The organism is Natrialba magadii ATCC 43099, from assembly GCF_000025625.1.
GTDB lineage: Archaea > Halobacteriota > Halobacteria > Halobacteriales > Natrialbaceae > Natrialba > Natrialba magadii.
Genome location: NC_013924.1, coordinates 1 through 57,671, shown reverse-complemented (window position 1 = coordinate 57,671; position 57,671 = coordinate 1). Strand labels below are relative to the sequence as shown.

The following is a 57,671-nucleotide window of genomic DNA, read 5'->3' as shown; positions in this document are numbered from 1 at the left end:
GAAAAAGGGAGAACACACGGCTGAGATACTGGAGGCACTCTCCTATTCCGAAAGTGAGATTGTGAATCTGTTTGATCAAGACGTTGTCTTCGCCGAAGGTCACTGAACCAAGTAATCTGGTGAGGTTCCCCATTACGTATCCGGTTTTGTGAGTAAACGGCGTGCTAGCGTTTCTAACAAATATCCAGCACAATTACGCAGGTGTGGACTTGCCTCTTTCAAGCAATACAATAGTCCCCATGTCTACTTCTTGCTGTCACTGTGCCGGACGTCGAAGTCCATATCGAGCCGCTGTATTCCAGCCTCGACTGACCGAGGAACGCGATCTCAGCGACGCGATGTTTCTCGTCGATGACGACGCATAACTGATTTCTTACCCCGTTAAGACTGAGATCCTGGCCTACTCTATCGAGAGGGTCCTGATCGAAGTAACGTCTCATACCCTCAGGTGAAAGGGTGGTCGCTACCACAACATCTGAGTAGAAAGTCAACCGAATGGTATCGTCAGTCTTGACTTACCCACACATTATTTAAATTCATAATGACGATAGTGGCCACTAAATCGACAGTAGTTCGGAGAGGTCCAATAGTCTCAGGCAGTCGGGCGAGTCACGGTCGGAGCCCCCCACAACCCGTTCAATGGGTCCCAACCGATGTCCGATGTGGAGGCTGTTCCATCACACCGGTCGTATCGATACCCCCACAGGACTAAATACGATACTGGAATCCATCAGATATGGGGGCGCGCGTTCTCGTACCGTACGACGGTAGTGGTCCGGCAGATGCATCGTTGCGATTCGCGATGGAAACGTTTCCAGACGCGTCTATCGAAGTGCTTCACGTCGTCGAACCGTTCGCTGAGCATACTGATGCCGGGGTAGAAGACTATCGGCACAGATGGCTCGAAAAAGCGCGTGGAACTGCGAACCAGATGTTCGAAAAGGCACAGGCCATTGCGGAAGAGTACGACAAAACCGTAGAAACGAACTGGCGGTATGGACGGCCGGGTCACGGAATTGTCAACCACATCGACGGGGGTGATTTTGATCACGTGGTCATGGGGAGCCATGGCCGAAGTGGCATCGAACGTATCATGCTCGGGAGTGTCGCAGAGACCACACTCCGTCGGTCTTCGGTTCCTGTAACGATTGTACGGGAACAGTGAATCATCCACCGGTCGCGTCGCGAGCGTGTGTTAGCTACCTCGATCCCCGATCGCTACCGTCGTTCGATTAATGCGTCGGCCTTGCTCCGAACCCTGATCGGCTCGAGTTGGTCGGCGAACGACACTGCCTCCTCGAGTTTGGACTCGGTTTCGGCGTGGATCGTGTACAGCCGATCCCCGAGTTCGACCTCGTCGCCAACCGTTCGGTGGACGACGAGTCCGGCCCCGCTGTCACGCGGTGCGCCGGCACGCCGTGCGAGGTCAGACAGCTGCCTGTTGTCGACGCGACTCGTGATCCCGGCCCGATCTGCCCGGACGGTCGTCGACTCCTCGCCGGGCTCGAGATCCGTCGATTCGACGTCCGGATCGCCCCCCTGTGCGGCAACGATCGTCCGGAACTGCTCGAGTGCCTTGCCGGAGTCGAGAATTTCGGTCGCAGAGGCGTCGACACCACAGTGCTCGAGTAACATCTCGGCGAGCCGCAACGACTTCAGCCGGAGCGAATCCGGGCCGTTACCCTCGAGCACCGCGAGGACGTCACGGGCCTCGAGGACGGGACCGATGCCACGGCCGATCGGATCGGTCCCGTGGGTGATCGCACAGCTGACATCCATCTCCAGGTGGTCGCCGACGCGCTTGAAATCGTCCGCGAGTTCGCGGGCAGCAACCAGGCTCTCGACTTTCGCCCCCTCGCCGTAGGGGATATCGATCACGACGTTGGTCGAGCCGGCGCTCTGTTTTTTCGAGAGCACTGACGCCATCAGCAGTCCCTCGGGATCGATCGATAGCGGGTTCTCCGCACGGATGATCTCGTCGTCGACGGGCGAGAGATCAACACCGCCACCCCAGACGAGACAGCCGTTGGTGTCGGTGACTATCCGTTCGATCTCGTCGATCGAGAACTCGACATCACTGAGGACCTCCATCACGTCCGCAGTGCCGGCCGGCGAGGTTACCGCCCGCGAGGAGGTCTTGGGCATCGTCACGCCGGCTTCGGTGACGATCGCGACCATGATCGGCGTCACGCAGTTGCCCGCCACGCCCCCGATGGAGTGTTTGTCCGCGACGACCGGGCGATCCCACTGCAGTCGCTGGCCAACGCCGCTCATCGCCTCGGTCAGGTGCTTCGTCTCGGCCAGCGAGAGCCCGTTCGCGTAGACCGCGGAGACGAACGCGCTCAACTCGACGTCCGAGAGCCGGTGTTCGTGGACGTCCCGGACGATCCGCTCGAGTTCCGCCCGCCCAAGTTCGACGTCGTCCAGTTTCTTCCGAACGCACCGGACCGACGGCGGCGTCCCCGCGAGCGTGATCCCGACGTCACCGTGTACGTGGTGGAGGGGTTCGGTCACGCCGACGATGCCCGGCTCGACCAGTTCGTCGGTCCGCTTGACGATCCCGGTGGTCGTCTCCCCCTCCCACCCGATCCGGACGCGGTCGAGCGGATGTGCACCCAGTTCGTCCGCGTCGAACGTGTTCAGCAGGACCAGCGGACGAGATGTGCCGATGTCGATCGTGGTGGCCTCGAGTCGCATTCGTTCACCGAGATTCTCCGTGGGACCAAAAATGGAGCGACCGGCCAGCGCCAAGACAGCTAAAACGGCCAGCGCTCTCGATCTCGTCAACAGTCAAGTCAACGGCGACCGCCTCCGTGAATTCGATATCGCCCGACGTGTCAGAGTCGAGTATCAGGACCATGCTAACATCGACTACCCGAGACGACCTTTTACGGCGAAGAGGATCTCACCCCAGAGGAACGGTCGTTTTCACCCACGTGCTTTATTACGCAAATCGTGTACAGATCAGTTAGTGGTACCATGGTCCAACACATCCTGACACCGACCGATGGTAGCGACCCGAGCATTCACGCGATCGAACAGGCTACAGAGATCGCGAACCCATCTGACGCAACGATCCACGCGCTGGCGGTAATCCCAGAGATGACCAGGGGAGCCAAGGCGCAAGAAGAGTGGGACGAGCGCGTGACCGATGCACTCGAGAGGGCACACGAAATCGCCGATCGGGAGGGACTCGAGTACGAGCAGGCAAAACTGAACGGTCCCGTCGCACGTGAAATCGTCGACTACGCAACGGAGCACGACATCGATCTGATCGTCATGGGGACCCACGGGCGAAGCGGGCTCCACAGGTTTCTGGTCGGAAGCGTCACCCGGCGTACCATCGAAACGTCGCCGATTCCGGTGGTGACGGTCCCACCCGAGGAGTGACGTCAGGCGTGGTCGAGACCAGCACTCGCGCCTCGACTCGGGTTCGGCGCTCTGTTCGTGGCGACGCATACGAACTCATGGCGGACGTACCGGGGTCGAAGCGGACGACATCAAGGACCGACTACCCAACACGCCGGGTCAGTTCTCAGTCCGTCGGTGGCCGAACGGCAGCAGGTACAGCGGGTCGAGTCGTCCCGGCAGGTCGAGCACGTCGGCGACATCGGCGTCGGAGAACGCGCCCACGGGACAGGTATTCAGGTTCCGCGACTCGCAGACGAGGTGGACGTTCTCCGCGGCGTGGCCGGCCTCCATGTGGACGTACCGATCGCCGTGGTCCGGATACTGTGTTCGGGTTCGATCGTAGTCTGCCGCCAGGACGATCGTCGCCGGCGCGTCCCGCACGACTTCCTGGCTCAGCGCGGCGCGCGTAAGATCGTCGTGAACAGTCGTTTCGAGCGATACCTCGAGCGCGTGACCCGTCGGCTCGTACCGGTACAGCCCCGCCTCCAGGCGTTCGCTGCCGTCCGGCGCGACCTCGAGAAACGCGACGATTGGATACGTCGCGCCGGCACTCGGCGCAGCGCGCATTTCGATCCCGTCTCTTTCGTGGGTGACTCCCTGTGTGGCCCACAGCACCTGACTCACGTCCGCGGTTGTCACCGGCGTTCGGGCGAACGACCGGCGACTCACCCTGGTCGCGATTGCTTGTTCGACGCTCGTCGTACTGTCAGTCTCGGGGTCGGGGAGTTCGGTCCTCGTCATATGGGTAGTTCGACGAGGAGCAGGAAAATACCGATGTGGGAGATTTGTATAGCAATATAGAGTTGATAGAGTGGCCACCTCAAGACGTTTAGGCTCGACAGTTACATCAGCGGCTCCAGATCGAATCCATCACCAAGCGATCGGTCGGACCGAGCGTGACGGACCGATCCGAGATCGCTGAATTTACGGCCCCTCCTTTTATTACCCCAGGGAATTCAGAGGATAAAACACATTAGACATTACGTCTAATAAGCATTAGAAAGGACCCAAAATCGAAAAAGAAGTCGCGAAACAAACGTAAGCGACTGGTGGAATGTACTCCGGAATGTGAAAGCGATACTCAATAGGCTGGAGTGAGAAAGAAGCGTGAGCGATGACCGACGACCGCGACGAGGAGGACGAGGATCCCGATGGAACGTGTGTCGATCCGTACGGCGGACGAGGCTATCCCTACTTCAAAGATAATCACGTGATCGGCGAGGACGCGGAGGAATCGGACGGATTCCAATACGTCGTCGAGAACGACAGCGACAAGTAAGATCCTCAGGAGAGGGACCGTAATTTTGCGATTGACGACCTCGAGACTGGTCCACTCCTCGGTGGTCACACAAGCGACAATCCGACAACGGACGCAACCATTATCCGTTAAACGCCTCTGCAAGCCGCTCTCGCATGAGCTCACGCCGGTACTCTTGCCGTTCAGCTTCCGAGAGATCGTTCTTTAGAACGACACTCGCATCAGAACTGCCCTGCTCCGCAGCGATTACGTCCAGACTTGCGAGGAGTTCCTTCTATGAGTCGAGATACGTCGTATACCAGAATCGCCGGCCCATTTTCGAGGTCGGTAGCTCACCCCGTACCCGGACGCCGGCACGATCGGCGACACGTTGGAACCGCGCCTGTATCGTCTCGCCGACGACGTGCCCGCTCTCGGCCTGTGCCGAGGGGAACAGGTGACATCCCCCTCGCGATCACAACGGCCGATCGCGTCGATCCGATCGACCAGCTCGACGACGCCGTAGATCAACCTGACCGTACCTAGCCTACTCGTTGTGTTCAAGACATTTATTCTCAAGTTGGTTGGGGATTCGGACAGAGGCCTCGTGAAAGAAACAGACGTGTCGTATCTCCCCGCGGAACCGGAAATCGGACGCATCTTTATACGGGATTACAACGACCGAATCAATGGAGGGAGACTAACATGCTTCATACACCTTTCTCGCTGGCGTATCTCCGACTTCAACAGACGTATTGCAATCAGTACAATCGCAAGCCACGTCAGCAACACCTGGACTATACGGAACCTCAAACCAGAAGGGATCGTACACCCACTCGCGGTTGTGTCCTGAATTCCCGTCGTGCGACCAATTCTTGACTGCCTCCATTTCATGTCCGGTACGGTCTAAGAAGCCTGCGGCGAGTGTCTTGAGGTGTTTATTTTTCGCTCATTCATCGTCGAACACCGCCGTATTGTCTTCGGCCAACTCGCTCGCTTCGATGTGCGAGTACATTTCCGACGTTGTCTGTGGGTCGGCGTGGCGCAAGGTTCGTTGTGCCGCGGCGGCCCCGCGCTCACGATAGAGTTTCTCGCCGACACCACGGCGGGCTCCGTGCAGCGTGAGATAGTCTTTCGGCGAGTCGTCGAGCGGTACGTCCGCCTCGTCGGAGAGGCGCTTCAACAGCGTGCGAGCGCCCGAGGTGCTCATCGACGGCGGTTCGATGCCGGTTTCAAGGACATACCCCCACGGGTCGCCGTCCGGTTTCTCGTGTCCCGCGGCGTCGATTGCTTTGTACAACGACGGTGGGTGCCGAGACGGGAACACTGGCCAGTCGGCTGCCGGGGGGTCGAGAATCGTTTCGAGTCGCCGCAACGGTGTGACCGCTTGGTCGGGGAGTGCCGTCTCCTCTTTGTCCTGGCTTTTCCCAAGGACCGTAATCACGCCGTTTTCGAGATCGACGCTCTGCCAGCGCAAGCCGTTTCGTCGCTCGTCGCGCGAGTCGGCCAGTACCTCCGCGCCACGAACGCCAGCATAAGCGAGCAGCGCAACCAGCGCGCGGTCGCGGACCTCCTCGAGTGCATCGGTGCCGCGCTCGTCGATTGCTGTTCGCGCACGCTCGTCGACGTAGCCCATGATCGTTCGGCGCTGTTCGGGCGACCAGAACTGTTGGTCGCCGCTGTTACTCGAGTTCTTCGACGGGAGTTCGTCTTTCGCGGCGGCCTTTTCGGCCGGATTCTCGGCGAGGTAGTCCCATTTGACAGCCCAACTCAGGAACGCCGAGACCAGATTGTAGTATGTGTGTGCGGTTGAGGCCGCAATCCCGCCGTCGACGGCGTCGGATTGGCCTGCATCGACGCGCCGACCAAGGTGGCTGGCGTAGTGTCCCATCGTGCGTTTCGTGACGGACTCGAGTGTCCGCACGTCCCGATCGGCGCAGTAGGAGATCCACTGGCCGACGACGCGCTCTAAGTTCGCGGCGTAGTTGCCAGACTTGCTTTCGAGGAACTCCGCGAGGGCGTCTTCGAGGGGTTTTCCCTGGGGTGAAGCCCCTGAATTGCTGTGATCCATCGACTCGGCTTACCAGACGGCGCGGCCCCTAGTAAATCCACCGTACATTATTGGCCTAATGTAGAGTAAGATTAGACGGAAATAGTGTCGCTCGTTAGTGAGTGTTTCAAGAGCTATACCATCCGAATCGTTATTATTTCTGCCCCAGTAAAGTTCATATCGCTATACGAATTCGTGTCTTAGTAGAACCAAACTGTCGGAGGATGGATTTCTACAAATCATAAGACACCAAACATCTGTTTGTGCTCTCACGTCTCCTTACTGCTGACCCGTTACGAGCAGTCTCCCTCTCTCTCTCTCTATTTGTTGAGGCTCGTTCTGAAGGAAGTCTGAATGTCAAAATAACTAGGGCCGGCAGTTTACAACCAACCAGCTGAACAGACTCACATTGGCAGCCTCTTCGAAGGATAAAATTCCTATTTGAGTCTGGAGAAAGCATTTACCTAGCGAATCCATTCGTTCTGGTATGAACCGTCGCACGTTTCTCACGGCGTCTGTCACCACTCTCGCGGCCCCCTTTGCTGGGTGTCTCAGCGACTCTAACGAGAACTCTGACGCGACTACATCAGTTGACATCCTCTCCGCCCTGAAGGGGTAAGACACAGCAACGACCTGTGGTGGATGTCTGGTCTTGGCGGATTGATTGTGCTTATTTGCACCCGAGTTCGAACTGAACAGGTACAGAGGAACCTGTCACAGTCCCCAACGCATTTTCGTGGCGAACAACGTGAACAGGCCCACGGAGGTCGTACTCACTCTTATTCAAACATCGACATGGCTGAGGGGATATAATATAGCAGCAGACGCAAGGTACCGTATGACACTCGATCATGTCGAAACACTCGAATGTACGCTCTGTGGAGCGACGTACGACCCAGACCAGGTCGTGTACACCTGTCCGGAACACGACGGTGTCGCCGGTATCCTCGAGGTGGTGTACGATTACGACGTCATCCACGACCGGTTCGACGCGCCACTTGATGGAAACATCCAGACCCAGTGGAAATACCGTGCGTTCCTCCCGGTAGACACGGAAGCGACGCCGGTCACACTCGATGAGGGTGGGACGGACCTGCTCGACGCACCGCAACTGAGCGCCGAACTCGGCGTCGACGTTCACGTGAAAAACGACGGCCTGAACCCGACGGGCTGCTTCAAGGACCGTGCGACCAGTGTTGCCGTCACCAAGGCACGCCACGCTGGCCAAAACATCGTCACCTGCGCGTCGACGGGGAATGCCGCCGCATCGCTTGCAGGCTACGCGGCACGAGCCGATCTCGACTGCCGCATATTCGTTCCTGAAAGCGCCCCCGAAGGAAAACTCGTCCAGCCCCGTGTCTACGGAGCCGACGTCCTCGCGGTCGCTGGGAGCTACGACGAAGCGTACGATCTGAGTATGGATGTCACCGAGTCATATGGCTGGTACAACCGAAATGCGGCGATCAACCCCTTCCAGATCGAGGGAAAGCGAACCGTTGGCCACGAACTCGCCGAGCAGACGCAGGATTCGATTCCCGATTGGGTCGTCTTCTCGATGGGCGATGGGTGTACGATCGGCGGCTGCTGGAAGGGATTCCGAGAGTTCGACGAACTGGACTACGTCGAGGACACGCCCAAAATGCTCGGTGTCCAGCCCGAAGGAGCGAGCGCGATCCACGATGCGTTCCACGGCCACGACGAAATCGACGAGGTCGGCCCCGGAACACGCTCAAGGCCTGTCGTGCACTCGAGGAGAGTGGAGGGACCGCACTGACCGTGACCGACGACGACATCCTCGACGCTGAGACCGTGCTCGGGCAGACAGAGGGAATCTACGCCGAACCGGCAGGCGCGGCCCCCATTGCCGGCATCCGCCGAGCCCGCGAGCAGGGGATCATCAGTTCCGACGAGTCTGTCGTCGCGGTCGTCACCGGGATGGGGCTCAAAGACACTGCCGGCGCAAAGCGAGCGGTCGGTGACGTGACTCGCATCGAACCGACGCTCGACGACGTGGAGGCCCGATACGGAGCGGCGAAAAACGAAATGGAGCACTCGCCATGAATCGCGAACCAAGTGAGACAAAGCGGTATCCGACTGATCTTCCGTCGCTCGCCGCCGCGCTGGTTCGTATCGAATCTGAGAACCCACCGGGGAACGAGAGTGCGTGCGCCGAGTACGTCCACGACTGGTTCACACACCACGGGATTGAGTCGACGCTGGTTGACGAACCCAACCCTGACCGCCAGCAGGTGGGCGCACAAATCGGAGCCGGCCGCCCCACGCTAGTGTTGAACGGACACCTGGACGTCGTCCCTGCGGGCGATCATGACGAGTGGACGCATCCTCCCTACGGAGGCGTCATCGAGAACGGTCGACTCTATGGTCGCGGGAGTGTCGACATGAAGACAGCCATCGCCATTGCCATGGTCACGGCTCTCAACCTCCGATCGGCTATCGAGAACGGGGGCCTGGATGGTTCGATTGTCGTCCATGCCGCGATGGGCGAGGAGACAGCCGACCCAGGAACCAAATCGCTTCTCGATGCGGGTTTCGACGGCGATGTCGGTGTTGTGCTCGAACCGACGCAGTGTCGGGTCGCAACCAGCGAGAAGGGGATGGCATGGTACGAGATTTCTTGGCCTGGAGAGCCCGCACACGCGAGCGACCCAGATCGAGGGACGAACCCGATCGACCACGTTCGAACGGTTCTCGCCAGGTTGAACGACTACGACGCCAGCCTCCGCGAACGACGTGACCCTCTCTGTGGTCAGGCGTATGCCACGGTCACCCAGATCAGTGCGGGTGAGGGCTCGAACAAGGCTGTGCTCGCAGATCGAACGGCTGTCACCCTTGACCGGCGGATTCTCCCCGACGAGACGATCGATGAGGTGGACGACGAGATTGAACGAGTCGTCTCGGAACTTAACCGCGACCATGGTATCGAAGCCACGTGGGACCGCGACGAGACCTATTCCTCGGCCGAAATCCCGATTGACCATCCAGTAGCGGAAGTCTTCCGTGAACACTCGACAGCGGTGACGGATGCCTCACCGGAACCGTGGGGAATACGGGCATCGACCGACGTACGAAATTTCATCAATCACGCCGAGACTCCGGCAATCACGTGGGGACCCGGGAGTTTGGCCCAGGCACACACTGTCGACGAGTATATTGACCTCGACGAGGCGAAAGACGGGCTCGAGATTCTGGAGCGGGCGGCACGGACGATCCTATCAACCGACGTCTCCGCGTTCGACTGAGCCACAGTCCTCAACCGACAGTTGCTCGTTTCCTAGCAATTTGGTCTCCACCCTGTGGAGGTGCCGTGAATCGATGACCGTGAACGCTACTGACGTGGCGCCCGACGCCTACGTGTCGGCAGAACGGGAGTCCACCGACAAGCCAACGGCTTCAGCCGTTGGTAGCTGACCGTGCTCATCCGTACATCCGAAACACATCATTCGCAATGGTCAGTTCTCCCAATTCTTTTTGATTCGCCACTCCGTTCAGCAAGTATGGATGTCTTTGTGTCCGCCGACATGGAAGGTGTCACCGGCGTTGCTGATCCGATCGACGTCGTCCAGGACGAAACAGCGTATTCCGACGCCCAGTCGTTGTTCGTCGACGACGTGAACGCAGCGATCGAAGGGGCACTCGAGGGCGGGGCCGATTCGGTGCTCGTCAACGACGCCCACGCAACGATGACGAACCTGCCTCGAGCGAGTCTCCACGAGGAAGCCACGCTCATCAGGGGAAACACCAAGCCACGGTCGATGATGCAAGGGTGTTCGTCGGATCACGACCTCGCGCTGTTCGTCGGCTACCACGCCAAGGCAGGGACTGCCGGCGCTGTCCTCAACCATACCTTCATGGGTCACGAATTAGTTCGACTTCGAGTCAACGGTCGTGAGGTGGGTGAATTAGGATGGAACGCTTGCTTTGCCGGGTCGCTCGACATTCCCGTGGGACTCGTCACCGGGGACGATGCGACTGCCGCAGAAGCTCGAGAAGAGGTAGGGGAAGCAGCCGAGACCGTGATCGTCAAAGAGGGTATCGATCGATTCACTGCGAACTGCCGCTCGCCCGACGAAACGCGTCCGGACATTCGCACTGCGGCTTGTCGAGCCGTGGAGAACGCGGACGCAATGCCTGTTTCGCGACCAGACACTCCGGTCACCATTTCGGCGGACTGGTCCGCGACGAATCACGCAGCTGGTGCCGGCCGCACGCCTGGTGTCGAACGGGTCGACGATCGCACGACGACGGTCGAAGCCGAGCGATACGTCGATGCGTACGAAGCAACCGTGGCGATGCTTCGTGCTGGGGCCAACGCTCGCGACCAACACTACGGATGAGGACAGAGTTCAATCGCACGACCTTCACACAAATGCCTATTGATCAGAGATATCGAAATCTTCCCCAACCCGAACTAAATACTCCAGCTCATACCCCCTCTCAGCAACATTGTCGACAGCATCTTCATTCCGATCTACGACGACGATAAGTCTCTCAACAACCCCTCCTACCTCCTGGACCAATTCAGTAGTCTCGAGGATGGTTTGCCCAGTTGTCGTTACGTCTTCGACTACTGCAACCCGTTTCCCTTTCCCGATTTCTCCTTCGACTCGTGCCTGCGTTCCCGTGTGTTTTTCGCCTTTCCGAATGTAAGCCGCCGGAATGCCAGTTTTCAGCGAGACAGCAGTAACAAGGGGAATTGCACCGAGGGCAGGGCCAGCGATAACATCGATCTCGTCCGTAGAGATTTTATCAGCAATTTCAGAAGCAATTACGTGGAGAATTTCAGGATCCGTCTCAAAGGCATACTTGTCAATATAATAGTCTGTGAGGAAACCATTGGTGAGCTTAAAACTTCCACGCTTAATCGCGCCACTTTCTTCAATAAATGTGCTGATATTTTCCATAGATATACTATCAACTCTACCACTATAATAGTTAGTGTCGGGTGGACATGATACTCACAACCAAAGCTACTACCGAGTTTTGAAAGCCAATCAGACACTCTATGGGAGAAAATATTATCAAATGCGGGAACGTGAGTATAAGTCTCAAACCCATGGTCCAAGCAATTGATCGCGATCGCATTGAACGCCGTCTTGACGACCTCTGGGAAATTGGGCAAACACAAAAAGGAGGTGTCACTCGTCTAGCGTATACAGACGAAGAGTCAGACGCGTTCTCCTATATTCAGGCTGAACTCTCCAGTAGCTATTCAATCACAGAAGACTCGATGGGGAATCTCTTCGCAACTCGAGAGCCGGAGGCGTCAGACTCGATCTATATCGGAAGTCATCTTGATTCTGTATACAATGGCGGCCGTCTCGATGGGACCCTGGGTGTGGTTACTGCAATCGAAGCAATTGAAGCAGTATATAATTCCAAGTGTGAACCAGCGCACCCACCAACTCTCGCAATTTTTCGGAACGAGGAGTCCGCTCGGTTTGGGCAACATACAGTCGGAAGCCGAGGTGCACTCGGTCAACTCGAAGTGGAAGATTTCTCAGCTACTGATCAAAATGATGTCCCACTATGGCATGCAATGCAATCGCAAGGGTTTGAGCCCGAAAATCTCTCTCATCCAACGATCAATACCGAACGAATTGCGGGATTCCTTGAACTCCACATTGAACAGGGCCGGGTGCTTGACGAACGGGAGTTAGATGTTGGTCTTGTCACTAGTATTCGTGCGCCTGTGAGATGTCGTGTCACCGTAACTGGGGACCACGATCACTCTGGTGCAACTCCGATGGAGCTACGGTGTGACGCACTGAGCGGTGCTGCCGAGATGATAACAGCAATCGAATCTGTTGCGACAACTGCCGCTACTGATGGAGATCTGGTTGCCACTGTTGGAGATATCACGCCAGTCAACGGTGCAATAAACAAGGTCTGTGGAGAGGTTTCTTTCCCGATTGATATTCGGAGCAAAGAGGAGGACTATCGCGATACGATTGAGAATCGCATTGTAGATACAATCGAAACAATTGCAGATGACCGCGAGCTAAGAACCGAGATCGAACATCTCGATCGATCTGAACCGGTTCAGCTCGACTCAAAATTCGTTACTGTTCTCGAGCAAAGTGCCGAAACGAGTGGCGCTGCGTATTGTTGTCTCCCGAGTGGCGGCGGACACGATGCTATGAATTTCCAATTAGCTGGGATTCCAACAGGGATGGTTTTCGTTCCAAGTATCAACGGTATCAGCCACAATCCAGCTGAAGCAACAAAACCAGAGGCAATCGAAAAAGCAACCCGTATACTCTCGAATGCGTTAGTGAATTTTGAGGAGTGATCGACACCGCGGCGACTCAACCGCCAACGGGGATGTCATGGCAGAAATCTGTGCGCTTTCCTCACTCGAGTGGCTCGACCTCGGGGAACTGGTCGAGCGTGCCGGATAGTCCGTAACAACTGAAGGTGGCGGAGGATGTCAACAGTCACTGATTGCAACAGAGTCGGTGAAAACATACTAATCCGAACACCACCTCGTTCTAACTGCACGTTATGAAGGTCGCGCTTGATTTAGAAGGGGTGCTGGCGAACTCGATAGACTACTTTCTTGATCAATACAATGCCTCCCGCGGAACAAGCTACGTGAAATCCGATATTGATAGCTGGAATTGGGTCCCTACAGTAGTGGGCTTCGACACATTCGATTCAATCGTTAATCACGGGTGGAGAAACCACTCTTCAAAAATCCAGTACAGTGTCGAGAACCTCCCAGCGAACCTTCCGCCACTCATAGCATCAACCGACCTCCACGTTGATATCGTGACTGCACGGACTGGCGTTGAGGAGTCGATGAAACAGTGGGTAACTACAGCTGGGATTCCGTATGACAGATTCGTTTCAATCGATACTCAGCCGAAGCCAACGTTGCAGTACGATGTGTTCATCGACGATAACCCGGTTCTCTCACAACACCTCTCTTCCGATCAGACTCAATACCTGGTCTCGCAACCCTGGAATGAAAACACAGCATGTGATGGTGAGCAGGTTCGCCGCGTTCCGTCGGTCCTTTCCGCATTCGAACAGTTCTCAACTTGGGCTGAGTGACAACCACGTTCACAAATCGAACTGTGACTCGTGCTGCGTTCGCACCCTGTATTCAGCAAACCCTACTCGAATCGCAAAGGGCCCCATGGTCGGAAACCGGTTTCATCGCCTTCAGATGCGCGTTGGTTGCCTCCACAACTCCTTGGGAGGCAGTCCGCAGAAAATAGACGTCAACAGAAGTGCCAAGCTAGACCATTCAATGGAGGACGCGATATACGACTTACACTATAGTAGCCACTGCAAGTCAATGCACACCTGATCGCCAGCCTGCTCGGTGATCAGTGTGTAAATAGTTGCAGTTGTTACTATAGTATCGGCATAAATTACCGTGAGGTTACCTACCAAGCTATATCATATTGATGATGGTGTTTATATGCAAAAGAACCCATTAACATTCACAGCCGTTGGTGATGCGATTGTCACACAGAAGTTTTCAGTTTATGAGGAGGAGTCATTTAATGAGCTAATTGATCAGATACAAGATCAAGATGTTTCCGTTGCAAATCTAGAAGTCCTTCTCCACAATTTCGAAGGCTATCCTGCTGCTCAGAGTGGGGGAACATACATGCAAGCCCCTCCAGAGATTGCAGATGAACTCGAGTGGGCAGGATTTAACCTGTTCTCTGCCGCGACAAACCACGCGGGAGACTTCTCACACGGGGGGATGGAGGCAACAATGCAAGCCCTCGAGGAGCGGAACATGAGTTATGCCGGCATGGGGCGGAATCTTGCACAAGCTCGTGCCCCGACGTACCTGGATACCCCAAAAGGACGGGTAGCGCTTATCTCAGCATGTACAACAATTACAACAGGAACGGAAGCAGGACTCCAACGGCCGGATATGCAGGGCCGACCTGGAATTTCCCCTCTTCATCTCCAGACACGGTATACAGTTCCTGAGGAGTTCCATGAGGAGCTTATCCACGCCAGCAAGAAGCTTGGTCTCGAAGCAATCAAAGACCGGAAACGGGAGCTCGGGTTCCAGGTTCCAGGTGAGGATAGTGACGGGTTTACGTTTCTCAATATAGGAGGAGAGACAGATATACAGTTTGAGTTGGGCGATCGTTTCGATATCCATCAGGAGGTCAATGACGAAGATGCAGAGTCAATTACGAAGCAAATTCAGGCCGCGAAGCGCCAAGCAGATTGGGTATTTATCAGTCTTCATTCACATGAAGGGACGGGTGGGTCTCGCAATGACGATACTGTCCCACAGTTTTTGGAATCGTTCGCAAGAAACTGTATTGATGCTGGTGCTGATGGATTCATTGGACACGGTCCACACGTTCTTCGAGGGATAGAGATCTACAGGGGAGCGCCGATTTTCTACAGTCTCGGGAATTTCTTCATGCAAAACGAGACAATCCCGAACCTACCTGCAGAGATCTACGATCGGTATGACCTCGACCCCTACCAGTCATTGCCAGCTGATCTTTTTGATGAGCGAATCTTCAACGATGAACAGCAGCGCCAAGGATTCACGGCTGATCGGAAGTTTTGGGAGTCAGTACTTCCAATCTGCGAATTCGGTGAAGATGGTGTTGAGTCAATTGAACTTCTCCCCTTAGATCTTGGGTATGAGCGGTCGCGGCCTCAACGTGGTCGTCCAATGCTCGCTGGGCCAGATGTTACTGATCACGTCTTCGCAACTGTCAACGAACTTTCGTCGCAATATGGAACCGAATTCACGGAAGATGGGCCTGTTCTCAGAGTCGATCTGTAGGTAGTAGCCACTGCAAGTCACTGCACACCTGATCGAACGACGGCAGCGCGGTTCGGAGTGAGCGCGGTTCGGAGCGAGCGCGGTTCGGAGCGAGCGCGGTTCGGAACGAACGAAGTGAGTGAGAACCGCGGACAGCGAACGGGGAACAACGTGACCCGTGAGCGAACGAAGTGAGTGAGAACCGCGGACAGCGAACGGGGAACAACGTGACCCGTGAGCGAACGAAGTGAGTGAGAACCGCGGACAGCGAACGGGGAACAACGTGACCCGTGAGCGAACGAAGTGAGTGAGAACCGCGGACAGCGAACGAAGTGAGTGAGAACCGCGGACAGCGAACGGGGAACAACGTGACCCGCGAGTGAAATGAACGGGAACCGCGGAGTCCGATCAGCGTGTAACTAGTTACAGTTGTCACTACAGCTCTCAAACGTGCAGACGACGTTCTTCACGAGAGGGATGTTCAGACTGACTAACTATATTTTTACAAATATACGGTTGTAATGTGCACATTGATACCACAAACCACGTATTTTGACATTGGTTAACATACACAATTCAATAAAATTGTACTTCTCGGTTACACTAGCAATCGCATCGTACACTTGAGTGTCATTGTCTTCGGCGATCCTTTCGGGATTCAGCGTCAGCCTCATACTCCATGGCGGCTTCTGTGTCCTGGAGTCGGCGGCGATATTCCCAACCACCGCCCAGAATAAAGACCACCGCAACCCCAACAGCGGTGATGTACTCCGCTTGCAAGTAAAAATAGAGGAAGCCAATTGCAGCAACTAGTATAGAAATACCCAATGAGATCTTCGCGAGGCCATGACCTGGTGGCGACGGGCGACGCCGTTGCTCGCTGTCTCCGCTCTCTCCTGGCCGTGGTATATCGTTCACACACAGAGTTAGAACATGCCGGAGGATAGTTCCTTCGTCGCTACTTATTAGTTATTCTGTGTGATCCGTTCACTATGGCAAATAGAACCGACTGGATCGGACGGAGTTACACCTCAGACATCGGCTGGGACGTCCTTTATCAGCTTGCAGAGATCGGGAACCGACTCGGTGCAAGTGACGGTGAGCGCCAAGGTCACGCTTGCCTCTCCCAGGCTTTCGAGGAGATAGGCGTTCACGATGTCCACGACCAGACGTTCGAACTCACGAAATGGGAGCGAAAGGATTCGAGCGTGTCGACATCAGCCCCCTCCGACAACAACTTCGAAGCTATTGCCTTACCTGGCTCACCAGCTGGCGAGATATCTGGAGAGATCGTGCACCTTGGGTACGGACTTCCCGAGGATTTCGAGGAGGCAGACCTGGACGGGAAGATCGTTGTCGCTCGCTCAGATGTTCCGAAACATCACGACCGGTGGATGCACCGACGTGAGAAATACTTCCACGCGTACAACGCTGGAGCAGCAGCGTTCATCTATCAGAACCACGTCGAGGGCTGTCTCCCACCAACAGGGTCGCTCGGCGGTGGCGAGGATGTGATGGGGCCGCTCCCAGCGGTCGGCGTCTCGAAGGAAGTCGGTGAACGACTCCGGCTATACGCTTCCGAGGGAACGATCGAGGGGAACGTGACAGTCGATGTTGACGTAGGCAACGGCGAGTCACGTAACGTCGTGGGGACGCTCGGGCCGGATACTGAAGAAACAGTGCTCGTCGGCGCCCACGTTGATGGCCACGACATCTCGGAGGGGGCACTCGATAATGCCTCCGGGGTCGCCGTCCTTTGTGAGGTCGCGCGAGCGCTGGCGGACCGTGAAGGCGATCTCGAACGAAAGGTGACCCTGATCGGCTTTGGAGCCGAAGAATTTGGGCTCGTCGGCTCGATGAAGTATGCGAAAAACACCGATCTCGAGAACGTTCTTGGAATCGTCAACTGCGATGGCGCGGGACGCGCTCGAGATCTCATCGCGAAAACGTGTGGATTTCCCAAGATGCAGGAGGTCGTCACAGACGTTACTGACTCGCTCAGACATCCAGTTCGAATCGTCTCAGGGGTGAACACTCACAGCGATCACTGGCCGTTCGTACAGCGAGGTATTCCCGGCGTCCAACTCCAATCGGAAACTGGCCAGGGCCGTGGGTTTGGCCACACCTACGCCGATACGCTGGACAAAACTGACGTGCGCGCGATTCGTGAGCACGGAATTCTTGCCAGTCTTATCGTCGAACAGCTGGCAGCGAACGAACCAATTGACCATCGCACACCGGAGAGTATCGCAGACGAACTCCGCGAAGAAGGGTTAGAAGAACCAATGCGTGTCGCCGGCGACTGGCCTTACTAACTAATCAGGCATCGTCCCAGGGCCAGACGCGAACCTCATCGCCCCACGGCCAGCTACCGGTCGCTTTCATTCCGACATCAAACCGTTGCTCTTCCGTTGCATCGCGTATTTCAACGTCGTCGACCCGTTCAATTTCTCGACTGGTCTCTGAGAGTTTGAGGACGCCAGCTGTCAGAAGCGTCGATATCTCGCGGAGATCACGAATATCTAGTTTGTCGAGGGTATCGCCATGGGTGTGTCCCCATCCGCGTCCGCTATCTTCGGCAGTTGTTCGCCCCTGTGCTCCAGGGATGCCACGTTGTACGAACGGCCAATGATCGCTATGTGGGCGGATCCCGGATTCCACATCAATCGGTACGCCGAATTCCTCGCTCACTTCTTCGAACGCTTCACCGATTGCGTCGAAGCCATGGGTATGGATCGAGAGGTTTCGCGAGTATCCCGCACCGTCCATATTGAGAACGCATTTGACCTGGTCGAGGTCGTGTGTATGCGTCCAGTAATAGGCGCCGTATAATCCGGTTTCTTCGGCCCCGAACGTCACTAATCGAACGCGAGTTTCGAGATCGTCTTCGATCTGTTTGAGGAGTCGCCCGACCTCAGTCACGAGCGCACATCCGACGCCATTGTCGTTCGCCCCGTCACCGACATCGTGGGCGTCAACATGGGCGGTAAAGAGCACCTCTTCTTCAGTGTCCGGACCGACGGTGGCCTCGATATTTCGAGAGGTTGCTTCGGTATTTTGACAATCGACTGCGATCGTTGCCTCGGTTGTATTGTCTCTGCAGAATCGCTTGATCCTGTCCCCGACTTCCTTCGAGACGCCGACCGCTGGGATTGCCCCAGGTCCGTTCCGATCACCAATACTGCCCGTCGGCGGAAGACAGCCCTCAATATGGTTGACGAAAATAAACCCGGCTGCGCCAGCTTCGATGGCATAGGAGTATTTTTCACCTCGGTGAACCCACCGTCCGTAATCGTCGGGTGTAAGGCTTGAGGCCATCACGATCTTCCCGTCCAGATCAACGTCTTCGAAATCTTCGGGAAGGGCATGCCCCATATCAATGAGTTCGGCGGACGTCGTTTCTGCTGGAGTTCCAGGAAGTGCGACCACTTCGTGGGATCTCTTGAACAGGTCGTAGTCGTCAACAGTAACAGAAGCGGAGTTTCGCTCCCAGCCCGGAATCTGAAATTCCGTGCTTGAGACGTTATCGAGTCCGATCTCCTCGAATTGTTCCGCCACTAGATCGGCACCAGCTCGTTCCCCCTCGCTGCCTGGCATCCGGTCGCGGAGGTCAGCAAGTGCTTCGACAAGTTGCCAGCCGTGCGTACTCGTGTATGCATCGCCAACGATCTGGTTGGGTAAACTGACCATATTTCTTGACCTATTCGTCTTCTTAAGACAGTTTCGGTAGTTTTTCTGAGATGATAATGAGTAGCCATTGGAAGCAACTCGCCAGTAGGCCAGTGGCAACACCGTCAGTCTCTGGGCCACATTTGTTCTTGGCGATGCACGAACTCTATAGGCCCCTTCTCATGGTTGACCATGCATGCGTGGACTGCCTTAGGGTCAAGTGGTTCGAGATGCCTTCCATGTCTCATCAACAAGCGAAACCGAAAGTCTCGCGGACCTTACTGAACATAGACGCAATGTAATGTAAATAATATTAGGGAAATGCTTATACCACCAAACATGACATTACTGATCGCAATACCATGGGAAATGGAAACACGCAACTTGATCGAAGGTCGTTTTTAAAAAGAACCTCCGCTGCTGCCGGTGCTGCGTCGATAGCAGCAACTGCCGGCTGTCTCGGCGGCGAGAATGGTGGCGATAGCGATATCGACTACGACGACGAAGAAGACGCAGGTGAACCCTTCCCAGAATATACGTTCTACAACAACCCACAGGATTACAATCCGCAACGTCACGACCTGATCAACCTTATTGCTGAACAGTGGCAGGAAGTTGGCTTCGATGTCGAAGTCGAGGTACTCGAGTGGGCGACACTCCTCTCTCGAGTCTCCGACGAGTACGAGTTCGATTTCGCTGCCTGGTCGCAATACCAGTCGCCCGATCCTGCGGAGAACGTAGCGGATCGGTGGTCACCAGAGCATGCAGAGGAGCCTGGACGAGGTAATTACAACCAGTACCAGAACGATCGGGTTGGTGAACTCATCGACGAACAGTTGGCGGCTGAAGAGATGGAGGGACGGGTAGATGCCTTCCACGAGATCCAGGATATCCTCGCAGAAGATGCTCCGTTCAGTCCGGTCTGCTACGAAACACAGCTTATTCCCTACCGAACCGACGAACTTGATGGGTGGGTCGAGCATCCAGCTGGTCCGGACCGAATTCATCAGTATGCCAACGTCGAACCGATGGATCAGAACGAAGACGGATATCTCCGTGGATTCTGGACTGAGGCACTCGAGAACCTGAACTCGTGGTCTCACGAAGGCCTGAGCAAACATCTCCACATACAGGACGCAATACAACTTCGGGTAGCCCAAGTTGACGCGGACCTCGAACTCGATCCTGAACACGGACTCGCGCAGGATATAGAGCGACCGGACGAGACGACGATTCGATTCGAGATTCGTGACGATGTCGAGTGGAGCGACGGCGAACCGCTTACTCCCGACGACGTCGCATTCACCTACAATACGATCGCTGAACAGGAGCCATCGACATACACCACTGTTTCCAACTACGTCGAAGGGGCGTCGGTTGATGGCGACTGGGTCGAAGTCGACCTCTCACAGGAGATTGGCAGAGCCGCACTGTTGCTCATTGGGTATGAAGTGTACGTTGCTGCCGAGCACGTCTGGGAAGGCACTGATCCCGTTCAAGACGAACTCGTTGAAGAACCAGTCTGCAGTGGTCCGATGGAGGTGGACTACTGGGATGTCGGTCAGGGGATCGAGTTAGAGACGAGAGACGATCACCCGATCGATCTCGCAGTTGATGGGTTGTTCTGGGAGATCATTCCTGAGAGTTCGACGATCTGGTCGTACACCGAAGATGGGACGATCAACTACCATCCGTTTGCACAGCCCGGACTCGAGCTACAGGACGGAGAGGAGGAAATAGACGACTTCGAAGTATTCGAGGCCCCTGGGGATGGATGGACACACCTCAATATCAATACGACGAGCGAAGGGTTGGACGAAGTCGCTGTTCGACAAGCACTCGTTCACGCTCTCCCCAAAGAGGCGGCTAGCGAACAGTTGTTCTACGGCTACATGCCTGTCGCACACTCCTATGTCGCGCCCGCATTCGGACCGCTTCACCGCGAACACGAAGACCTCCCGTTCACTGGCGAAGGGACCATTGCAGCGGCGGCAAGCCATCTGCAAGAGAACGGGTACGTGGTAACCGAGGACGGCGTCTACTATTCAGAGTAGGCGAACAACCCACTTTCACCATCAATATCGTATATGTCCAAAGTAAACTACGCGCTCAGACGCACCGGACAGTTGGTGCTGACCATCTGGGCTATCGCAACGATGCTGTTCGCGATGTTCCGGATGATGCCGGGCGATCCAACAGTGTTTCTCGTTGACGAGCAGATGGATCCAGACCAGCGGCAAGCCCTAATAGAGCAATACGGGCTTGATGCGCCACTGCACGAACAGTACATCGAATTTATGATCCAGATCGTTACGCTCGATCTGGGCCTGTCGTTCCACTCTCGACGCCCTGTTCGAGATGTCATCGCGATTTATCTCCCAAACACGCTGATCCTGATGCTGACGGCCCTTGTTCTGGCCTATATATTCGGAGTCACCTTCGGCGTGATTGCGGCATGGGCACGAGGGAGCGGCCGTGAGAAGCTACTGGTCGTACTCGCGCTCGTTCAGCGCAGTTTCCCAAGCTTCTGGGTTGGGCTTGTCGTCCTGTGGATCTTCGGCGCCTACATGGACGTAATACCAATGAGTGGGATGACGAGCCGGGAACATCGTCCGGAATCATTCTTCATGATGATAACCTCGATCGACTTCCTCTGGCACCTCATAGCACCAGCATCAGTGCTGGCGTTCTACTCGATGGGGTATCCACTCCTCTTGATGCGAAATAACATGCTCGAGGTGCTAACAGAGGACTTCATCGATGTCTGCCGTGCAAAGGGCCTGAGCGAGCGCAAGGTAATGTTCAAGCATGCTGCTCGAAACGCCCTTCTCCCGGTCGTCACCGCTGGTGCAGTTGCTGTCGGCTATGCCGTCGGTGGCAGCGTCTTGATTGAGACAGTGTTCGGTTGGCCAGGAATAGGACGAGAGATGGTCAATGCTGTACTTCGGCGCGACTACCCGGTTGCACAGGGAACGTTCATCCTGCTAGCTAGCACCGTGGTGTTCATGAACTTCTTCGCCGACCTGCTGTACAGCTGGCTCGACCCACGTGTGACCTATGACTGAGTTGAAACCATGAGTCAACAAGAGAAAACACCAAACATATTCGGCAATATCGGGGAGTACGAGAACAGTCAGGAGGTAAGCGATCGGCGGAGACGGCTCCGCCTCTGGAAAGAGACTGCCAAAGAACAGTGGGATTTGCTCACCGATGACCCGTTAGTCATCTTTGGGATGGTCACAATAGCAATCTTCGGTTTGATTGCTATCTTTGCACCAATTATCGCCCCATATCCTCCGACTGAGCGAGTCACCGAAGCAGGGATGATCATGCAGTGGGAGAATCCCAGCTGGTACGGCGGTGAGCGAGACCACCTTCTCGGAACGACGTCCGAAGGGTACGACATCTTCAGTCAGATGATCTACGGCACCCGACCGACCCTGATCGTGGGACTTGCAGCCGCAGTGTTTACTGCTGGCTTTGGAACCTCGGTCGCGCTGGTTGCGGGCTACTACGGCGGGAAAGTCGACGACGTCCTCATGCGAATCGTCGATATCGCCTATGGCCTTCCACTGCTTCCAACGGTGATCCTGATGGTCGCGATGCTCGGTCCGAGCTTCGTGAACGTGATCATCGCCGTCGTTCTGCTCCAATGGCGATCCTCGGCCCGGGTAATTCGGTCACAGGTGCTCTCACTGCGTGAGCGGCCGTTCGTTCAGGCAGCGAAGGTCACTGGAGCAAGTGATTTCCGGATCATCACCAGGCATATCGCGCCGAACGTCATGCCGCTGATGTTCCTGTATGGTGCATTCGCCATTGCATGGGGTATTCTGACTGAGGCCGGTGTCTCCTTTATCGGTCTCGGCGACCCAAGTCAGGTATCCTGGGGAACAATGCTTCAGGGAGCACACACCTACAACGCATTGTATCACGGAGCGTGGTGGTGGTTCCTCCCACCAGGAATCTGCATCGCTCTCGTCGTGATCAGCGGGTTCCTGATCGGCCGTGGATACGAGGAGATAACCAACCCAGCACTGCGGAACGAGAGCTGATACATGACAGTACTCGAAGTCAACAATCTCGAAGTTCGATATGAGATGGAAGAAGAGGATGTCCAGGCCGTCGACGGCGTCAGCTTCGCCCTCGACGAAGGCGAAAACCTCGGCATTGTCGGCGAATCTGGCTGTGGAAAATCTACACTCGCAAAAGCCATTCTCGGGATCCTCCCCGACAACGGCTATGTCAACGGTGGTGAAATCCTATTTGATGGGGAAGATCTCACTGACCTGTCCCAGGACGAGCGACGCCAGTATATGTGGGACGAAATCTCGATGATCCCACAGTCTGCGATGACTGGTCTCGATCCGGTGTATACTGTTCGTGAGCAGATCGTCGAGGCGATCGAAACCCATCGAAGAGGGATGGAAAAAGCCACGGCTCATGAGACGGTCGACGAACTGTTCGAACTCGTCGGGCTGGATCCGGCTCGTGCCGACGACTATTCCCACCAATTTTCTGGCGGGATGCGCCAACGAGCGATGATCGCGATGTCACTCGCGCTCGACCCGGCTGTGATTCTGGCCGACGAACCGACGACCGCGCTCGACGTAATCATGCAGGATCAGATCCTCAAACGAGTTGGCCAAATCCAGGACGAGATCAACTCATCGATGATCGTGATCACGCACGACGTGAGCGTCGTCGCAGAAACATGTGATCGCGTCCTGGTGATGTATGCTGGAGCACTGGCGGAGGAAGGATCTGTAGAAGAAATCTTCGAGAGCCCGTACCATCCGTACACGGTCGGCCTCAAACGAGCGTTCCCTAACATCCAGGAGCCAGATCAGGATCTCATTAGTATTCCAGGCTACCCACCAGATCTGAGTCCACCGCCGGCAGGCTGTCGGTTTGCACCGCGGTGTCCCCTCGCAACGGACCAGTGCTTCGAGGAGGATCCACCTGAGGTACAGACAAACGGATTGCGCTCACGCTGTCACCACGTCGATCGAATCGACAGCGACCTCAGACCACGGGCAGATGAAATTGAGACGTGGGAAGACACCGAATCGTGGAGGACACAGCCATGAGTTACGATGAACCACTACTCGAGGTCGAGAATCTCCAGAAGCATTTCCCGGTCAATAAAGGGCTCATCGACGACCTTCGAGTTCGGTTGACCGGTGCAGAGAAAGAGTACGTACACGCCGTCGATGAAATCAGCTTCGACCTGTATCCCGGCGAAGCGCTGGGTATCGCCGGCGAGTCTGGCTGTGGAAAGACGACAACCGGAATGACGCTCACGAAACTCCACGAGCCCACTGGCGGTTCCATCCAATTCCGAGGGAAGGATATTACAGAACTCGACGAAGAAGATTTGATGGAGTTCAGACAAAATGTCCAGATGATCTTCCAGGACCCCTTCGAGAGTATCAACCCTCGGATGACGATATACGATACGCTCGCCGAACCGCTTGAGATCCACGATATCTCCAACAAGCGGGCCAGAGTTGCGCGTGCACTCGAGTTCGCCGAACTGAAGCCACCGGAGCAGTACTTCGAGAAGTATCCACACGAACTCTCCGGTGGCGAGCGACAGCGTGTCGCAATCGCCCGTGCGATCATCCTCGATCCTGACTTTATCGTCGCGGACGAGCCCGTCTCGATGTTAGACGTAAGTCTCCGAGCCGGCGTCCTCTCGCTGCTGGAGCAGATGACTGACGAGTTCGGACTGTCAATCGTCTACATCAGCCACGATCTCTCCCTCCTTCGGCATATGTGCGATCGGATCGCGATCATGTACATGGGGAAGATCGTGGAGATCGGGCCGACGGAAGAGATTATTGACAACCCGAAGCATCCGTACACACAGTCGCTGATCAATGCAGTTCCGGTTCCGGATCCAGAGATGGGGCGAGAACGTGTCGAGTTGGAAGGTGAAGTTGGCGACGCAGTCAAAATTCCCACCGGCTGCCGTTTCAAGGGTCGGTGTAGCGAGTACGTCGGTGAAGTCTGTGATCAGGTTGTTCCATCCTTAAATCAGAAATCAGATATCGAGGGTGACCGGCGAGTCGCTTGTCACCTCTATGAAAGTGACGAAGAATCCGATCCAGAAGTCGCACTCGAGCGTGACGACACAGTTGGTTCGGAGGCCGAAGCGGACGACTAACGCTGATCAGTTATCTTCGTTCGCAGCCGCAACGTCGGGGCAGTAACCGCGTAGGGAAACATCGCGTTGTGTTTTTGTGACGTACCAGTCACTGTGTCTCTGCGAGCACCCACCCCAGAGATCGACGCGAGATCAGTGACGTCGAACGCAATGGTGGCATCAGTGAGTGTTGCGACCCGGTCACCATCCTGAAGAGCGTATCCCTCTACGATATCCATCTGGAACGACTGGTGGGTCTCGTTGTACTCATCTGGCGTGAGTCGGTTTGTGTTGTGAGCGTACAATGCAGATGCTGGGGCACCACTGACTCGTTTTGCGTTTGTTGCCTCGTTCTGGTGGCTTACACGACCAATCCGATCGATCCGTACAGTTGCACCGTCTTCGAGCGTACTGCTATCAGTAGAACCGGCTTCTACGTCTAAGTGCCGAGGATGGATCCGTGGTGGGTGCTCGAAACCAAGCGGGAACACGAGATTACCGCTGGGTGATGTCTCCTCTTCGATCGCTGTTTCGACGCTGTGTAGAAATGATGTGACTTCGCCGTTATCGACCAGTGTGACGGGCTGTGTCGGTCGGCCTTCGGCATCGTACGCCAGTCCAGCCCACGAGCCTGCGGGAACGGTATCGTGGATCGATAGCTCTGGCGGTCCGATTTGTTCTCCGTGTTCGAACGGCATCGCTCCCGCGTATGCCGTATCCATCTCGAAGAATTGCGAACAGTGATGGATCAACTGTCCCGCTGCGTTCGGGCTGAATACCACGGTTTGTTCCCCGGTCGGTCGGTCGTCGGCGACGGGGATGGTGGCTCGTCGTTCGATCGAGTCAGCAAGTGATTCGATTTCCGACTCGACCCGGTCAAGGACACCCGAACCGGTCGTCGTCCCAACGTGTGTCTGCAGTTTCGGCCCAGTAGGTGGCGTGACGGATGCAGTAACCTGTCCTCTATCAAGTGTCGTTTGGATGGCAGAGTCGGTCGTCGTAAGCACCGAGATATCGAGTCGATCCCGCTTGTAGGAGAGGCGAAGTCGCTCGTACTCCGTCGATTCGAGTGGCGAGGTCGCCTCCTGGAGGCGCTCGATTGGATCGACGTCCTCGAACGATTTTGCGTCTGAATTCCACCCAGGATGGGACGCTCTGTGCATGGTGCCATAGTCATAACTCGACGGCGTATCCTGTGCGAGGTTCTTCGCCGAGCGGGTTACTCGGTTGGCGGTGTCCTGCAAGCTCTCAGTGGTGAGCACAGGTGTAAACCGATACCCGGCGGATCCGTTGGCAAATGCCCGACACCAGACGCCAGTCGTCTCGGCATCGGTCTCTGTATTGGACCGTGTTGTATCCAACGTGGCAGTCCGTCGCCTGCGGAAAACGCCGCCTGTCTCGGCGTAGACGACATCGGAATCTCGCTCCAGGTACGAGAGGAGTTCGTCGGCTGCGTCAATTGGATCGCGTTCGGTACTCATTGTCGAATGCCCGTCGTCCAGACATAAAAAACAGTCGCGAATTGGCACCAATCAGTTTCGATGTCGTCTTTGGCGTTATTTTTCGTAGTTCCAGCGATTGCCGACCTTCAGCTCCCGGACGTAGCTATCCGAAAGATCATCGCGAACAGCGTCGGGTTCTCTGTGTGGAATCTCTCGCTCCGGCTCGGAGACTGCAAGCGTTCCCTCAGCGATCAGTACTGCAATCTCACGGAGTGTTCGGCTGTCGAGTTTATCGAGCGTGTCCGCATGAGTGTGTCCCCACCCGCGGCCGGTTTGTTCGTCAGACGCCGAACTGACCATTACTCCCGGGACGCCCTTCTCAACAAATGCCCACTGGTCGCCGTGTGGACTGACAGTATCGCTTGTCTGGAGCGGGACATCGAACGCAGCAGCGACGTCACGGAACGCCTCCTCGACCGGACTGAACCCGCTAGAGCGGACGTGAAGCGTTCCAGACCGACCTGCGCCATCGATATTGATGATGGCTTTCACGCGGTCGACATCGACGGTGTCTGCCGCATGATACGCACCACAGAGGCCGATCTCCTCGGAGCCGAAGGTGACAAAACGAGTTCGAACGTCGAGATCGGCTTCCATCTGCGCAAGCAGCCGACCGATTTCAGCGACGAGTACGCTTCCAACGCCATTGTCGTTTGCTCCCTCGGCGATGTCGTGGCTGTCGTGGTGTGCTGTGACCCAGACTTCCTCCTGCGTATCGGGACCAAGTTCGCCAACGACGTTCTGCGAGGTCGTTGGTTCGTTCCGACAGTCAACCGAGAGTGTTACCTGCACCGGCCCCTCTTCACAGTAGCGTTCAAGACGGGCGCCTAGCTCCTTACTGATACCGACAGCAGGGAGTTCTCCGGGCCGTGCGTGGTAACCCACTTCGCCAGTCGGCGGAAGACAGCCCGCAACGTGATTTCGGAACACAAACGCCTCGGCACCGCCCTCGATCGCGCTGGCGTACTTCTCCATTCGGTGGAGCCAGCCGTCATAGTCGTCCGGTACATCGCTCGAAACCATGACGACCTTCCCCTCTATATCCGTGTTCTCGAACTCGGCGCCCGTCCCGTGACCAACATCGACGAGTTCCGCTTCGACGGTTCCGTCGGTACAACCCGGCAGAGCGAAGAGCTGATGGGGCGCGTTATAGCGCTTGTCCCGATCCGGGAGTTCGAGCACGGAGGAACCGCGCCACCAACCAGGTATTTCGAACTCTTCGATACCAACCTCGTTCAGCCCGGCGTCCTCAAAGGCGTCGACGATGACGTCGGCACCCTCGCGTTCACCTGCCTGACCTGCCATTCGGTTTTCAACCTCGACCAGGTCAATGAGGGTGTCCCACGCGTTCGTACTCGAGTATGCATCTCCAAGGACGGATTCTGGTAGCCGTGGCATACCGGATTCGCATCATCCCGGGAAATGAATGTAAGGAAAGCGGAAAGACGGGAAATTGCTGACTTCACCGTCTTCTACCGAACTCGTTCGTTTGGAGACACAGCGGTTCATGGAATGGAATTCCCGAGTAACAATCGTATCTTCAGCGGCCATGGAACACAGAGTTTCCCCAACAAGGCGACGGGACCGTAGTTTCCCGCGTGTATCCCTCAGTCAGCGTTCATGATTCGATGCAGCGTTTGAACGACTACCTGCACTCCAACGTCAAGTGCCTCTTCATCAAAGTCGAACGTCGAAGTATGGTGTCCGGACGGATTGCTCGCACCAATCCCGATATAGGTTCCTTTGCCACCAGTTGCTTGCACACGCTTGATAAGATACGACGCATCCTCACTGGCACCAATCTGGTCTCGGTCGACTACTGTCGTCACTGAGTCACACGAACGAGCGGCGGCAGCCACTTCTGAGACGATCTCATCATCTGCAGTAAACGAAGTCGTCTTCCCATACAGAGACATATCGTACTCGACATTGTGCATTCCGGCAGCATGCCGAATGATTCGACGAACCGAATCCGACATATATTCGTTTATCGCTGCTGTCTCACCACGAACCTCAACACGCATTTCAGCACAGTCAGAGATGACATTTTGCGCGTTTGGTGAATGGACTTGCCCGACATTGACACGCGTTATGCCATCCTCATGACGGGGGATTCCATAGAGATTCTGTATTGCTGTTGTTGCTGCATGAAGTGCGTTCTGTCCTTCGTTTGGTGCGTTTCCAGCGTGTGCGGGCTTCCCGGAAAACGTAACATCAACCTTGGAGTTCGATAACGGACGGTCATACCCCGCAATGACCGTTCCAGTCTCGTTTCCAAGGCCGAGATGGAGAGCAAGCATATAGTCAACGTCAGAGATGAGGTCTGTTTTACTCATCGGGTACCCACCTCGTCCCCCTTCTTCTGCTGGCTGGAAAAATAGATACACTGTTCCCGAAACAGTATTTACAGCAGCAAGCGCTCGAGCAATCCCAATCCCGATAGTCGTATGGCCATCATGGCCACACGCGTGCATTTCGTTCGGATGGCGACTGGCGAACCCGTCGGCAGCCGGCCGATGCTCTGGGTCGCTTGCTTCGGTCATCTCGAGTGCATCCATGTCGACGCGCACACCAACGACCGGGCCGCTGCCATCGCCGAACGTTTTCTCCGCGACAAGCCCAGTCGTATCTCCCATCTCCGCAAGGTATTTTTCAGGAGCGCCTTCGTCAAGCGCACGGTCACGTGCTCGCTGGATTTCGTCATCTGAAGGGACGCCGAGTCGCTCATCGGTGTTTAGTGCGTCGGCACCGAGATGGAGAGTATACCCGCGGGTATCGAGTTCCTCTGCGACAAGTGCTGTCGTTCGAAACTCTTTCCAGCCCGCTTCAGGATACTTGTGCAGTTCACGACGCACTTCTGGGAGCGACAACTCCATGGTTTTTGGCATGCTCTATGAGCACATATCTACCGTATTGAATGTTACCCCGCGTACGGTGGGGTGGGGAATCCGCCTCGCTACCTGGTTTGAAAGCCACCTTAGCTTATTTACCCTCTTCCGTTCGTTGCGTGAGTATGACGAATCCATCAGTACTGCTGATGCACCGCGCTCCCCCGGAAAACGCTGGAGGACCAGACGCACTTGCACAAGCAATTACACAGAAGCTTCCGGACGTAACTCTTCGGCTCGCATCCGATTACAGCGAGACGCTCTCGAAGATCAGCGATGTCGAAATCGTCGTCGAACATCAAATCGACGACGCCCATCTGGAAGCAGCCGAGGAGTTGCGCTGGATTCAGTCGCTCAGTTCTGGCTACGACCGGTTTGATCTCGATCGACTGGAGGAGGATGACATCGTTCTAACGACAGCCTCCGGCGTACACGGCGAACCGATCGCACAGCACGTCCTGGGATACATCCTGACGTTTGAACGAGGACTTCACCGTGCCCACCGACAGCAAGCGCAGCACATGTGGCGACGCTTTGCGCCATCTGAACTGACAGACAAGACAGTTACAATCGTCGGTGTCGGGGAAATCGGGAGTACGATCGCCGAACGACTGGCCGCCTTCGACGTGCGGATCATCGGTGTAAAGCGCAATCTCGAGTCGGTGACATCCGCCGTCGACGACGTCCTGCCACCCGCAGACCTACACGGAGCCCTCGGACAGGCAGAGTATGTCGTCGTTGCCTGTCCGCTTACGCCCCAGACCCGCCAGATGTTCGGCCCGGCGGAGTTCGATTCCATGTCCACGGACACTGTCTTCATCAACATCGCTCGGGGTGAGATTGTCGACCAACAGGCATTGATTACGGCACTCCATACTGGAGAACTCGGAGGCGCTGCGCTCGATGTTGCCGTAGATGAGCCTCTGCCGCCCGAGTCCCCGCTCTGGGATTTCGATGACGTGCTCATCACGCCGCACATGGCAGGTGGCTCTCCGCAGTATGCAAGACGTTGTGCGGAGATTTTCAGACAGAACTACGAACGGTACGTCAACGATGATCTCGACGGGATGAAAAACCGTATCGTGTGACCACAGCAGTCACGTGGACCAGTCAGGTAATTCGCGTTCGACGAACGACCCGTGACCCGGATCGGAAACGACGTCGTCACCATCCGCCACAACTGTCCCTCGAACGAGCGTCCGATCAACCGCACCAGCGACCTCACGGCCTTCGTAAATCGAGGTTGATGCGTTGGACGCGTTCGTCTCCGCCCGTATCGTCTGTGTCTTGTTCGGATCGAAAAGGACGATATCTGCGTCCGTCCCGGGTTCGAGCGTCCCCTTTTGGGGCATTCCGAAGGTCCTGGCCGGGTTCGAACACATGACTCGAACGAGGAACGGATACGAAAACCCGCGTTCGACGACCGCCTCGTGATGAAACACCGGGAGGCTACGCTGAACGCTATTTGCACCGTACGGGCTGTTCCACCACTGGTCGACGTCCTTGAACGAGGAGTGGTAGACGGCATGGTCGGTCGAGACGACGCTCAGCGTTCCGCGTTTCAGATACTCGAACATCGCCGCGACATCGGCTTGTGATCGAAGCGGGGGTGCAATCATCGCGTCGTTTCCAACCTCCTCGTGGACGGATCGATCCAGCGCGGTGTAGTGTGTACACGTTTCCGCTCGAACGCGGCTCCCGTCGGTCCGGAACGCCTCGATCACCTCCGCAGCCTTTCGACACGACGTGTGAACGCTGTAGTACTTGACGCCCGCTTCTTCCGCCATTCGAAGCGCCGCAGCGGCACCCATCGCCTCCGTGTAATCCGGGCGCGAATCCGGATAGTCGACGGGGTCTCCCCGTCCTTCCTTCCGCAGACGGGATTCCTGTTGTTCGCAAACCGTCGGGTCCTCCGTGTGCAACACTCCGACCGCATCGAGGTCCGCGATGTGTCTGAACGCTTCGTCGATAAATCCGTTCGAAACGCCGACATCGTACGTCGACATGAACAACTTGAACGAGGTGACGCCCGCCTCGATTGCGGGTGCGAGTTCGTCGAACGTTTCGGGTCGTTCGCGATGGAGCACCCCGTGGAGCCCGAAATCGACGTGCGAGGTTTCTCCTTTCGCCTTTTTGTGTTTGATTCCATCAAGGAGGCTCGCTTCGTCGTCCTCGAACGACCGGTCGCCGCCCTGCCACGCGAAATCGATGAGCGTCGTGACGCCGCCGAGCGCGGCCGCAGCAGATTCGGTTTCGTACGTCCCCGCTCGATTAGCCGGCACCTCGTCGATGTGAACGTGTGGGTCAACGACACCGGGGAGCACGAGCAACCCCGACGCGTCGATTCGGGTTTCGCCTCGCGGAAGCGCTGACTCCGCGCCGACTGCGGTGATGATGCCGTCGTCGATGGCGACACTTGCTTCCATTTCGCTCCCTGGTGTGACGATTGTCCCGCCCGTGATGATCGTATCAACGGTCATACAGAGGGCATCTATGCTAACCGTCTAATGCTTTGTGTAGTCATTCACACACATGGCTAGTTGGGGGCGTTGGGCAATTTCACAAGACAGAGAGCAAAACGTCGAATACAACAGTATTCTAATGCCAGACGTTGTCTGAAATTATGTCTGATAGAACGATCATCCTGTTCAATACCAACAGGTGTGTCAACACTCGGATCAGGATGGAAAACCTCGTCCGGTGCGGACACGTCGTGTTCGCGTGCGACAGCAACCAGTACCTGCTCGATAGTCCGCACGACCTGCTTGTGTTCGTCTGAGAGACGATCTTCACGGTATTGGTCTCCTTGTGGTGCTGAAGGGTGATTCCAAGCGGTTCAAACATCTGAACAAACGATTACAGATTAGTTCGTCAACGTTGTCGAAGCGGATCGGGGAAGCGAAAGACCTTGGGCTGATTACTCCGGAAATCGACGACCGGGAGACATCGGTGAAGAATCAGTATCGGATTACAGAGCGTGGGCAGTATGTAGTAGCAAAAATGGAGCGATTGGAGATCATCCACGCGTATCGGACGATGTTTGATATGCAGGCACAAGTTGAGGGTGGGAAGCAAGAGCTGGTGGAGTGGGTTGAGAATGAGGGGGCGAAAGAAGAGTTAGCGAGGCGGAGTGACAGTGATCCGTACGTTGACCTACTCGGTGAAGATGTGACAATAGCTCCCGCGAAGACTTTGATCGAGACTATGACGAGGAATTCTTTACTAAGGAATGACTACTTGAAAGATTTTAGTCCAAGGTCGTATTCTTTGAGGTGCTGATCACTACGTGTGCGAACTAATCAGCATTTCGAGTGGCGCAAGAGTTTTGTATGTCAGCATAGTAGTGGGAATCAGATGATTCAAAATGGGAAAGTCCGCATTTGAAGCGAACAACGGGGAAGAACTCACACTCACAGTGGACGATAGAGGGCGGGTAACACTCCCAAAAGAGGTTCGGGACCGATTAGGAATCGAATCAAACGATGAGATTCCTGCAACCCTCGTCGGGTCGGTCCTTGAAGTCAACCCCAAACCAAGCTCGAAATTAGAGACAGCAACAGCCGGTCAGAAGAACTGGGAGAACACGACACCAACTGATGCCGGAGAAACCCTCTTCGGGCCGATGGACCAGTGAGCGACTATCCGATGACTGATTCTCTCCCTACTGAAGTGACAGTTCTCACTGACGTGAACGTACTAGCAATCGCGCTCACCGATGATCATCCTGCACATGACGATGTGTATCCGTGGATCCAAAACGCAATTGATGGGCCAAACGTCTTGCTCGTGTTTGATTATTATCCGTTGCGAGCACAGTATCTGATGACGAGCAATTTTGGAGTCGACGCAGTTGATGCTCGAAATGCTATCCAATCACTTGTTCGTAGCCCTGCACGAATCATTAGTGCCACCGAGACAACGCTGCTTGAGGCGTACGAGATCAGCGCTGAGAAAAACCACGACGTGTACGATTCGTTCATCGTTGCGCTTGCACGAGCATATGACGCCGATTACTTGATTACAACTGACGGCGATTTCGACGATCTTTGTGACGACGAAGATGTGAAATACGTCAACCCAATTCCAACTGAGACACGTGAGAAATTAACTCTAATTGATGGATAGTATGGCCCGTGATGCATATGCGGCCTGTACTGACCGATCAAGAGTGTAGCTGAATATTCTTCAGGTTAAGAACCATTGTAGACGAATGAAATGAGCGGAAGCTATAGTAGCCACTGCAAGTCGATGCACACCTGATCGCACGATGGCTGTGCGATCAGTGTGTAAATAGTTGCAGTTGTTACTATAGTGAACTCGTCCTCAACCTCCGAGATCACTAGTTTCACAAGAAATCGGATTGAAGAACGCGCCTGCCGGATTAAAGAAGAGTGGCTCTGTTGAAACCCTCTTCTTTAGAGATTTATTCGCGTGAATCTACTGCACACTACACGTGCTTATTGACCGTGCTGTTCAACCAAATACTGTATGGAACAAAGGACCAAGGTCTGTAAAGGACAGAAGTAGACCGATTAATTGACACAAGTACTTAATATTTCAGGAGGAAAAGATTCAGTAGAATGCCATACTATCGACGTGGACTGGCTGTTGGCCTTGTATTTGTCATTGCTGGTGTTGTTGGTACAGTTGTATTTGGGCAATTTATTGAATCACGTCAGGGGTCACAAGTTGCAGCGGTTCTCTTTGCAGGTGCCGTCACCTACCTCATAATGATTTCTTTAGAACGCATGGGCATTCTGACTCCTGTACGTAGAAATAACGGTTCGTGATAAATCTCACATTCGATGGTAAGATGCCATGTATCTCTCACGTACTGACCATTCGATCCTCTGCGTTGATCGCGCTTTGACTCGTGCAACATTCACGCCCTGCACTGATCGTTAGAGGGCTTGGTCAAGATTGTGGACGATACACGTAAGAGCGAGTTCACGGAACTGCTTCCACCAGCGTCGTGAACGGACAAACGCGCCGTACTTCCGCTTGAGCGTTGAGTTGACTGTCTCTGATTGACTCCGTTGGCCATAGATGTCGGCGTCTAAGCGTGCGTTCCATGCCTTGTGAAGCGGTGTGAACTCACGATGCTTGATTAGTGGACGAATATCGTGTTGACGGGCAAGCCGTCTGATCTTCTGGTCGTCGTAGCCTTTGTCCCCGAGCAGGATGTCGATAGTCTCGGGGTTGCGTTTGATCAACGACGGAGCAATCTGGCTATCGTGTTTGCGTGTCGTCGTCACGTGTAGATCAAGCACTGCGTTCACTTTGGAATCGACTAACAGTGTTACTTTGAGTTGCTGAATCGTGAACTCGGCGCGTTTCGTGTAGTGTTTCGAGGCGTGACTGCGGTCGAATCCCGAAGCATCGATTCCCGCAACGCCGTTGGTCGGGAGCAGTGAAATAGAGAGATTGAACAGCACTCTCCAGACAGCCATATCGAGTCTATCGAACGCTTTGCACAGTGTTGATGGGGCTGGCAGTTCAGTGAGATTGATCGCGTTCCGGATACGGGGCATCTCGATGAGTTCGTCGAGGAGTGTACGATAGGTCGTGTTCTTCCGAACCTTGAGACAGAGGAGAACGATGTGCTGATGGAGCGTGTAGCGTTATTTCGAGAACTTCGAGGAGTATCGAGCTACGGCACGTTTCGCTAACTGAAATGCTTCCTCGACAAATCTGAGCGACCGAGACTTTGGGAGGGTCTGCATCTACTCAAACTATCGACTGAACCTGTAACTCACTAAGGATTTCAACAGAGCCAGAAGAGTACAACAGGTTCTTTTCGAAGCGGATTTGACATCTTTTGATCCGTTCTACTCGCCGTTCGATCCCCACTACGGCACGGTATTGATGCGTATGAATCAATATGCGTGAACTAGTCTTCAGTCATCCAACAGCGATGGCGATCATACGTACGTTCTTTGACCCCCCATATTCATCAGCTAACCCGCGAAAAATTTCAAAATTGTCTTCCCATCCGTCGTTTTTCACGTCTTTCCGCTGCCGCCACTCGCGTACGAGCGTTACCTCGTCCCCGGCGTCAAACTCAAACCAGTCCTTAGCTAACGTTAGCGTAACTTCTTCCCCGTTGTTCACTCGCTCCATGTAGTCAAAGTCTTCTTCACAGGGGATACTGAATGCCCCAACCTTCTTGATATAGTTTCCACCCTCGTCGTAGAAACTTACTCGTGAGTCACGTCTGTTCGCATACTCATCCCAATCAATTGCCTCGATCTCGTCTAATCCGACCCACGTTGTAAGAAACTCATCATCGTCTCTTAAGGGCTCAAACTGGTCACTTGCATTCTCTGGGATGCCTCTGTCGGGAGGTGCGATTGGTTCAAAGTTGCAGCAGTTTCTGATACCGAACAAACATCCCATCATGTCGTACCCACCCGGTTGCGAAACGTCTGTTTCCACGAATTCCCACCCGGTGTCTGTTTTGCATTCAACGTTAAGATGTAGCGACGTTCCCATTACTACAAGCTATTGTATCATAGTACTCATCATTTCTGTTCACCTCTCACTGGTCGCTGCCCTGAACAATCGTGGGGCTCTACTGAAATGAGCAGTAGCTATAGTAGCCACTGCAAGTCAATGCACACCTGATCGCCAGCCTGCTCGGTGATCAGTGTGTAACTAGTTGCAGTTGTTACTATAGTGAACTCGTCAGAGTTGGAGGTCATCGGTTAGAGTCCACGCCGGGGTCGCTCCTCATAAACCACGCCGTCTGAGGCACACACCACGTGGCGAAACACGCCAGTGACTCTTGTGAAGTACCCCCCGCACGGTGGCGCGGGGCGTCCGTGTTTAGTCCTGCACTGCTGATGCAACGGTCTTTAATTCCTCTCGCGCTTCCATCTCTGGTTACGCCTCCTCTGCGGAGGTAACACCCGAACGCGAATGGCGTCCGTGAGAGTCGGCGGCTCCACCACCGCCCGATGCCGCCCGTCTCACCGTCCGAACTCGTGGAAGGGTTTCGAGAGGCGGCACATTTCCAGACTGCTCGTCAAACCAATTCTGCACAACGCACACCGCCGCCTTCCTATCGGAATGGTCTTGAAACTCGCACTGCTGGCACTTGAACCGCTTTCTGTGTCGGTTCGCTCGTTCTGTGTGCTGGCACTCCGTTCTTGGGCACCGCTGGCTTGTGTACTCGGGGTCAACCTCGTCGGACGGAACCCCCTCCCATGCAGCCTTGTACGACACCATCTCTTGGAGTGCAGCGAACGGGAGTGAGTGGAGGCGACGGTTCATCCGCGTTCCGTAGTCGATGGAGTCTCGCATGTCTTTGAGGTCTTCAAAGACAATGACCGGATTCGTGAACTGCGAGACCCAGTCAACTACTCGGCGCGACACTTTGTGCAGGCAATCGTGAACGTAGTCCCGTTCCTCCGTCTGCACGGTGGATGCAAACGCGGTCTGGTTGGCTTTCTGCATCCGCTTGCGCTTGGTGAAAAACTCGTGTCGCTGTTCTTTCACTGACGGATACTCAAACACAACCGACTGCTTCACCCCACCGTTCCGACTCATTGCAGCAAGGGCAATACAGTCCTCGTTCACATCCACACCAACAATTGTGTCCGCGTCGTTCTTGCTGGCGACGCGATGAGTCTCGTGGGTGACGGTGACGTGGAGTCGCCACTCATTGTGTTTGTGAACGACTTCAGCGGTTCCAACCCGCCATTCTTCGTCGTTGAATGCGATTTGGAGTCTATCGAAGTGGTCGGGGTTGCCACGGAGTTCGCCTTTGACGTGCGTGCCTCTTGTGGCAGTGATACGGAACCGAACCGTCCCGTCGTCTTCGGGGAACAGGCGATAGCCTTCGCGGTGGTTCATCACCATCGGGTACGACTCGTCGATGTATGGGTAAGGTCGACCCCACCCGTCATCTTTGTTGTCGTGATAGGTTTCGATTTCACCGAGTGCCTTGTCAACGATGAGTTGGCTGGTGTTGTTAACGTGATCGGCGTTATCAACGACAGTCGATTTAATGTCGCCCCAATCCCAACCGACTCGGTCGAGCCGATTGGCTTCGTTGCGGATGCGGCGGGCCTCAATACAGCCCGTTTGCAGGTCGACCCCACTCCCCGCATGGATGTCTAGTCCGAACGATAAGGTTTGGGTGAGTTTGGACGACTGCACTGTATTCTAGTATAATTTGACACTTGTTAAAAGTTCGTGTTGTGACGCGCTTCACCCACGGGCACGGTGGCCCGTGGTACTCGCGCTGCTATTCTTTATAGAGCTCCGCGTGGCATCAACAGGCATGAATGTACGCGCAGAGCGACTTCGTGACGACCTGCTCGCGAACGGCGAGTTCGGCCGCGTCGATTCCGACGAGGGCCACGGACGAACGGTGTTGACCGGTTCGAGTGCCGACCGAGACGCCCGGGAGTATCTGGTCGAACGGATGGACGAACTGGGTCTCGATGTTCGCATCGACCCGGTCGGTAACATCGCCGGTCGGTGGACCCCGGACAGCGCGGATCCGAACGCTGCGCCGGTCGCGGCCGGCAGCCACCTGGATTCCGTTCCGCGCGGCGGCATCTTCGACGGGCCACTCGGCGTGTACGCTGCACTCGAGTCCGTCCGAGCGATGCAACTCGCCGGCGTCGAACCCGACCGACCGATCGACGTCGTCAGCTTTACCGAAGAGGAGGGAGGTCGGGTCGGGACCGGCCTCCTCGGCTCGTCGGTCGCGTCGGGCAAGCGGTCGGTAGACGAAGCGCTCGCCTTCGAAGACGAGTCGGGAACGACGCTGGCGGAACATCTGGAGGCGATTGGGTTTCGCGGTACCGATCGCCTCGATGCGAGCGACTGGGACGCCTGGTTCGAACTGCACATCGAGCAGTCGACGACGCTCGAGGACGCCGGTGCGCCGGTCGGGATCGTGACCGCGATTACGGGACTAACGAACTGCGGCGTGACGTTCGTCGGGGAGGCGAATCACGCCGGCGGGCAGCTGATGGATGGCCGAACCGATGCACTCGTCGCCGCGGCTGAATTCGTCGAACAGGTCGAACACGCCGCTCGCGAAGTCGCAGCGACTGAGAGTTCCTTTGCGGTCGCGACGGTGGGAGAGATCGACGTCGAGCCCGGCGCACGAAACGTGATTCCCGGAGAGGCGCGACTCAGCGTGGATATCCGTGACGTAGACACGGCGGTGATGGACGAACTCGTCGACCGCGCTCGAAAGGCCGTCGCTCGAATCGAACGGGAACGGGAACTCGATGGCAACCTCGAGCGCTACCGGACGACGGAGCCGGCACACATGAACGAGCGCTGCGTGCGGGCGCTTCGTGATGCGAGCGAGCAGCGGGAGCTAAAGACGGTCGAGTTGCCGTCCGGCGGCGGTCACGATACGATGCACGTCGGACGGGTGACCGATGTCGGGATGCTGTTTGCGCCCTCGCGAGACGGCATCTCCCACAATCCTCTCGAGTGGACCGACTGGGAGGACTGCGCGAAGTGTACACAGGTGCTCGCCGATGCGCTTGCCGCACTCAGCGGGGGACGGTCGGCGTAGCTGCGAGCAGGCCCGCGACCGTCTTGTGTTGTGGGTCCGGATTGGGTGCTGAGATGCTGCCCTTTTCGAGGTGTCAGACGCCCTTTCGGACGACGGTGCCCGGAAGCGACCCGGTGGTGTCACCGTCGCGGACGGCGAACTCGCCGTTGATCAGCACCTGACTGATGCCCGTCGGGAACTGTCTGGGCTGCTCGTAGGTCGCCGGCGAGTCGACTCGGCTCGGATCGAATACGACAAGGTCGGCGTCCATGCCCGGACGAAGGACGCCTTTCGATTGAAGCCCCATCGCTCGAGCCGGAACCGATGTCATCTTGCGCACCGCCGTCTCCAGCGAAAGCACGTTTTCGTCGCGAACGTACCGTCCGAGCACGCGGGGGTAGGTTCCGTAGACCCGCGGATGGGGTTTCCCGCCAAATAAGCCGTCCGTCGCGACGGCGACCCGGTCGTCACGGAGGATGTCCCGGACGTCGTCCTCGTCGAGCAAGTGATTGACGATGCTCACCTCGAGTTCTTCCTCGAGCAGCAGATCCATCGCCGCCGTCACGGGATCCGTGTCGAACTCGTCTGCGACCGCAGCGATGGACAGCCCCTCGAGGTGTTCGTTCGCTTCGGTTCGAACGTTCGTCACGACGATGTTCTCCCAGCCGGAATACGCACCGGGGTTCTCCCAGTCGTCGAGTGTGTCGTGTGTGATTTCGTCGTGGATGCGCGCTCGCGCGTCGCTGTCGTCGAGGTACGCCACCGCCTGCCCGGGACCGTCGGCGTGAACCCACGGCGGCAGGACGTACGAGAGCGTGGTCGATCCCGCGGTGTAGGGGTACTGATCGGCGGTAAGGTCGACGCCACGGTCGCGGGCAGTATCCACTAGCGCCCGTGCCCGCGCCGTTTTTCCGTGCTGCGACTCGCCGCCCAGTTTGAAATGCGAGAGGTGCAACGGGACGTCCATCCGAGCGCCGATGTCGACGAACTCGTCGAGTGCCTCCCAGATACCGTCACGTTCGCTTCGGATATGAGCGACGAACGGGCGGCCGAATTCGGCGAGCGGGCCAGCGAGCGTCGCAACCTCCTCCGTCGTGCTGTACGTACACGGGGTGTAGACGAGTCCGGTCGACAGGCCGATGGCGCCCGCCTCCAGCGCGTCCGTCACCAGCCCGCGCATCTCCGTCAGTTCCGCATCAGTCGGTTCTCGATTGGTCATGCCGAGCACACGATATCGAACGGTTCCGTGCCCGACGAGCATCGCGACGTTCGGCGCTACGCCGTTGGCTTCGATCGCATCAAAGTACTCAGACGTAGACGACCAGGTCCACTCCCCCTCGAGACGGCCGTTGAGTCCGCTCAGGTGGTCTTCCCACTCGTCGGCACCGTGTTCCCGGTCCACGGGGGCCATCGAAAAGCCGTCCTGGCCGAGTATCTCGGTCGTGACTCCCTGTCTGATCTTGGGCGCCAATACGGGGTCGCCGAAGAGGCGAAGATCGGAGTGGGAGTGCGTGTCGACGAATCCCGGACAGACGACCGCGCCGTCGACATCGATCCGAATGTCGGCATCGTACGCGGCGGTTTCCTCGCGAAGAACTGCGTCGATACGGTCGTCCGTGACGCCGACCGCGCCCCGGAACCACGGTGCGCCCGTCCCGTCGATAACGCGCGCGTTCGTAAGTAGTACGTCGAAATCCATGTCAACCGAGTACACGGTCATCAGTGAAAAGTAACGGGGGACCGTTACACCGGCCGAATCCAGTCCCATACCCGAAGACCTTTGATTGGTAACAAATATCATTCAACACACGATGTACGACGCAGTCGTCGTCGGTGGCGGTATCGTCGGCTCCTCCATCGGCTACCACCTGGCTCGAGCGGGAGTCAACACAGTACTGCTCGACCGGAACGACGAGGGTCGAGCGACCACAGCCGGTGCGGGCGTGATCTCGGCCGCTACGAGCAGCCGCACCGCCGACGACGACTGGTTCGAGTTCGCCACCGACGCCGTTGGATACTATCCGGAACTCGTCTCGCAACTCGAGTGCGAGGGGTACAGCGACACGAGTTACGGCCGACTGGGAACCATCGGCGTCGCGATCGAGGCGGACGAACTCGAGTCCTACGACGAGACGGTTGCGCGCATCGATTCCAGGCAGAGCGACCTGGCTCCCGTCGACGAACTCGATCCCGCGGCAGCCGTCGACCGATTCCCGCCGCTTGCCGAACCGAAACGAGCGTTCCACCATCCCGGGGCTGCACGCGTCAACGGGGATGTCTTCGCCCGTGCGCTTCGCGACGCGGGGCGCGAACACGGCCTCACGACGATGACCAGTGACGTGACCGAGGTCCGAATCGACGGTGACCAGGTCACCGGTGTCGAAACCGCTTCCGGATCCCGGTTCGACGCCGAGCACGTCGTGATCGCCGGCGGCGCGTGGAGTTCCGCTTTCGGCGAGCAACTGGCCGTCGAAATCCCGGTCACCCCCAAGCGCGGGCAGATCGTTCATCTCGAGCACCCGAATGCGGACACGGGAACGTGGCCGATCGTGAAGGCCTTCCGCCACCACTACATCGTTCCCTGGCCGGACGGCCGGCTCGTGGTCGGCGCGACTCGCGAAGCGGGCGTCGGTTTCGAGCCGCGGCTAACCGCCGGTGGCATCCACGAAGTCCTCGAGGAGGCCCTGCGCGTTGCGCCCGGTCTGGCCGATGCGACCGTGGTGGACCGCCGGGTTGGACTCCGTCCCGTCTGTGCGGACGGGATGCCGGTGCTCGGAGCCGTTCCGGATATCGATGGCGCATTTCTCGCCACCGGGCACGGTGCGACCGGGCTCATGCTCGGACCCTACAGCGGGAAGCTGGTTGCTGACCACGTCGCCGACACGGGAAGTGTCCCGGACCACTTCTCAGTGGCTCGATTCGAGGACTCGTCAGAAACCAAGTGACGAGGAACTCCGTCAGGGAATCACTCGTCGACGATGATCACGACCGTCACGAGTCCGGCTGCGATCAACAAAAGGACACCAAGAAGCATCCAGCCCGCATCGTAGCCGACCGTGTCGATCAGGTACCCAAACACCGGCGGTGTGATCAGGCCGCCCGTCGTCGCTGCGAGTTGGCCGGCGGCGGAGGCGGCACCGATGTCATCGTCTGCGACGACCGTTGAAATACAGGAGTAGTACAGCCCCGTCGATCCGAGCGCGAAGATTCCGACCGCCGAGAAGACGACCCCGGCACCAATTGGCGTGCTGAGCATCGTGATAGCGAAAAAGAGGACGCCGCCAACGAACGTTTGCACCGCCAGAATCGAACCGATTCGGGTCCGCGGGTCACCCGTTGACATCCTCTCCGCCCTGAAGGGCGAAGATTCCCGACCGCGTTGGGATATTGTGGTTTACGACGTGACCTGTTCTTGAGGCGCGAACACGCCAGTTTCCTTGTCAAACAGGAACGTCGATGGCTGTGCCAACCAGCCGTTACTCCTATCGCCCCCATCCGTGGCGGGACTCGGAGATACTTTCTGTCGAATGTTCTCCGCACCGTTCACATCTGCGTTCGCCGTCATCCCGCACTGGTCGCAGACGTACAACCCGCGTTCAACACGGTTCGCGTCACGCTTGCGACCACAACACGAACACGACTTCGAGGTATCCTGCTCGGATACCTCCTCAATCGAGATTCCCTCCATCTCGGCTTTGTATTCGAGCAGGTCGGTGAAGCGGTCGAACGCCCACGAGTGCAGATCGAGGTTGCCGTGTGTCCCCCAGTTCTTCGCCTCACCGTTCTCCTCATCCTCACGGATTCCGGAGAGATCGCCCACCACGATCGTCCCAACGCCTTCCGCAACACACCGCCGAACAATGTGCTTGGAGAGTGTGTGGAAGTAGTGAGTACGCCGTCGAGACTTTTTCTGGTTCAGCCGGGTGGCCTGCTCAGAGTCGGAGTCGTCGCACCGAGCAATCCGCTTGCTGAAGTAGTAGTCATCTTGCTTCAGGCAGTTCAGCGGGTACAACTCGCTGTGGCCGTCCTCGTAGGCGAGTGCTGCAAAGTTGTTGATGCCGAGATCGACACCAACGGTCTTCTCACCCGGTGTGTCGGCCACGTCGACCTCGACTTTGCACACGAAGTGCAGTTCCCACTCGTCACCCGTCCAGACCGCTCGTACTTGTTGGACGCTCTCGACTGAGGAGAGGTCAACGTCGGGGCAAGTCTGGTATTCGCAGAGGGTGAAGTCTGACCAGTATTCCTTGAGGTTCGACCCTTTTGAGAGTCGAACGCGCTCGTACTGGGTGTCGAGTTTGAAGCCAGCGGCTTTGAACGTGACCGTTGAACGCGGGTGGTCGTCGCCGTGTTTGCGGTAGCCGGGCGGGTTCGCGCTCACGTCTCCGTTACGTCGTTTGCCGTACCAGCCGTTGAACGCCTCAGCGAGTTCTTGAAGGACTCGCTGACTTGACTGAGAATGCAGGTCATCATAGCGTTCGTGGCTCTTGAGGTACGCGGTGAGTTCGTCGTGTTCAGGGATGTAGCCGATTTCGTCCCAAATTCGACTGATTGTCCACCGTCCGACGTTCCAGAGTTTCGAGGCTGAGAACCCGAGCGAATCGAGGTCGTCAGACACCTGTTGCTGATTCCTGATGGAAGCAGTGTAGGTGCGGGTGACGACCTGTTTCGCCATACGTAACCTATGTAGACAAACCTACTTGAATATATGGATTGTGTCGCGTGGAATATCCTGCCGTGGCATCGAGCAGTGGTTTGCGTAGGGTATTGTCGGATTCATCCCCGCCCTGAAGGGGCGAGGCTTTCTCCTTGATTCCCCGTAAAACAGTGTCGCGGCGATGAAGCCGATCGCCGCAGCGACGAGGAATCCGATCTGCCAGAAGAAAATCCCGACGAGACCGGTGACGAGGAGCGCGCTGATCGCGCTCCCGATCGTCGGCCCGATCTGTTTGATACCGATCGCTCGGTGTTGTCGTTCCGGTTGAATGTTGTCGAAGATGGCCTTGTTCGTTCCCGGCGTCGCCGTACCGTACATCGACCCGAGGACGAACGCTGCACCCAGCAACAGTCCGTACGTCGGTGCGATGGCGATGAGCAGCGCGCCGATCGCGAGTCCGATCAACCCGATCGTGAGCGTTCGATGCTCGCCGAATCTGTCCGTCACGACGCCGATCGGGAGGAGAAAGATGGCGTAGCCGAGTGTCAAAGCGGTGATGACGAACCCGACGGACACGCCGGAGAGCGAGAACGCGTCGCGAAACAACGGCGTGCCGGCGTACACCGCGTAGTAGCAGATGCTCGCTGCGATGTGCCAGATGGTTACCTGTGAGACGAGTCGCCAGAAACTAGTCGCCATACTGACACAGACGATAGTATTTGATTAACCATTGTGGTTGAGGCAAGACAAAACAAATACGAATAATGCCTGAGTCGGTTGGATATGCTCACAGCGACGTGAGAGGTGTCAGCAGACCAGTTCATAATCGAACGCTTTTGCCGAGACACAGACAGTCAAGGGACACGGTCGGCCACGTAGGACCGATGTCTGGACTGTCGCGACGGGAACTCGAGTTTGCGCTCCTGATCAGTTCGGCGCACTTCGCCCAGCACGTCTTCTACCGCGTGCTGCCGCCACTGATTCCCGTTCTCGCGGTCGCACTCGAGTACCCGCTGTGGCAACTGGGGCTGTTGATCACGCTGTACTCGATCGGGATGGGTGTCGTTCAGGCGCCGCTCGGCGTCCTCGCTGACAGGATCGATCGGCGCTACCTCCTCCCGACAGGGATCGTGATCTCCGGCGCGGCGTACGTCCTCTTCGCGTTCGCGCCGGTCCTCGGCGGGCCGCTCCCTACCGTAACGATCCTCGAAACCACCTTCGAGGGCGGATTCCTCGCCATGGCCGGCGCGATGGTGATCGTCGGAGTCGGACTGGCCGTCGTCCACCCGGCCGGCTACCCGATGATTACCGACAACGTCGACGAGCAGCACAAGGGGAAGGTCCTCGGATTTTTCGGCGCCTCGTCGAAACTCGGCGACGCCGCAACGCCCGCCGCCATCGCCGGCTTGATCCTCCTGCTGTCCTGGGAGGGGATCATCCTCGGCTTCGGTGCGGCGGGAGTGCTCTACGGGGCTGCTCTCTTTCTCGCGCTCCGCAGCGACGAGTTCGAGACGGTCCCGTCCGGGCAGCGAACCGAGGGCGACGCCGACCCGACGACGACGACGGAACTGGTCCGCGAAGAGCGACGGACCTTCCTCTATCCGATGACCGCGATTTACGTCTTTTTCGTCTCGAGCGGCGCGACGAGCCACGCGATCACCGCCTTTCTCCCGGCGTTTCTGGTCGCGGTGTACGCCCACTCGTTCGAGGTCTTCGGTGTCCACGTCGGCGCCGAGTCGGTGGCAAGCGGCTACTTCGCGCTAGTGTTGCTCGCCGGTGCCGCGATGCAGCTGTACCTGGGTGGGGTGAGCGACGAGTACGACTCGCGGCTTGTGCTGGTCTGTTGTATGGGGCTCGCGACCGTCGGCATGGTGGCACTCGCCGTCTTCGACCTGCACCCGGCAGCACTGATCGCCGTGCTGTTCGTCCTCGGTGGCGGTCTCTACGGCGTCAACCCGGCTCGAGACGCGCTGATCAGCGACCTCACGCCGCCAGAGTTCGAGGGGCGGGCGTTCGGCTACATCTTCACGGCCGCGACGCTGACCGGCGCGGCGTTTCCCACCCTCATCGGCTACCTACTCGAGCACCTTGGAATGCGCGCCGGCTATCTCGTCATGTCAATCGGGACCGTGCTGGCGGCCGCCTGCGTCGCGTTGCTCTACTCCGATTGGGTCTACGTCCCGGAGTCGGAGCCGGACTCGGATCTTCGGACCGATCCCGAAGGATCGGACTGATAGATATCAGCGTGGATATTCGAAGGTGCTCACGAGAAAATGAGGCACTGGGAGAACCGCACGAGGCGAGAAACTCTGCACTAGTGAAACTGAGCGGCTTCCGAACGATCTTCGGAGGTCGTTCGAGAGAGTTCTGTTCTCTCGTGACTGTTCTCTCGTGATGGCGAAAATCTTTGATTTTCGAACCACGGCCTATCCGCCCGCGATACCGAGGAAACATTCGAAACACCGGCGCGGTGAACATGAATCCTCGAAAGGTTCGTCCCGTGCCCGTCGGTCGAGCAAATCCACGATACCTCCGAGTTCGTCGAAGTATCAGCGACCACCTGCTGGAAAAACAATAGATTACGGTCAACGATGCTGAGGAGAGGAGAAACAGCGGTTTGGTACCGCTAGTCAGCCACCGACCACGACGACTGGGTTACACGAGTTCTCGTGAAGTGGCGGAGTCATGGTTGCAACCCTGAAACACCTACCGCTCGGGATTCCTATAGTAACAACTGCAGCTAGTTACACACTGATCGTACGTTCGCGGTTCTCGCTCGGATCACTCGCTCCGAACCGCGCTGCTGTCGTGCGATCAGGTGTGCAGTGACTTGCAGTGGCTACTATAGGTTCCAGTACCGATGCCGCGGTGGGGGATGTCAATGTTCGTCTGTTCGGGCTCGTTGAGTCCGGCAGCGATTCGCCGTACTGCGGCAGTCTCAGTCGAAAATTCCCCACAGTCGACCAAGATATATGCAACATCGATACTCTCCCGCTGTGCTCCCTCTTGGACCATTTGTGTGACTGCCCGCGAGATTAGTGTCTTCCCAGATCCAGTTTTACCGAAAATAACGATATGGTTAGGCTCGCTCCCAAATATAGCCGGATTTAGGGCTTCAGCGACCCGCTGGAGTTGGTCGTCACGTCCGACGATACGATCCCGGTCTGGGAGATGCGAGATCCGCAACAACGACTCGTCCCGGAAGATTGGATCCTCGTACCGGAACAAAGGGTTGCGGTCGTCGTTGGCGGAGTCCGTCATTAGTTGATGGCCACATGATAAGATAATAAAGCTAGAGGACTAAACCTACCGCTGTAAATTCGTGGTGCACGTGGTGGTACAGAACTCTAACGGTATTTCTGTTCACAGGAACGTGTGAAGTAATGGTTCTGCTGTAAACACAGAACGAGTCACACACCAAATTTCCGCTGTAAGTTCTTCAAATGGAGGATCACAATCGGTTCGAGACACCAGATTGCCGCTGTAAAAACGCCTTTTCAAGGCTTGGGGTGCAAGTATATCTACATACAGGAACTGATAATCACGTTTACAGAGGAAATACGGTCTCCCCATTTTTACTGCGGCTCATTTATAGAGGGGGGGTTGAGGTACCTGGTGTGTTTAGTTTACAGCGGCAATCTGGTGTCCCTCTTTCATACCACCACAATATTGACAGCCATATTGAATAAACCAATGGCTCAGTCAAGGAATGCGGCCTCAGACATGGGTGCGCCCAAGGTTGCGTCCACGCGCGAGCACAAGTGTTCTTCGCGCTATGTCTGGTCTCGCTATCGAATCACCAAGTGACCACAACGAATGCGCACCAAACAGCGAGTGGCAAGCCCATAGCGACCGACATTGGCTCTAGAGGTGCTCGTCGAACGCCGCTTCGATCTTCTCGAACGTTCGCCGCCACGTCGATCGCTTCGAGAACACATGCCCTTCGTCAGGATAGTACTCGGCCTCGAACTCAACATCGAGATCGAGCAGCGTGTTCACCACGATATCCTGCTGCTCGACGTTCACGTACCGGTCAGCCGTGCCGTGGAAGTTGTACACCGGCGTCTCGTATCGGTCCATGTGGGTGACCGGGCTAGCGTCATCCCACCGGTCGGGGTTCTCGAGTGGATGGCCCATCACGGTCGTCGCTGCGGAGGCGATGGCGGGGAATTTCGTCTCGGTCGCCCACTCGTGGTAGTTCGCTGTATCGGCGAGTCCGGCGATGTTGACCGTGACATCAAATGTTCCAGGGTGGGTTCCGGGGAGCTGAAGCGCGGCGTAGCCGCCGTAGGAGAGTCCCCATTGTCCTACTGAATCAGCGGTGTACTCGAGAGCACGCAGATAGTCAGCGGCGCGAGCGATGTCGTCCATCTCGACCCTCCCTCGGTCGCCGCCGATCGCTCCTCTGAACGCCCGGCCGTAGCCGATGCCACCACGGTAGTTCACGAACAGACCGACGTACCCGTTCGTGGCGAGGTACTGCTGGTACGCGTACGCAAGCCCGTACGATCGGGAGGGATGGAAGCCATCACGTATCTGTCGCATCGGCCCGCCGTGGACGTAGACGACACTCGGGAGGTCGGTTGCGTCGTCGGGCACGGACTCGCTTTGGCGTGGGTCGAGGAGATATCCCTCGATCGTCAGCTCACCACTCTCGAACGAGACTCGCTCCGGTTCGATCGGTGGTTCCGGCCAGTCGCGGAGACCGGAGTGGGTCAGCTTGGCGTCGGTTTGCGTCGCTGGTTCGGTCGGGGCAGCATCAGCCGAATCGGACTCGAGTTCGCGGACACGAACCTCCGGAGACCGGTCGCGGCTTGCATGGAGGTAGGCGACGTGATCGCCGGCTGGCGACGGTCGCGGTTCGACGTTTGTTCCCGCCGTTTCGACCAGCGGTTCTGTCGTGCCATCGAGCGTGACCGTGTAGAGCTGTCGCTGTCCTGTGTCTCGCCGGTTTGATGCGAAAACTAATCGTTCATCGTCGATCCATCGCGGCGTAGAATCGGCGAGTCCTTTGTCCTCGAAGGCCCCCTCAGTGAGTTGCGTTCGCTCGCCTGAGGAGACATCGATCACGTGGATGTGTTCGTAGCCATCGACTGGGAGCGCCGCGGCCAGCAGTGTTCCATCGGGGGAGAGACGTGGTGACCCACGCGAGAGTGCGCCGGTCTCTTCGTCGACCTCCTGGAAGAGTGTACTCTCGGTCGCAGGATCATCGATGTCGACGGCGATAAACTCGCGGACGGTACCGTACTCACCTCGGCGCTCGTAGCACAGCCGTCCATCGTCGAGCCAGAACGGTGAATGAGAGGAAGAATCAGGGCGGGTTCGCCAGACGAGGTCCCCGCTTTCGGTGTTGATCACGCCGACGCACTTCGTCTCGCAGTCTGTGAATCGGTAGGCAAGCAGCCCGTCCCCACGCCAGGCGAACGCGCGTTCTCCACCAAGAAATGGGCCCCGCTCCGGAACATCGAACCCGCGTTCGACGCCGTCGGTCAGTGACTTAGTTCGGGGTTTGCCATCCCGATAGAACGCGAGGCGCGACCCATCGTGCGACCAGGTGGGCAAGATGTCGCCGTCGGGTGTGCGCGCAATCTCCGAGACGGATTGCTCACGTGGATCAACGAGGGCAGTCAATCCATCCTCGGTCGTACAGACGAGTTGTGGCTCCGTTGGCGACCACGTGAACTCGGCGACGTGTTCGTCGGCCGGTCGGACGCGCAACGGCTCTTTTCCTGGGTGACCAACGAGCAATACCTTCCCATCGTCCTCGTGTACCGTTGCGGCGAGAAACGAACCGCACGACGACCACTTGGGGGCAGTGGGCCATTCAAGATCGAGAACATCGTTGAGAGTGAGCATACCCCACAGTTGTGTTGATTCCATATGAAAGATCGGAAGGCGGAATACACACCAACAGTTGGGGAAAGAAGGGCCTATACCGTGTTCTCACCGCTCTCGGCGTTTCTCTGCCAACCGCTCTGGAATTTCTTCGATATTGTCGAGTGCGAGTTCTAAGACCACATCGTGAACCTCACGCAGTTCGTCGTCACGAATCCCCATACGGCGGAGTTCGGGTGTGACGGTGAAATCCAGTTGGTCCTCAAACTCAGTCCACGTCTCCTTTCGAGCATAGAGTGGACTCTGCTTGACCTCACTGTAGGGGAACGCCGGTCCGGTCTCAGTCGGATCGCGGTCAGTGGGATCGGCTTCTGATTCCAGTTCCGGTTCCGATTCAAGTTCCGAGTCCGGTTCCGGTTCCGATTCAAGTTCCGAGTCCGGTTCCGGTTCCGATTCCGGTTCAGTCTCTGGCGTTGGCGGTTCCCCGACCAGTTCTGACTCTTGCTCGGAACTCGAGTTGGCCTGTTCATCGGTCGGGTCGTCTGCATCGGCAGCAGGATCTCCGAGGTCGAAGCCAGTCATTGTTCAATCCCTCCGCGTTCGATGATATCCGCAATCTCACCGAAGTACTCGAGTTGGGAGTTCTCTGGATCGTAGGATGGGAGCGGTTCGCGGGCCTCGTAGGCGTCGCCGACCGCGCCAGTGTGGCGAATTGGTGGCTTCGGTGGGTCCATCTCGCCGGCGTCGATTGCCTCCCACTCGTCGGCGCGGATTCGTGCAAACGATGGAATGTGGTTATCCAGTACCGTTTCGACCTCAGTTCCCGCAGGGAGCGTTCCGCTCCGAGCGTCGACGCCATCGCGGCCAGCAAGGAGGAGTGACGCGAAACTCTCCTGTGTGTTCATCGACTCGAGTAGCTTCCGGTCTTTGGTCTGGTGGTCGATACGAGCACTCATGTCGTTGGGCACAGTTGCGAGGATTTCGAAGTTTCCGAGCTGACTACGGATTGGGCCGACGAGTCGGGTGGCCGTCTCTCGAAGTCCGTTCAGTGCTTCGGGCACTGGCATGAGCGGGAGGATCGCGTTCGGTGCTGCGACGACAGCGTTGTTCGTGAGTTTGTTCCGCGATCCAGGGACGTCGAACAGGATGTAGTCGTACCGGTCGCCGAGATGTTCGTCGACGAGTTCCTGTTTCATCTTCAGATCCGACGCGAGGACCGAGTCCTTCGAGAGCGCGTCAGTCACCGACTCGAGGTTCAGCGCTGGTACGAAATCGAAGCCATGGCCTGGGTTTTTGACGATTGCATCGACGGACTCGTCGCCGAGTAGCACGTCTGCAAGGTCCGTCGCCTCGTCGTTCTCGCGCGTGTAGTATCCCAGTCCAGTCGAGAGGTGGCCAGCCGGGTCGAGATCGACGACCAGGACCTCGTGACCGCGCATATCCCCAAGGATACCGCCGAGTGTGCTGACGAACGTACTCTTTCCGAAACCGCCCTTGAGCATCGGGAAACAGACTGCTCGTGGTTCTGGGTTTGCTGTCATTTGTATGGTTCCGCCCGCCGCAGCGTCGGCCGGGACCGAACGACTGTGTCGACGGACACTCGACTCATTCAGTCAATCCTACTTATTTCCGTCGGACCAGTTGAGTCAGTTGGTCAAGTTGCCTTAGGTAGCTTAGGCAACTCAGCTGAGTTAGCTAAGTCACCTTAGGTAGAGTAGCCAGCCCAAGTGAGCAGGCTCTGCCACCATAGGCAGTTCAGGTGACTCAGTTGAGCTAACTAAGGTGGCTTAGGCAACGCAGCCACCACAGTTATCGTAGCGTAGGTGACTTAGACAACGTAGCTAAGGTAGCTTAGGTAACTGAGGTAGCCCAGTCAGCTTAGCTACCACAGTTATCGTAGCGTAGGTGACTTAGACAACGTAGCTAAGGTAGCTTAGGTAACTGAGGTAGCCCAGTCAGCTTAGCTACCACAGTTATCGTAGCGTAGGTGCCTTAGGCAACGCAGCTAAGGTAACTAAGGCAGCTTAGTCAGCTAAGATATCTGGGTGTCAAAAGTAGGCACCTACTGTTGGCACTCGAGGGGCGAGGAACCAGTGGCGGCAGAGGCCGCCCCGGCAAAGCCGGTATTTTGACAGCCGATATGATCGGCACTCGAGTGCACGAGCGCGACGGGCAAAGGCGTTGTGACGAAGCACAACTGGCAAACACTGGGATATGCACGGACTGCTCTTGGTCTACCTAAGTCACCTGAGGTGAGTTAAAAGGCACAGCCAAGCCAACTATGCCGCCTTGGGACGTCTCGCTGAGAAACCAGGCTCTATTCAGGTGGCTCAGTTACCTAAGGTACCCAAGGTGGCTAAGTCACCTAAGATAGGTCACTGGTTAGATCTGAAATCGTGTTAGAACCGTCGATAGTATGAATTAACACAGCAGAGCCGGTATTTTGACAGCTGAAAGTATCAGTACTCGAGTGTACGAGTACGACAGGCAAGGGTTGGACAGGAGCGTGGAGTGGAGTTTGGAAGTCCGAACTGTACCCCAGCGGAGGCTGTGGTGAGAGGGTTGACTACCGTAGGAGTGATCGGAAGAAAAAGTGTGTGCTCGGTGGAAAACCGAAATCATCGGAGTGTCTCGTTCGGGAAGCCACCGTGTTGCCCTGTTCGATGGTTCGGAAGAGTCCGAGGAAAATTACCGGGTAAAACGTTCACTACCTGTATCCGATAGGTATTATCAGTTTTTCCAACAAGTTTATTTTTGGGCTGTCCTAACACCCGGACTGGCGAGGGGTCACGGCCTGTCGTTGCCAGCAATGACATCGCAGTCCGATCAGTGACACACCACTCCACTGGGACATACCACCTCGCCATTTTGACGTCGATTGATGGTACAACCGACATGTCAGTCGAGCAACGACTGCTAGTCAGCACGTAGGGGTGAAGTAGTCAGTTGTCAGAGGGACACCGGTGACACTGCCATACCCAATTGTATCACTCGCGAGTATCGGAAGCAGCTGAAATTCCTCGCGCAGCGGTCGCTTTAAATGATGCAGTTATCGGAAGGTCAGGCTCGAGGGCCAGCCGATCTACACTTTCTTTTGTGATGATCGACTGAATAGTGTTGTTCTCTTGCAGTTGTATCGTTACTCTGGTGATTACGTCGCCGGGTTCCAGTTGATCGACAGTACCTGTAAACTGGTTCCGGAGGCTCACACCATCAGGTTGCGGAGTTTCGTCTGGTTTTGTCAAAACAACTGCATCGGAGCGAACAGTAACTTGGACGTCGGTCGCACCCTGTGGAACCAGTGCAAGGATTGAGCCGATCTCGGTGTCAACAGTTGCGAGTTCTCCAGTCCGGTCTCGAACCGTGCCTGGAAACACAGATTCAGTTACGTGAGCGACACCACCTAATTCAGCTTCATGGCGGTTAAACTGCTGCCGTATCTCGTGGGCTGTTTGTGTTAGTTTGGTTCCGCCACCACCACGTCCACCTCGTTGTCGTTCCGTGATAGTTCCGACCGCCTCTTCAATCTCGACAACGCGATTTTGCAACCGTGCATACGACCGGCCCAACGCATCGGCCGCTCGATGCATCGAACCATACTGGTCAATTGCATCAAGCATCTCAATGTCGCGCTGATCAATTGTGACACCATCGACGGAGAGTTGCGTGCTGTAATCTCGTTTGATCGTCATCGGTAGTGACCTCGGTCGAAGGGTTGGAAAGACAGCGCAGAGATCATCGTTCGTCAGTATATTAATTCACCCTCGATAAATTTCCGGGTCCGTTCGTCGGTCGGGTTGTCGAACACAGTTTTGGTGTCGCCGACCTCGATAATACCGTTCCCAAGCAGCACCGCCACTCTATCAGCAATCCGTTCTGCTTGATGCATATCGTGTGTTGCGATCACGACACCGATTCCACGGTTTTTGGCCTCGAGAACGGCATCCTCAATCACAGCTGTGTTACGTGGATCGAGATCCGACGTCGGTTCATCGAGGAGCAGAATGTCTGGCTCGTAAGCGAGAGCGCGAGCAAAGGCAACCCGTTGTGCTTCGCCGCCAGAGAGTGATGCCGCATCTTGATTCGCTTTTTCGCGCAACCCGACGGTGTCAAGAGCTTCGATCGCATCGCCCGTCCCATTCGTCTTTCCAACAATACTCGAGAGTTCGTGGCGAAGCCGATCGATCCACGATTGCCGCACCCGGAGGCCATACTCTGCGTTGCGCCGAACACTCGCATCGAACAGACTCGCCTCTTGGAACACCATGCCGACTGAGCGGCGATACTCGAGACGCTCCTGTTCCGATACCTGCCACACGTCTTCGTTCTCGTATCTAATCGAGCCGTGATCAGGTGCATCGAAAAGCGCGAGCAATCGAAGCAACGTGGATTTCCCGACGCCGGATGGTCCGATAATCCCAACAACTTCACCAGGGGTTACTGACAGTGAGACACCATCGAACACCGGTTCGGCTCCATATGCATGATGAACGTCGATCGCTTCGAGTGTCATCCGTACCGTCCACCTCCGTTCCCAAGTCGAACGACGATTGCATTGACGAGCAAGACGAGGACAACCAGAATCGCACCGAGGATCATCGCCGTCTCGAAGCGGCCCTGGCGAGCCTCAAGCTGGATTGCAGTTGTGAGTGTTCGCGTGACGGATGTCCCGTCTGAACCAGCGATGTTGCCACCGACGATGAGAACGGATCCAACCTCGCTGATTGCTCGTCCGAACCCCGCGAGAACCGCTGTCGCAATTCCGTAGCGGGCCTCCTTGATCGTTACAAGTGCCACGTCGAATCGTGTCCCACCCATTGCGTACGCTGCGTCACGAACGTTCTGTTCGACACTATCCACCGCGGCGAGACTGACACCCGTAATGACAGGGGCTGCGAGGATGAACTGGGATATGATCATCGCTTCGGTCGTAAACACGAGGTCCCACGTTCCGAGCGGTCCCTGATTTGAGACCGCAAACAAAACGACGAGACCGACGACGACGCTGGGAAATCCCATTCCAGTGTTGATGATCGACGTAAGCAACGTCTTTCCACGAAACTCTTTGAAGCCGACCAGGAGTGCAATCGGAAGGCTAAACAGCGTACTCAGTATCACGGCTGTAATACTCACATATAAAGAGACATAGATGATACTCCGAATGTAGTTCCACTCGAAAGGAAAATCGATCAGTAGCGGAGTCAACATCCCGAGTTCGAAGTGCATGCTATCGGTGCTTACTCATCATCAGTCGAACTTCCCCATCCCTCAGGAACGTACTGTTGGAATTCAGGATCCTCTGACAGCGCCTCGGCGAAGAACAACTGTTCACCCGCAGACGTGTAGCTCTCGATGATATCCTGCCCTTCAACACTCGTAATGTATCCGATATACGCCATCGCGAGATCATAGTTCACGTGTTCGTGAACAGCAGGGTTGACAGCTACGATTCCGTATGTGTTCATGAGTTCGTCCGGTCCATCCTTGACGGGCCCTTCGACGTGAATCTCGAGGTCGATCTCATCCTGCATATCGAGATACGTCCCCCGGTCAGCCAGCGTATATGCTTCCTGCATACTTGCCTGGTTCAGGATTTCTCCCATTCCACCTCCGCCATCGATGTACCACTCACCGAACTCCTCGATCGTCAACCCTGCTGCGTCCCAGAGTTCGAGTTCTTTCGTATGTGTTCCCGAGTTGTCGCCGCGAGAAACGAACTCCGATTCAGCGTCGGCAATCGCTGTCAGTGCCGCCTCAATGTCTTCTTCGCCCCCAACCCCAGCAGGATCGTCTGAGTTTCCAACGATAACGAAATCGTTGAACATGAGATCACGACGGTTGACACCAAATCCATCTTCCATGAACTCGTCCTCGAGTGATCGAGCGTGGACCATCACGACGTCAGAGTCACCGTTGCGCGCAGTCTCGAGGGCTGCCCCGGTTCCTTGAGCGACGGTAACAACAGTCACACCATACCGGTCTTCGAACGGTGCGTTGAGTTCGTCGAGCAGACCGGTGTCGTACGTACTCGTCGTCGTCGTAAGCGTCAGTGTTTCACCACTGATCTCTGGTCCGGTATTGTCGCTGTCACCGGTGTCATCGCCAAGACCAGTGCAACCAGCCAACCCGACTGCTCCACCAGTCCCGACCGCAGCGATAAATCCCCGCCGTTGTATCGCCATAGATACTACGTTAGAGGATGTCATAAAATAGCTTTTGGTGCAGGTGTACTGGTGTGAGTGTCAACGGTCTCGGTAGAGGCCAAACTCACTGGAGCGATGTCCCCAGATTCGAAAATCCTATTCTGAGGAAGGGGTTCTGGAAGGGCGAGTACTACGTTGGAACGACTGGAGCACTGTCCGGGGACTGTCAACAATCCCAACCCTTGGGGTCGGAGTTCTCGTCCTGCACCCCCTATAGAATCGAACGGTACAACGGGAAAAGGGAAAGAGAAAGGGAAAAACGAGGCAGAGCCTTGAGCGTTACGCTCGAACCAGGTGTCTCAGGAAAGTCACCATCGCAGATTGGCAAATAGGCTCTCGAAGCCACTGCTCGAACAGTCGTGGTTCAAAGAAGCCCCTTTTCCTGTGCGTTCTGCCGTAACGAGTCGAGGTCAAGTTCGTCACTCATGTGGAGGTTCTCGAGTGTCGAGAGCGCGGCCTCGAGTGGGACGTCTACCTCGTACTCGTAGTAGATTCCACCAGCTCGACCTTCGTTGCGTTTGGCCCGATCGAGAATTCCGAGCATCGAGAGTTCGGCGAGATGATTGTGAAACGCCCGGCCACCGAGTGCGTCGCGATCGGTCGCTTTCGCGAGGTCCTGGTACTGCTCGTAGATCGTTTGTTTCTGTAGTGGTGCCTCTGGGTCTGCGACCGTCGACGCGACGACAGCCAGTAGCGTCAGGTGTCCGTGTGACGTGAGTTCTTTCATCGATTCCTCGATGCGTTGCTTCTCGAGGAGTTGCTTTGCATCACGGACGTGATCTTCCGTCACGACCGGGTCGCTTTGCCGGCGTGCAAGATCACCGGCCTCGAGAAGAAGGTCAAGCGCCTGGCGTGCACTCCCTTTGTCTTGGGCTGCGAACGCCGCACACAACGGAACGACGTCGCCGTCGAGCACGTCGTCTTTGAACGCATGATTGGCACGCTTGGTGAGGATGTTCTGGAGATCGGTGGCATCATACGGCGGGAAATGAAGCTCGCGTTCACAGAGTGTGTCTTCGACACGCGGGTCGAGCTTCTCGCGATATTTGAAGTCGTTGCTAATCCCGATGATCCCGACACGGGAGTTCTCGATCTTGCCATTGCTGCGAGCACGCGGGAGCTGGTACAAGACCGAATCGTCGTCACCGATGTAGTCGACCTCGTCGAGAACGATGAGGATCGTGCCGCCGAGTTCGTCGAGTTTCTCCCACAGCATTTCGTAGACGGCATTCAACGGATACCCGGTGCGACTGATCTGCTCCTCGGGGTCGCGCAACTTGTTCACAAGTGCGACAGCGACACGGTAGCTACTCGTGAGGTCTTCGCAGTTGAGATAGACGGTCGTGATCGTGACATCGTCGTACTGCTCAGAATCCTCCTCGAGGTGTTGCAAGAGATACTTCGTTGCGGCCGTCTTGCCGACACCAGTTTTCCCGTAGAGAAAGATGTTCCGTGGCTGTGCGCCGTTGATCACCGGCTGGAGATACCCCGTGAACTGTTCGATCTCGCTGTCACGCTCTTCGAGGGATTGAGGCTGATAATCATCGTGGAGAACGTTCTCGTTGTTGAAGATCTCCTCACTCCGCTCGAAGAGTGCCATTACGAAGTGATTGTATTTCTCCCACATAAAACCATAGGCGCAATCGTTACAAACGATTCCTCCGTTTCATTCGTTCCCGAACACACACACACACCACTGATTCAATCGTTAACCCCTCCGAGAGTCCCCCTAGCTTCCTGAGATACTGTGAATCGGTTTTGGAACAGGCCTAGTT

46 protein-coding genes and 5 pseudogenes (1 of these 51 running past the window's edge) are annotated in these 57,671 nt (G+C 56.5%); 25 read left to right on the top strand and 26 right to left on the bottom strand.

Features of this window, described 5'->3' with window-relative positions; translation table 11 throughout:
* Both NMAG_RS19340 and NMAG_RS19335 read left to right on the top strand, forming a co-directional pair.
* Positions 1-106, top strand: the 3' portion of a protein-coding gene (locus NMAG_RS19340) for a CaiB/BaiF CoA transferase family protein (protein ID WP_012996952.1). Its footprint begins 1,085 nt before the window's first position; the window shows 106 of its 1,191 coding nt (coding positions 1,086-1,191); its start codon lies off the left edge, out of view; it ends in the stop codon at positions 104-106.
* 630 nt (positions 107-736) lie between these two features.
* Positions 737-1,165, top strand: a complete 429-nt coding sequence (locus NMAG_RS19335; RefSeq protein ID WP_004216328.1) for a universal stress protein — start codon at positions 737-739, stop codon at positions 1,163-1,165.
* A 53-nt stretch (positions 1,166-1,218) separates the two neighbouring features.
* Here the strand turns inward: NMAG_RS19335 and NMAG_RS19330 are convergent, their stop codons facing one another.
* The gene (locus tag NMAG_RS19330; RefSeq protein ID WP_004216326.1) at positions 1,219-2,697 is read right to left on the bottom strand and encodes an AMP phosphorylase; all 1,479 of its coding nucleotides are present in this window, start codon (positions 2,695-2,697) and stop codon (positions 1,219-1,221) included.
* Between the two features lie 282 nt (positions 2,698-2,979).
* Between NMAG_RS19330 and NMAG_RS19325 the strand changes: the two genes are divergently transcribed.
* Positions 2,980-3,390, top strand: a complete 411-nt coding sequence (locus NMAG_RS19325; protein WP_004216325.1) for a universal stress protein — start codon at positions 2,980-2,982, stop codon at positions 3,388-3,390.
* A gap of 138 nt (positions 3,391-3,528) precedes the next feature.
* Here the strand turns inward: NMAG_RS19325 and NMAG_RS19320 are convergent, their stop codons facing one another.
* Entirely contained in the window at positions 3,529-4,152 is a 624-nt protein-coding gene (locus tag NMAG_RS19320) for a SagB/ThcOx family dehydrogenase (protein WP_004216324.1), read from the bottom strand.
* Between the two features lie 373 nt (positions 4,153-4,525).
* Here NMAG_RS19320 and NMAG_RS22270 point away from each other — a divergent pair, with 373 nt between their 5' ends.
* Positions 4,526-4,690: a hypothetical protein gene (locus NMAG_RS22270; protein ID WP_004216323.1), complete on the top strand. Its 165-nt coding sequence runs from the start codon at positions 4,526-4,528 to the stop codon at positions 4,688-4,690.
* Positions 4,691-4,790: 100 nt separating this feature from the next.
* Here the strand turns inward: NMAG_RS22270 and NMAG_RS22525 are convergent.
* A pseudogene (locus NMAG_RS22525) lies at positions 4,791-5,191 on the bottom strand (site-specific integrase); the annotation flags it as partial.
* A gap of 406 nt (positions 5,192-5,597) precedes the next feature.
* Positions 5,598-6,719 (bottom strand): tyrosine-type recombinase/integrase, encoded by a 1,122-nt coding sequence (locus tag NMAG_RS19315; RefSeq protein WP_004216322.1) that lies wholly within the window; start codon positions 6,717-6,719, stop codon positions 5,598-5,600.
* An 817-nt stretch (positions 6,720-7,536) separates the two neighbouring features.
* Here NMAG_RS19315 and thrC point away from each other — a divergent pair.
* The 3 genes and pseudogenes from thrC to NMAG_RS19295 all read left to right on the top strand — a co-directional run bounded on the left by thrC (position 7,537) and on the right by NMAG_RS19295 (position 11,053).
* A pseudogene (gene thrC, locus NMAG_RS19310) lies at positions 7,537-8,759 on the top strand (threonine synthase).
* Positions 8,756-9,958: a M20 family metallopeptidase gene (locus tag NMAG_RS19300; RefSeq protein WP_004216319.1), complete on the top strand. Its 1,203-nt coding sequence runs from the start codon at positions 8,756-8,758 to the stop codon at positions 9,956-9,958. Before thrC ends, NMAG_RS19300 begins: the two are co-directional and overlap by 4 nt.
* Before the next feature lie 255 nt (positions 9,959-10,213).
* On the top strand, positions 10,214-11,053 hold the full coding sequence (locus NMAG_RS19295) for a M55 family metallopeptidase (protein ID WP_004216318.1): 840 nt from the start codon (positions 10,214-10,216) through the stop codon (positions 11,051-11,053).
* A gap of 36 nt (positions 11,054-11,089) precedes the next feature.
* On the opposite strand, the gene pyrE is transcribed toward NMAG_RS19295, so the two are convergent.
* On the bottom strand, positions 11,090-11,620 hold the full coding sequence (pyrE, locus tag NMAG_RS19290; RefSeq protein WP_004216317.1) for an orotate phosphoribosyltransferase: 531 nt from the start codon (positions 11,618-11,620) through the stop codon (positions 11,090-11,092).
* Between the two features lie 152 nt (positions 11,621-11,772).
* Here pyrE and NMAG_RS19285 point away from each other — a divergent pair, with 152 nt between their 5' ends.
* The 4 genes from NMAG_RS19285 (at position 11,773) to NMAG_RS19270 (ending at position 17,789) form a co-directional block, all read left to right on the top strand.
* Positions 11,773-13,008 carry a Zn-dependent hydrolase gene (locus tag NMAG_RS19285; protein ID WP_148221947.1) on the top strand — a complete coding sequence of 412 codons (1,236 nt, stop codon included), beginning with the start codon at positions 11,773-11,775 and terminating at the stop codon, positions 13,006-13,008.
* A gap of 212 nt (positions 13,009-13,220) precedes the next feature.
* Positions 13,221-13,772 (top strand): HAD family hydrolase, encoded by a 552-nt coding sequence (locus tag NMAG_RS19280; protein ID WP_004216313.1) that lies wholly within the window; start codon positions 13,221-13,223, stop codon positions 13,770-13,772.
* Between the two features lie 328 nt (positions 13,773-14,100).
* Positions 14,101-15,495, top strand: a complete 1,395-nt coding sequence (locus NMAG_RS19275) for a CapA family protein (protein ID WP_269465110.1) — start codon at positions 14,101-14,103, stop codon at positions 15,493-15,495.
* A 971-nt stretch (positions 15,496-16,466) separates the two neighbouring features.
* Positions 16,467-17,789 (top strand): M28 family peptidase, encoded by a 1,323-nt coding sequence (locus tag NMAG_RS19270; protein ID WP_004216311.1) that lies wholly within the window; start codon positions 16,467-16,469, stop codon positions 17,787-17,789.
* 4 nt (positions 17,790-17,793) lie between these two features.
* On the opposite strand, the gene NMAG_RS19265 is transcribed toward NMAG_RS19270, so the two are convergent.
* Positions 17,794-19,164, bottom strand: a complete 1,371-nt coding sequence (locus tag NMAG_RS19265) for a M28 family metallopeptidase (protein ID WP_004216310.1) — start codon at positions 19,162-19,164, stop codon at positions 17,794-17,796.
* A 341-nt stretch (positions 19,165-19,505) separates the two neighbouring features.
* Between NMAG_RS19265 and NMAG_RS19260 the strand changes: the two genes are divergently transcribed.
* Genes NMAG_RS19260 through NMAG_RS19240 form a run of 5 tightly spaced genes read left to right on the top strand, consistent with a single transcriptional unit; the run spans position 19,506 to position 25,309 of the window.
* Complete coding sequence (locus NMAG_RS19260) at positions 19,506-21,197, top strand: ABC transporter substrate-binding protein (RefSeq protein WP_004216308.1); 1,692 nt, start codon at positions 19,506-19,508, stop codon at positions 21,195-21,197.
* A 33-nt stretch (positions 21,198-21,230) separates the two neighbouring features.
* On the top strand, positions 21,231-22,208 hold the full coding sequence (locus NMAG_RS19255; protein WP_004216307.1) for an ABC transporter permease: 978 nt from the start codon (positions 21,231-21,233) through the stop codon (positions 22,206-22,208).
* Positions 22,209-22,217: 9 nt separating this feature from the next.
* A complete protein-coding gene (locus NMAG_RS19250; protein WP_012996948.1) occupies positions 22,218-23,195 on the top strand; it encodes an ABC transporter permease in 978 nt (325 codons plus the stop codon).
* A gap of 3 nt (positions 23,196-23,198) precedes the next feature.
* Positions 23,199-24,230 (top strand): ABC transporter ATP-binding protein, encoded by a 1,032-nt coding sequence (locus tag NMAG_RS19245; RefSeq protein WP_004216305.1) that lies wholly within the window; start codon positions 23,199-23,201, stop codon positions 24,228-24,230.
* A complete protein-coding gene (locus tag NMAG_RS19240) occupies positions 24,227-25,309 on the top strand; it encodes an ABC transporter ATP-binding protein (protein WP_004216304.1) in 1,083 nt (360 codons plus the stop codon). The genes NMAG_RS19245 and NMAG_RS19240 overlap by 4 nt, the downstream gene beginning before the upstream one ends.
* On the opposite strand, the gene NMAG_RS19235 is transcribed toward NMAG_RS19240, so the two are convergent.
* The 3 genes from NMAG_RS19235 to NMAG_RS19225 all read right to left on the bottom strand — a co-directional run bounded on the left by NMAG_RS19235 (position 25,306) and on the right by NMAG_RS19225 (position 29,678).
* A complete protein-coding gene (locus tag NMAG_RS19235) occupies positions 25,306-26,769 on the bottom strand; it encodes a metallopeptidase TldD-related protein (RefSeq protein WP_004216303.1) in 1,464 nt (487 codons plus the stop codon). The two genes, NMAG_RS19240 and NMAG_RS19235, sit on opposite strands and share 4 nt — an antisense overlap.
* A gap of 75 nt (positions 26,770-26,844) precedes the next feature.
* Positions 26,845-28,188, bottom strand: coding sequence for a M28 family peptidase (locus NMAG_RS19230; RefSeq protein ID WP_004216302.1), 1,344 nt, complete (start codon positions 28,186-28,188; stop codon positions 26,845-26,847).
* A gap of 209 nt (positions 28,189-28,397) precedes the next feature.
* Positions 28,398-29,678: an amidohydrolase gene (locus tag NMAG_RS19225; protein ID WP_012996947.1), complete on the bottom strand. Its 1,281-nt coding sequence runs from the start codon at positions 29,676-29,678 to the stop codon at positions 28,398-28,400.
* Between the two features lie 125 nt (positions 29,679-29,803).
* Here NMAG_RS19225 and NMAG_RS19220 point away from each other — a divergent pair, with 125 nt between their 5' ends.
* Positions 29,804-30,766 carry a D-2-hydroxyacid dehydrogenase gene (locus tag NMAG_RS19220; RefSeq protein ID WP_012996946.1) on the top strand — a complete coding sequence of 321 codons (963 nt, stop codon included), beginning with the start codon at positions 29,804-29,806 and terminating at the stop codon, positions 30,764-30,766.
* Between the two features lie 9 nt (positions 30,767-30,775).
* On the opposite strand, the gene NMAG_RS19215 is transcribed toward NMAG_RS19220, so the two are convergent.
* A complete protein-coding gene (locus NMAG_RS19215) occupies positions 30,776-32,158 on the bottom strand; it encodes a dihydroorotase (RefSeq protein WP_004216298.1) in 1,383 nt (460 codons plus the stop codon).
* Between the two features lie 328 nt (positions 32,159-32,486).
* On the opposite strand from NMAG_RS19215, the gene NMAG_RS19210 reads away from it, so the two are divergent.
* The 4 genes from NMAG_RS19210 (at position 32,487) to NMAG_RS21805 (ending at position 34,468) form a co-directional block, all read left to right on the top strand.
* Positions 32,487-32,957: a winged helix-turn-helix transcriptional regulator gene (locus tag NMAG_RS19210; RefSeq protein ID WP_335332417.1), complete on the top strand. Its 471-nt coding sequence runs from the start codon at positions 32,487-32,489 to the stop codon at positions 32,955-32,957.
* Between the two features lie 85 nt (positions 32,958-33,042).
* On the top strand, positions 33,043-33,312 hold the full coding sequence (locus tag NMAG_RS19205) for an AbrB/MazE/SpoVT family DNA-binding domain-containing protein (RefSeq protein WP_004216296.1): 270 nt from the start codon (positions 33,043-33,045) through the stop codon (positions 33,310-33,312).
* Between the two features lie 11 nt (positions 33,313-33,323).
* Positions 33,324-33,803 carry a type II toxin-antitoxin system VapC family toxin gene (locus NMAG_RS19200; protein ID WP_004216294.1) on the top strand — a complete coding sequence of 160 codons (480 nt, stop codon included), beginning with the start codon at positions 33,324-33,326 and terminating at the stop codon, positions 33,801-33,803.
* Between the two features lie 455 nt (positions 33,804-34,258).
* A complete protein-coding gene (locus tag NMAG_RS21805; protein WP_148221946.1) occupies positions 34,259-34,468 on the top strand; it encodes a hypothetical protein in 210 nt (69 codons plus the stop codon).
* Between the two features lie 111 nt (positions 34,469-34,579).
* On the opposite strand, the pseudogene NMAG_RS19195 reads toward NMAG_RS21805, so the two are convergent.
* From NMAG_RS19195 to NMAG_RS19185, 3 genes and pseudogenes are all read right to left on the bottom strand, one after another.
* A pseudogene (locus NMAG_RS19195) lies at positions 34,580-35,401 on the bottom strand (IS5 family transposase).
* Between the two features lie 178 nt (positions 35,402-35,579).
* Positions 35,580-36,113, bottom strand: coding sequence for a hypothetical protein (locus tag NMAG_RS19190; protein ID WP_237076862.1), 534 nt, complete (start codon positions 36,111-36,113; stop codon positions 35,580-35,582).
* 447 nt (positions 36,114-36,560) lie between these two features.
* Positions 36,561-37,838, bottom strand: coding sequence for an RNA-guided endonuclease TnpB family protein (locus NMAG_RS19185; protein ID WP_012996945.1), 1,278 nt, complete (start codon positions 37,836-37,838; stop codon positions 36,561-36,563).
* A gap of 124 nt (positions 37,839-37,962) precedes the next feature.
* Here NMAG_RS19185 and NMAG_RS19180 point away from each other — a divergent pair, with 124 nt between their 5' ends.
* Entirely contained in the window at positions 37,963-39,222 is a 1,260-nt protein-coding gene (locus tag NMAG_RS19180) for a M20 family metallo-hydrolase (RefSeq protein ID WP_004216287.1), read from the top strand.
* 73 nt (positions 39,223-39,295) lie between these two features.
* On the opposite strand, the gene NMAG_RS19175 is transcribed toward NMAG_RS19180, so the two are convergent.
* Complete coding sequence (locus NMAG_RS19175; protein WP_004216286.1) at positions 39,296-40,900, bottom strand: N-acyl-D-amino-acid deacylase family protein; 1,605 nt, start codon at positions 40,898-40,900, stop codon at positions 39,296-39,298.
* 112 nt (positions 40,901-41,012) lie between these two features.
* Between NMAG_RS19175 and NMAG_RS19170 the strand changes: the two genes are divergently transcribed.
* Positions 41,013-42,146, top strand: a complete 1,134-nt coding sequence (locus tag NMAG_RS19170; RefSeq protein ID WP_004216285.1) for an NAD(P)/FAD-dependent oxidoreductase — start codon at positions 41,013-41,015, stop codon at positions 42,144-42,146.
* A gap of 20 nt (positions 42,147-42,166) precedes the next feature.
* Here NMAG_RS19170 and NMAG_RS19165 read toward each other — a convergent pair whose 3' ends face one another.
* The 3 genes and pseudogenes from NMAG_RS19165 to NMAG_RS19155 form a co-directional block, all read right to left on the bottom strand.
* Positions 42,167-42,544: an MFS transporter gene (locus tag NMAG_RS19165; protein WP_004216284.1), complete on the bottom strand. Its 378-nt coding sequence runs from the start codon at positions 42,542-42,544 to the stop codon at positions 42,167-42,169.
* 51 nt (positions 42,545-42,595) lie between these two features.
* The gene (locus tag NMAG_RS19160; RefSeq protein WP_004216283.1) at positions 42,596-43,876 is read right to left on the bottom strand and encodes an RNA-guided endonuclease InsQ/TnpB family protein; all 1,281 of its coding nucleotides are present in this window, start codon (positions 43,874-43,876) and stop codon (positions 42,596-42,598) included.
* A 147-nt stretch (positions 43,877-44,023) separates the two neighbouring features.
* Positions 44,024-44,557, bottom strand: a pseudogene (locus NMAG_RS19155) (MFS transporter); the annotation flags it as partial.
* Positions 44,558-44,742: 185 nt separating this feature from the next.
* On the opposite strand from NMAG_RS19155, the gene NMAG_RS19150 reads away from it, so the two are divergent.
* A complete protein-coding gene (locus tag NMAG_RS19150; RefSeq protein ID WP_004216281.1) occupies positions 44,743-46,092 on the top strand; it encodes an MFS transporter in 1,350 nt (449 codons plus the stop codon).
* Positions 46,093-46,672: 580 nt separating this feature from the next.
* Here NMAG_RS19150 and NMAG_RS19145 read toward each other — a convergent pair.
* Entirely contained in the window at positions 46,673-47,119 is a 447-nt protein-coding gene (locus NMAG_RS19145) for an AAA family ATPase (protein ID WP_004216279.1), read from the bottom strand.
* 428 nt (positions 47,120-47,547) lie between these two features.
* On the opposite strand from NMAG_RS19145, the pseudogene NMAG_RS22815 reads away from it, so the two are divergent.
* Positions 47,548-47,661 (top strand): annotated as a pseudogene (locus NMAG_RS22815) (IS5/IS1182 family transposase); the annotation flags it as partial.
* Between the two features lie 61 nt (positions 47,662-47,722).
* Here NMAG_RS22815 and NMAG_RS19140 read toward each other — a convergent pair.
* The 8 genes from NMAG_RS19140 to NMAG_RS19105 form a co-directional block, all read right to left on the bottom strand.
* Positions 47,723-49,714, bottom strand: a complete 1,992-nt coding sequence (locus tag NMAG_RS19140) for a S9 family peptidase (RefSeq protein WP_004216277.1) — start codon at positions 49,712-49,714, stop codon at positions 47,723-47,725.
* A gap of 87 nt (positions 49,715-49,801) precedes the next feature.
* The gene (locus NMAG_RS19135) at positions 49,802-50,275 is read right to left on the bottom strand and encodes a hypothetical protein (protein ID WP_004216276.1); all 474 of its coding nucleotides are present in this window, start codon (positions 50,273-50,275) and stop codon (positions 49,802-49,804) included.
* Positions 50,272-51,234, bottom strand: coding sequence for a ParA family protein (locus tag NMAG_RS19130; RefSeq protein ID WP_012996943.1), 963 nt, complete (start codon positions 51,232-51,234; stop codon positions 50,272-50,274). The genes NMAG_RS19135 and NMAG_RS19130 overlap by 4 nt, the downstream gene beginning before the upstream one ends.
* Before the next feature lie 1,446 nt (positions 51,235-52,680).
* Positions 52,681-53,385, bottom strand: a complete 705-nt coding sequence (locus tag NMAG_RS19125) for a TOBE domain-containing protein (RefSeq protein ID WP_004216274.1) — start codon at positions 53,383-53,385, stop codon at positions 52,681-52,683.
* 53 nt (positions 53,386-53,438) lie between these two features.
* On the bottom strand, positions 53,439-54,206 hold the full coding sequence (locus tag NMAG_RS19120; protein ID WP_004216273.1) for an amino acid ABC transporter ATP-binding protein: 768 nt from the start codon (positions 54,204-54,206) through the stop codon (positions 53,439-53,441).
* Entirely contained in the window at positions 54,203-54,919 is a 717-nt protein-coding gene (locus tag NMAG_RS19115; protein WP_004216272.1) for an ABC transporter permease, read from the bottom strand. Before NMAG_RS19115 ends, NMAG_RS19120 begins: the two co-directional genes overlap by 4 nt.
* An 11-nt stretch (positions 54,920-54,930) precedes the next feature.
* On the bottom strand, positions 54,931-55,875 hold the full coding sequence (locus NMAG_RS19110) for a substrate-binding domain-containing protein (protein WP_004216271.1): 945 nt from the start codon (positions 55,873-55,875) through the stop codon (positions 54,931-54,933).
* Between the two features lie 385 nt (positions 55,876-56,260).
* Positions 56,261-57,496, bottom strand: coding sequence for an orc1/cdc6 family replication initiation protein (locus tag NMAG_RS19105; protein ID WP_004216270.1), 1,236 nt, complete (start codon positions 57,494-57,496; stop codon positions 56,261-56,263).
* Positions 57,497-57,671 lie beyond the last annotated feature (175 nt).

Excerpts from the sequence above, each read along its gene's own strand:
- NMAG_RS19230 (WP_004216302.1), bottom strand. The coding sequence starts at position 28,188 with ATGCCACGGCTACCAGAATCCGTCCTTGGAGATGCATACTCGAGTACG.
- NMAG_RS19130 (WP_012996943.1), bottom strand. The coding sequence starts at position 51,234 with ATGACAGCAAACCCAGAACCACGAGCAGTCTGTTTCCCGATGCTCAAG.
- NMAG_RS19235 (WP_004216303.1), bottom strand. The coding sequence starts at position 26,769 with ATGAGTACCGAACGCGATCCAATTGACGCAGCCGACGAACTCCTCTCG.
- NMAG_RS19335 (WP_004216328.1), top strand. The coding sequence starts at position 737 with ATGGGGGCGCGCGTTCTCGTACCGTACGACGGTAGTGGTCCGGCAGAT.
- NMAG_RS19140 (WP_004216277.1), bottom strand. The coding sequence starts at position 49,714 with ATGCTCACTCTCAACGATGTTCTCGATCTTGAATGGCCCACTGCCCCC.
- pyrE (WP_004216317.1), bottom strand. The coding sequence starts at position 11,620 with ATGGAAAATATCAGCACATTTATTGAAGAAAGTGGCGCGATTAAGCGT.
- NMAG_RS19295 (WP_004216318.1), top strand. The coding sequence starts at position 10,214 with ATGGATGTCTTTGTGTCCGCCGACATGGAAGGTGTCACCGGCGTTGCT.
- NMAG_RS19165 (WP_004216284.1), bottom strand. The coding sequence starts at position 42,544 with ATGTCAACGGGTGACCCGCGGACCCGAATCGGTTCGATTCTGGCGGTG.
- NMAG_RS19250 (WP_012996948.1), top strand. The coding sequence starts at position 22,218 with ATGAGTCAACAAGAGAAAACACCAAACATATTCGGCAATATCGGGGAG.
- NMAG_RS19135 (WP_004216276.1), bottom strand. The coding sequence starts at position 50,275 with ATGACTGGCTTCGACCTCGGAGATCCTGCTGCCGATGCAGACGACCCG.
- NMAG_RS19105 (WP_004216270.1), bottom strand. The coding sequence starts at position 57,496 with ATGGCACTCTTCGAGCGGAGTGAGGAGATCTTCAACAACGAGAACGTT.
- NMAG_RS19180 (WP_004216287.1), top strand. The coding sequence starts at position 37,963 with ATGAATGTACGCGCAGAGCGACTTCGTGACGACCTGCTCGCGAACGGC.
- NMAG_RS19300 (WP_004216319.1), top strand. The coding sequence starts at position 8,756 with ATGAATCGCGAACCAAGTGAGACAAAGCGGTATCCGACTGATCTTCCG.
- NMAG_RS19115 (WP_004216272.1), bottom strand. The coding sequence starts at position 54,919 with ATGCACTTCGAACTCGGGATGTTGACTCCGCTACTGATCGATTTTCCT.
- NMAG_RS19255 (WP_004216307.1), top strand. The coding sequence starts at position 21,231 with ATGTCCAAAGTAAACTACGCGCTCAGACGCACCGGACAGTTGGTGCTG.
- NMAG_RS19145 (WP_004216279.1), bottom strand. The coding sequence starts at position 47,119 with ATGACGGACTCCGCCAACGACGACCGCAACCCTTTGTTCCGGTACGAG.
- NMAG_RS22270 (WP_004216323.1), top strand. The coding sequence starts at position 4,526 with ATGACCGACGACCGCGACGAGGAGGACGAGGATCCCGATGGAACGTGT.
- NMAG_RS19175 (WP_004216286.1), bottom strand. The coding sequence starts at position 40,900 with ATGGATTTCGACGTACTACTTACGAACGCGCGCGTTATCGACGGGACG.
- NMAG_RS21805 (WP_148221946.1), top strand. The coding sequence starts at position 34,259 with ATGCCATACTATCGACGTGGACTGGCTGTTGGCCTTGTATTTGTCATT.
- NMAG_RS19150 (WP_004216281.1), top strand. The coding sequence starts at position 44,743 with ATGTCTGGACTGTCGCGACGGGAACTCGAGTTTGCGCTCCTGATCAGT.
- NMAG_RS19125 (WP_004216274.1), bottom strand. The coding sequence starts at position 53,385 with ATGACGATCAAACGAGATTACAGCACGCAACTCTCCGTCGATGGTGTC.
- NMAG_RS19200 (WP_004216294.1), top strand. The coding sequence starts at position 33,324 with ATGACTGATTCTCTCCCTACTGAAGTGACAGTTCTCACTGACGTGAAC.
- NMAG_RS19325 (WP_004216325.1), top strand. The coding sequence starts at position 2,980 with ATGGTCCAACACATCCTGACACCGACCGATGGTAGCGACCCGAGCATT.
- NMAG_RS19330 (WP_004216326.1), bottom strand. The coding sequence starts at position 2,697 with ATGCGACTCGAGGCCACCACGATCGACATCGGCACATCTCGTCCGCTG.
- NMAG_RS19220 (WP_012996946.1), top strand. The coding sequence starts at position 29,804 with ATGACGAATCCATCAGTACTGCTGATGCACCGCGCTCCCCCGGAAAAC.
- NMAG_RS19280 (WP_004216313.1), top strand. The coding sequence starts at position 13,221 with ATGAAGGTCGCGCTTGATTTAGAAGGGGTGCTGGCGAACTCGATAGAC.
- NMAG_RS19315 (WP_004216322.1), bottom strand. The coding sequence starts at position 6,719 with ATGGATCACAGCAATTCAGGGGCTTCACCCCAGGGAAAACCCCTCGAA.
- NMAG_RS19265 (WP_004216310.1), bottom strand. The coding sequence starts at position 19,164 with ATGGTCAGTTTACCCAACCAGATCGTTGGCGATGCATACACGAGTACG.
- NMAG_RS19160 (WP_004216283.1), bottom strand. The coding sequence starts at position 43,876 with ATGGCGAAACAGGTCGTCACCCGCACCTACACTGCTTCCATCAGGAAT.
- NMAG_RS19225 (WP_012996947.1), bottom strand. The coding sequence starts at position 29,678 with ATGCCAAAAACCATGGAGTTGTCGCTCCCAGAAGTGCGTCGTGAACTG.
- NMAG_RS19260 (WP_004216308.1), top strand. The coding sequence starts at position 19,506 with ATGGGAAATGGAAACACGCAACTTGATCGAAGGTCGTTTTTAAAAAGA.
- NMAG_RS19120 (WP_004216273.1), bottom strand. The coding sequence starts at position 54,206 with ATGACACTCGAAGCGATCGACGTTCATCATGCATATGGAGCCGAACCG.
- NMAG_RS19170 (WP_004216285.1), top strand. The coding sequence starts at position 41,013 with ATGTACGACGCAGTCGTCGTCGGTGGCGGTATCGTCGGCTCCTCCATC.
- NMAG_RS19245 (WP_004216305.1), top strand. The coding sequence starts at position 23,199 with ATGACAGTACTCGAAGTCAACAATCTCGAAGTTCGATATGAGATGGAA.
- NMAG_RS19215 (WP_004216298.1), bottom strand. The coding sequence starts at position 32,158 with ATGACCGTTGATACGATCATCACGGGCGGGACAATCGTCACACCAGGG.
- NMAG_RS19205 (WP_004216296.1), top strand. The coding sequence starts at position 33,043 with ATGGGAAAGTCCGCATTTGAAGCGAACAACGGGGAAGAACTCACACTC.
- NMAG_RS19285 (WP_148221947.1), top strand. The coding sequence starts at position 11,773 with ATGGTCCAAGCAATTGATCGCGATCGCATTGAACGCCGTCTTGACGAC.
- NMAG_RS19270 (WP_004216311.1), top strand. The coding sequence starts at position 16,467 with ATGGCAAATAGAACCGACTGGATCGGACGGAGTTACACCTCAGACATC.
- NMAG_RS19240 (WP_004216304.1), top strand. The coding sequence starts at position 24,227 with ATGAGTTACGATGAACCACTACTCGAGGTCGAGAATCTCCAGAAGCAT.
- NMAG_RS19320 (WP_004216324.1), bottom strand. The coding sequence starts at position 4,152 with ATGACGAGGACCGAACTCCCCGACCCCGAGACTGACAGTACGACGAGC.
- NMAG_RS19110 (WP_004216271.1), bottom strand. The coding sequence starts at position 55,875 with ATGGCGATACAACGGCGGGGATTTATCGCTGCGGTCGGGACTGGTGGA.